General features: G+C 59.3%; 53 protein-coding genes and 3 pseudogenes (2 of these 56 cut by a window edge). 28 read left to right on the top strand and 28 right to left on the bottom strand.

Annotated elements, in window-relative coordinates; genetic code table 11:
• From ACI77D_RS22380 to ACI77D_RS22365, 4 genes are all read right to left on the bottom strand, one after another.
• Positions 1-555, bottom strand: the 5' portion of a protein-coding gene (locus tag ACI77D_RS22380; RefSeq protein WP_407017511.1) for a helix-turn-helix domain-containing protein. The gene continues 339 nt to the left of window position 1, outside the view; only the first 555 of its 894 coding nucleotides appear in the window; its start codon is at positions 553-555; its stop codon lies beyond the left edge, outside the window.
• Between the two features lie 74 nt (positions 556-629).
• On the bottom strand, positions 630-1055 hold the full coding sequence (locus tag ACI77D_RS22375) for a GNAT family N-acetyltransferase (protein ID WP_407017510.1): 426 nt from the start codon (positions 1053-1055) through the stop codon (positions 630-632).
• Between the two features lie 18 nt (positions 1056-1073).
• A complete protein-coding gene (locus tag ACI77D_RS22370) occupies positions 1074-1565 on the bottom strand; it encodes a GNAT family N-acetyltransferase (protein ID WP_407017509.1) in 492 nt (163 codons plus the stop codon).
• Positions 1566-1798: 233 nt separating this feature from the next.
• Positions 1799-2092, bottom strand: a complete 294-nt coding sequence (locus tag ACI77D_RS22365) for a fructose-bisphosphate aldolase (protein WP_407017508.1) — start codon at positions 2090-2092, stop codon at positions 1799-1801.
• 791 nt (positions 2093-2883) lie between these two features.
• Here ACI77D_RS22365 and ACI77D_RS22360 point away from each other — a divergent pair.
• The 4 genes from ACI77D_RS22360 (at position 2884) to ACI77D_RS22345 (ending at position 8147) form a co-directional block, all read left to right on the top strand.
• Entirely contained in the window at positions 2884-3798 is a 915-nt protein-coding gene (locus tag ACI77D_RS22360) for a hypothetical protein (RefSeq protein WP_407017507.1), read from the top strand.
• 3 nt (positions 3799-3801) lie between these two features.
• Positions 3802-4245 carry a hypothetical protein gene (locus ACI77D_RS22355; RefSeq protein WP_407017506.1) on the top strand — a complete coding sequence of 148 codons (444 nt, stop codon included), beginning with the start codon at positions 3802-3804 and terminating at the stop codon, positions 4243-4245.
• 2 nt (positions 4246-4247) lie between these two features.
• A complete protein-coding gene (locus ACI77D_RS22350) occupies positions 4248-6368 on the top strand; it encodes an AAA family ATPase (protein WP_407017505.1) in 2121 nt (706 codons plus the stop codon).
• 417 nt (positions 6369-6785) lie between these two features.
• Complete coding sequence (locus tag ACI77D_RS22345; protein ID WP_407017504.1) at positions 6786-8147, top strand: hypothetical protein; 1362 nt, start codon at positions 6786-6788, stop codon at positions 8145-8147.
• A gap of 342 nt (positions 8148-8489) precedes the next feature.
• Here the strand turns inward: ACI77D_RS22345 and ACI77D_RS22340 are convergent.
• The 5 genes and pseudogenes from ACI77D_RS22340 to ACI77D_RS22320 form a co-directional block, all read right to left on the bottom strand.
• Positions 8490-9056 (bottom strand): annotated as a pseudogene (locus ACI77D_RS22340) (cytosine permease); the annotation flags it as partial.
• A 38-nt stretch (positions 9057-9094) separates the two neighbouring features.
• Positions 9095-9748 (bottom strand): annotated as a pseudogene (locus tag ACI77D_RS22335) (RraA family protein).
• 27 nt (positions 9749-9775) lie between these two features.
• Positions 9776-10831, bottom strand: a complete 1056-nt coding sequence (locus ACI77D_RS22330; RefSeq protein WP_407017503.1) for an NAD(P)-dependent oxidoreductase — start codon at positions 10829-10831, stop codon at positions 9776-9778.
• A 201-nt stretch (positions 10832-11032) separates the two neighbouring features.
• Positions 11033-11575 (bottom strand): GrpB family protein, encoded by a 543-nt coding sequence (locus ACI77D_RS22325; protein WP_407017502.1) that lies wholly within the window; start codon positions 11573-11575, stop codon positions 11033-11035.
• Between the two features lie 283 nt (positions 11576-11858).
• Positions 11859-13274, bottom strand: a complete 1416-nt coding sequence (locus ACI77D_RS22320; RefSeq protein WP_407017501.1) for a purine-cytosine permease family protein — start codon at positions 13272-13274, stop codon at positions 11859-11861.
• A 218-nt stretch (positions 13275-13492) separates the two neighbouring features.
• Here ACI77D_RS22320 and ACI77D_RS22315 point away from each other — a divergent pair, with 218 nt between their 5' ends.
• Complete coding sequence (locus tag ACI77D_RS22315; protein WP_025857480.1) at positions 13493-14404, top strand: LysR substrate-binding domain-containing protein; 912 nt, start codon at positions 13493-13495, stop codon at positions 14402-14404.
• Between the two features lie 1111 nt (positions 14405-15515).
• Here the strand turns inward: ACI77D_RS22315 and argE are convergent.
• From argE to ACI77D_RS22295, 4 genes are read right to left on the bottom strand one after another with little or no spacing between them, the layout of a single operon-like run.
• On the bottom strand, positions 15516-16661 hold the full coding sequence (argE, locus tag ACI77D_RS22310) for an acetylornithine deacetylase (RefSeq protein ID WP_407017500.1): 1146 nt from the start codon (positions 16659-16661) through the stop codon (positions 15516-15518).
• On the bottom strand, positions 16658-17335 hold the full coding sequence (locus ACI77D_RS22305) for a DUF1028 domain-containing protein (protein ID WP_407017499.1): 678 nt from the start codon (positions 17333-17335) through the stop codon (positions 16658-16660). The genes argE and ACI77D_RS22305 overlap by 4 nt, the downstream gene beginning before the upstream one ends.
• Positions 17336-17345: 10 nt before the next feature.
• Positions 17346-17756, bottom strand: a complete 411-nt coding sequence (locus tag ACI77D_RS22300; RefSeq protein ID WP_003207327.1) for a RidA family protein — start codon at positions 17754-17756, stop codon at positions 17346-17348.
• 23 nt (positions 17757-17779) lie between these two features.
• On the bottom strand, positions 17780-19111 hold the full coding sequence (locus ACI77D_RS22295) for a flavin-containing monooxygenase (protein ID WP_407017498.1): 1332 nt from the start codon (positions 19109-19111) through the stop codon (positions 17780-17782).
• Positions 19112-19325: 214 nt separating this feature from the next.
• Between ACI77D_RS22295 and ACI77D_RS22290 the strand changes: the two genes are divergently transcribed.
• Both ACI77D_RS22290 and ACI77D_RS22285 read left to right on the top strand, forming a co-directional pair.
• Positions 19326-19760, top strand: a complete 435-nt coding sequence (locus tag ACI77D_RS22290) for a GNAT family N-acetyltransferase (RefSeq protein WP_407017497.1) — start codon at positions 19326-19328, stop codon at positions 19758-19760.
• Between the two features lie 12 nt (positions 19761-19772).
• Positions 19773-20246 carry a GNAT family N-acetyltransferase gene (locus tag ACI77D_RS22285; protein WP_407017496.1) on the top strand — a complete coding sequence of 158 codons (474 nt, stop codon included), beginning with the start codon at positions 19773-19775 and terminating at the stop codon, positions 20244-20246.
• Between the two features lie 136 nt (positions 20247-20382).
• Here the strand turns inward: ACI77D_RS22285 and ACI77D_RS22280 are convergent, their stop codons facing one another.
• Positions 20383-20865, bottom strand: coding sequence for an HIT family protein (locus ACI77D_RS22280; protein WP_407017495.1), 483 nt, complete (start codon positions 20863-20865; stop codon positions 20383-20385).
• A 140-nt stretch (positions 20866-21005) separates the two neighbouring features.
• Between ACI77D_RS22280 and ACI77D_RS22275 the strand changes: the two genes are divergently transcribed.
• Positions 21006-21335 carry a DHCW motif cupin fold protein gene (locus ACI77D_RS22275; RefSeq protein ID WP_064451920.1) on the top strand — a complete coding sequence of 110 codons (330 nt, stop codon included), beginning with the start codon at positions 21006-21008 and terminating at the stop codon, positions 21333-21335.
• A gap of 238 nt (positions 21336-21573) precedes the next feature.
• On the opposite strand, the gene ACI77D_RS22270 is transcribed toward ACI77D_RS22275, so the two are convergent.
• On the bottom strand, positions 21574-22050 hold the full coding sequence (locus ACI77D_RS22270; protein WP_064451922.1) for a copper chaperone PCu(A)C: 477 nt from the start codon (positions 22048-22050) through the stop codon (positions 21574-21576).
• Complete coding sequence (locus ACI77D_RS22265; RefSeq protein WP_053255622.1) at positions 22050-22658, bottom strand: SCO family protein; 609 nt, start codon at positions 22656-22658, stop codon at positions 22050-22052. The genes ACI77D_RS22270 and ACI77D_RS22265 overlap by 1 nt, the downstream gene beginning before the upstream one ends.
• 194 nt (positions 22659-22852) lie before the next feature.
• Here ACI77D_RS22265 and ACI77D_RS22260 point away from each other — a divergent pair, with 194 nt between their 5' ends.
• Positions 22853-23236, top strand: a complete 384-nt coding sequence (locus ACI77D_RS22260) for a DUF2946 domain-containing protein (RefSeq protein ID WP_064451923.1) — start codon at positions 22853-22855, stop codon at positions 23234-23236.
• A gap of 62 nt (positions 23237-23298) precedes the next feature.
• Positions 23299-23844, top strand: a complete 546-nt coding sequence (locus ACI77D_RS22255; protein ID WP_407017494.1) for a putative natural product biosynthesis protein — start codon at positions 23299-23301, stop codon at positions 23842-23844.
• A gap of 101 nt (positions 23845-23945) precedes the next feature.
• Here the strand turns inward: ACI77D_RS22255 and ACI77D_RS22250 are convergent, their stop codons facing one another.
• The 3 genes and pseudogenes from ACI77D_RS22250 to ACI77D_RS22240 form a co-directional block, all read right to left on the bottom strand.
• On the bottom strand, positions 23946-24233 hold the full coding sequence (locus ACI77D_RS22250) for a hypothetical protein (RefSeq protein WP_407017493.1): 288 nt from the start codon (positions 24231-24233) through the stop codon (positions 23946-23948).
• A 60-nt stretch (positions 24234-24293) separates the two neighbouring features.
• A pseudogene (locus ACI77D_RS22245) lies at positions 24294-24401 on the bottom strand (general stress protein); the annotation flags it as partial.
• A gap of 175 nt (positions 24402-24576) precedes the next feature.
• On the bottom strand, positions 24577-25134 hold the full coding sequence (locus ACI77D_RS22240) for an ATP-dependent Clp protease proteolytic subunit (protein WP_064451927.1): 558 nt from the start codon (positions 25132-25134) through the stop codon (positions 24577-24579).
• Positions 25135-25294: 160 nt separating this feature from the next.
• Between ACI77D_RS22240 and ACI77D_RS22235 the strand changes: the two genes are divergently transcribed.
• Positions 25295-25501, top strand: a complete 207-nt coding sequence (locus ACI77D_RS22235) for a hypothetical protein (protein WP_064451928.1) — start codon at positions 25295-25297, stop codon at positions 25499-25501.
• A 60-nt stretch (positions 25502-25561) separates the two neighbouring features.
• Here ACI77D_RS22235 and ACI77D_RS22230 read toward each other — a convergent pair whose 3' ends face one another.
• Entirely contained in the window at positions 25562-26122 is a 561-nt protein-coding gene (locus ACI77D_RS22230; protein WP_262667587.1) for a type 1 glutamine amidotransferase domain-containing protein, read from the bottom strand.
• A 29-nt stretch (positions 26123-26151) separates the two neighbouring features.
• Positions 26152-26655 carry a DUF4142 domain-containing protein gene (locus tag ACI77D_RS22225; protein WP_064451930.1) on the bottom strand — a complete coding sequence of 168 codons (504 nt, stop codon included), beginning with the start codon at positions 26653-26655 and terminating at the stop codon, positions 26152-26154.
• A 202-nt stretch (positions 26656-26857) separates the two neighbouring features.
• On the opposite strand from ACI77D_RS22225, the gene ACI77D_RS22220 reads away from it, so the two are divergent.
• From ACI77D_RS22220 to ACI77D_RS22210, 3 genes are read left to right on the top strand one after another with little or no spacing between them, the layout of a single operon-like run.
• Positions 26858-27082 (top strand): hypothetical protein, encoded by a 225-nt coding sequence (locus ACI77D_RS22220; protein ID WP_064451931.1) that lies wholly within the window; start codon positions 26858-26860, stop codon positions 27080-27082.
• A 2-nt stretch (positions 27083-27084) separates the two neighbouring features.
• A complete protein-coding gene (locus ACI77D_RS22215; RefSeq protein WP_064451932.1) occupies positions 27085-27516 on the top strand; it encodes a hypothetical protein in 432 nt (143 codons plus the stop codon).
• On the top strand, positions 27513-28241 hold the full coding sequence (locus tag ACI77D_RS22210) for a DUF72 domain-containing protein (RefSeq protein ID WP_407017492.1): 729 nt from the start codon (positions 27513-27515) through the stop codon (positions 28239-28241). The genes ACI77D_RS22215 and ACI77D_RS22210 overlap by 4 nt, the downstream gene beginning before the upstream one ends.
• Here the strand turns inward: ACI77D_RS22210 and ACI77D_RS22205 are convergent.
• Entirely contained in the window at positions 28206-28991 is a 786-nt protein-coding gene (locus ACI77D_RS22205; RefSeq protein WP_407017491.1) for a DeoR/GlpR family DNA-binding transcription regulator, read from the bottom strand. The two genes, ACI77D_RS22210 and ACI77D_RS22205, sit on opposite strands and share 36 nt — an antisense overlap.
• A 121-nt stretch (positions 28992-29112) precedes the next feature.
• Between ACI77D_RS22205 and ACI77D_RS22200 the strand changes: the two genes are divergently transcribed.
• Positions 29113-30273 carry an L-lactate dehydrogenase gene (locus tag ACI77D_RS22200; RefSeq protein ID WP_407017490.1) on the top strand — a complete coding sequence of 387 codons (1161 nt, stop codon included), beginning with the start codon at positions 29113-29115 and terminating at the stop codon, positions 30271-30273.
• A 192-nt stretch (positions 30274-30465) separates the two neighbouring features.
• Here ACI77D_RS22200 and ACI77D_RS22195 read toward each other — a convergent pair whose 3' ends face one another.
• The gene (locus tag ACI77D_RS22195) at positions 30466-31392 is read right to left on the bottom strand and encodes an alpha/beta hydrolase (protein WP_221294477.1); all 927 of its coding nucleotides are present in this window, start codon (positions 31390-31392) and stop codon (positions 30466-30468) included.
• A gap of 279 nt (positions 31393-31671) precedes the next feature.
• Complete coding sequence (locus tag ACI77D_RS22190; protein WP_407017489.1) at positions 31672-32823, bottom strand: diguanylate cyclase; 1152 nt, start codon at positions 32821-32823, stop codon at positions 31672-31674.
• Between the two features lie 116 nt (positions 32824-32939).
• Here ACI77D_RS22190 and ACI77D_RS22185 point away from each other — a divergent pair, with 116 nt between their 5' ends.
• The 8 genes from ACI77D_RS22185 to uvrA all read left to right on the top strand — a co-directional run bounded on the left by ACI77D_RS22185 (position 32940) and on the right by uvrA (position 45265).
• Positions 32940-33527 carry an NUDIX domain-containing protein gene (locus ACI77D_RS22185; RefSeq protein ID WP_064451938.1) on the top strand — a complete coding sequence of 196 codons (588 nt, stop codon included), beginning with the start codon at positions 32940-32942 and terminating at the stop codon, positions 33525-33527.
• 6 nt (positions 33528-33533) lie between these two features.
• Positions 33534-34697 (top strand): lipase family protein, encoded by a 1164-nt coding sequence (locus tag ACI77D_RS22180; protein ID WP_407017515.1) that lies wholly within the window; start codon positions 33534-33536, stop codon positions 34695-34697.
• A gap of 505 nt (positions 34698-35202) precedes the next feature.
• Positions 35203-35820, top strand: coding sequence for a transcriptional repressor LexA (lexA, locus tag ACI77D_RS22175; protein WP_064451939.1), 618 nt, complete (start codon positions 35203-35205; stop codon positions 35818-35820).
• Positions 35820-36434, top strand: a complete 615-nt coding sequence (gene imuA, locus ACI77D_RS22170) for a translesion DNA synthesis-associated protein ImuA (protein ID WP_221294480.1) — start codon at positions 35820-35822, stop codon at positions 36432-36434. The genes lexA and imuA overlap by 1 nt, the downstream gene beginning before the upstream one ends.
• A gap of 7 nt (positions 36435-36441) precedes the next feature.
• Complete coding sequence (locus ACI77D_RS22165; RefSeq protein WP_407017488.1) at positions 36442-37857, top strand: Y-family DNA polymerase; 1416 nt, start codon at positions 36442-36444, stop codon at positions 37855-37857.
• On the top strand, positions 37833-40925 hold the full coding sequence (locus ACI77D_RS22160) for an error-prone DNA polymerase (RefSeq protein WP_262667594.1): 3093 nt from the start codon (positions 37833-37835) through the stop codon (positions 40923-40925). Before ACI77D_RS22165 ends, ACI77D_RS22160 begins: the two co-directional genes overlap by 25 nt.
• 120 nt (positions 40926-41045) lie before the next feature.
• Positions 41046-42749, top strand: a complete 1704-nt coding sequence (locus ACI77D_RS22155; RefSeq protein WP_407017487.1) for an ATP-binding protein — start codon at positions 41046-41048, stop codon at positions 42747-42749.
• Complete coding sequence (gene uvrA, locus ACI77D_RS22150; RefSeq protein WP_407017486.1) at positions 42746-45265, top strand: excinuclease ABC subunit UvrA; 2520 nt, start codon at positions 42746-42748, stop codon at positions 45263-45265. The genes ACI77D_RS22155 and uvrA overlap by 4 nt, the downstream gene beginning before the upstream one ends.
• 111 nt (positions 45266-45376) lie before the next feature.
• On the opposite strand, the gene tkt is transcribed toward uvrA, so the two are convergent.
• Positions 45377-47437 carry a transketolase gene (gene tkt / locus ACI77D_RS22145; RefSeq protein WP_407017485.1) on the bottom strand — a complete coding sequence of 687 codons (2061 nt, stop codon included), beginning with the start codon at positions 47435-47437 and terminating at the stop codon, positions 45377-45379.
• Positions 47438-47612: 175 nt separating this feature from the next.
• On the opposite strand from tkt, the gene ACI77D_RS22140 reads away from it, so the two are divergent.
• Complete coding sequence (locus tag ACI77D_RS22140) at positions 47613-47852, top strand: YdcH family protein (RefSeq protein WP_064451946.1); 240 nt, start codon at positions 47613-47615, stop codon at positions 47850-47852.
• 124 nt (positions 47853-47976) lie between these two features.
• Here the strand turns inward: ACI77D_RS22140 and ACI77D_RS22135 are convergent, their stop codons facing one another.
• A complete protein-coding gene (locus ACI77D_RS22135) occupies positions 47977-49365 on the bottom strand; it encodes a VOC family protein (protein WP_064451947.1) in 1389 nt (462 codons plus the stop codon).
• A gap of 287 nt (positions 49366-49652) precedes the next feature.
• Here ACI77D_RS22135 and ACI77D_RS22130 point away from each other — a divergent pair, with 287 nt between their 5' ends.
• The 3 genes from ACI77D_RS22130 (at position 49653) to ACI77D_RS22120 (ending at position 54514) form a co-directional block, all read left to right on the top strand.
• Positions 49653-51062: an OprD family outer membrane porin gene (locus ACI77D_RS22130; protein WP_064451948.1), complete on the top strand. Its 1410-nt coding sequence runs from the start codon at positions 49653-49655 to the stop codon at positions 51060-51062.
• 145 nt (positions 51063-51207) lie between these two features.
• On the top strand, positions 51208-53850 hold the full coding sequence (locus ACI77D_RS22125) for an MGH1-like glycoside hydrolase domain-containing protein (RefSeq protein ID WP_407017484.1): 2643 nt from the start codon (positions 51208-51210) through the stop codon (positions 53848-53850).
• 43 nt (positions 53851-53893) lie between these two features.
• Positions 53894-54514, top strand: coding sequence for a hypothetical protein (locus ACI77D_RS22120; protein ID WP_407017483.1), 621 nt, complete (start codon positions 53894-53896; stop codon positions 54512-54514).
• 81 nt (positions 54515-54595) lie between these two features.
• Here the strand turns inward: ACI77D_RS22120 and ACI77D_RS22115 are convergent, their stop codons facing one another.
• On the bottom strand, positions 54596-54910 hold the full coding sequence (locus ACI77D_RS22115; protein WP_017479029.1) for an SCP2 sterol-binding domain-containing protein: 315 nt from the start codon (positions 54908-54910) through the stop codon (positions 54596-54598).
• Between the two features lie 56 nt (positions 54911-54966).
• The gene (locus ACI77D_RS22110; protein ID WP_407017482.1) at positions 54967-55677 is read right to left on the bottom strand and encodes a histidine phosphatase family protein; all 711 of its coding nucleotides are present in this window, start codon (positions 55675-55677) and stop codon (positions 54967-54969) included.
• Positions 55678-55871: 194 nt separating this feature from the next.
• Here ACI77D_RS22110 and sohB point away from each other — a divergent pair, with 194 nt between their 5' ends.
• Positions 55872-56158: the 5' end (the start) of a protease SohB gene (gene sohB, locus ACI77D_RS22105; protein ID WP_064451952.1), read on the top strand. It continues 739 nt past the right edge of the window; 287 of the gene's 1026 nt are visible here — the first part of the coding sequence; it begins with the start codon at positions 55872-55874; its stop codon lies off the right edge, out of view.

Here is a 56158-nt window from a genome sequence, read left to right as displayed (position 1 = left end):
CTCGGCGGCGCGCTCCAGCTTGTGGTTGACCTCCCGCACCGGCGTCAGCGAAGGGTTCAAACGCTGCTGCACCTCGGTGAAATAACTCACCAGCGCGCTCTGCTTTTGCAGCAACTCGGCCTGCTCATCCAACAGGAGTGCGTAGAGTTCGATCAAGCCGTTGTACAACACGGTATCGCGCGTGTGCGGTGTGTTGAAAGGCCGATAACCCTGGTCGGTGCTGAAACCCAGCTGGTATTGCAGGTCGGTCAGCCAAGGCGTGTCGAGGTACAGCATGTGATACGACCAGGGCTGATCGTAGATCGGGTTGCACGCATGCACATCGCCGGGGTTCATCAACACCACCGTGCCGGCGCTGATCTCAAACGTCTGCGCGCCGTAGTGGTAATAACTGCGCCCGGTGGTAATCGCGCCGATGGAAAAATGCTCGTGGGAGTGGCGGGTATACGTCACCTTGCGCCCGTCGGCGATGGTGCGCGCCTCAATGAACGGCAAGCGCTCGTCACGCCAGAAGCGCGGCGCTTGCGCGGGGTGAGCGGAGGTGTTCAGCGTCATGGCGGTGGCCCCATCCCTTGAGGAACGAGCAGGGATCATTACACAGCCGCGTGCTGCATCGCCATGGCCGTTGATCAAAGCGCTTTAGACAAAAACACCCGGCTGCTGCCTTGCGGTTCACAGGGTATTTCGCCAAACCGCACCCAGCCGTGTTTCTCATAAAACCCCGGCGCCTGAAAGCTCAGGGTGTACAGCACCGCGTTGCGGCAACCGCGCCGCCGCGCCTCGTCTTCAAAGGCATGCAGCAATTGGCTGCCCAGTCCCGAACCGCGCAGGGAGTCGGGCAGGTGGAACAGGTCGAGGAAGGCCATGCCCAGGGAAGTTTTGCCGGTGATGCCGCCGAGAATCTGCCGGGTGTCAGGGTCTTTGAGCAGCACCGTCAGCGGCAGGCGATCGTTGGAACCAGTGATGGCTTCATTGAACGCAGCCAGGCCGTTGCCGAGCAAATGCTCGGCGTCGGGGTGGGGTTGGTCGCTGATTTCAATGTGCGGTGCAGTCATCACGGAACGCTTCCTGGGTTAGAGCGCCATCACCATCTCATGCCACGCCATCCCGCCATGTTCCGACGGCGAAGGCTGCACATAGGTGTAGCCCATGCGCGTGTACAACGGCACATGTTGCTCCTTGCACATCAAGTGAATCGTCTGCTTGCCCATCGCCCGCATGTGCTGCACAAACTCAGTCATCAGCAGCCTGGAATAGCCATTGCCCTGCTGCGCCGGGTCAACCACCACCGACATAATCACCACATTCGGCGCCTCGGCCGAATGCCCCACCAACTCCTTGAACGCCTCATCCGACATCACCACCTGATGGGCGCAGCCACAGTTGATAAAACCCACCACTGCGCCATCCGCCTCCAGAATCAAAAAGCCCTCGGGGTACTGCGCGATACGCGTGGCGATCTTTTCCAGCGTCGCGGCTTCATCGCCTTCGTAAGCGCTGATTTCGATGTCAAAGCAACGCGCGGCATCGGCGGGGACGGCATTGCGGAAGGTGAGGGCGGGCATGGGCGTTTCCTGGGGCGTTAAACGAAAGGCCACATCATAGCGGCACGCCCAAACACTCGCCATCGCCGCACCGGCAGCGTCGAACAAAGATCAAACGGTGGGAGCTGTCGAGCCCCCGCGAGGCTGCGAAGGCGGCGGTACAGGCACTATCAAAGCCGGATCAGTACGCCTGTTTAAGTTCACCAAAAACCAGAAAACCCGCCAAAGCGGGTTTCCACACAGCTCACATCACATCAACTCACAGCAGCCACATCAAACCCCCGCCGCTCCATCACCGTAAACACATCCGCCACATCCTGCACCATGATCCGAGCGGTATTGGCGACGGTATTGATGTCGTGCTCGGCATAGTCGGACACATTGGAGCACGCCATCAGATGCAGGTAGGCGAGGGCGGCGTTGAGACGTTCGCTGGCGCAAGCGTGAAGCTCGCTGAGCGGAGCGTCGCTGTCGATGAGGAGGACAGGGTATTCGGTTGCGGTTTGGGACATGGGGGTGAAGCGGCGGGGCGGGTGTTGAGTAGTCATAAGGTTCGATTCTATTTTGAGTAAAAAGAACTGCCACCTTGCTGCTGCGAAACAGTCTGGGTGGCAACTGTGCGCGGGTTCGCAGACCAGGAAGAATCACCCCCGGCAGACCCGAAGGTCTCCCACGCACAGCCGCCATAAACAAGACGCAGGCGGACTCCGCCTGAGGGTCTGATGACTGTGCAGGTTGATTCTATTTTGGTAGGGCTGCGAAACCCGGTCGCTGACCGAGGTTGGCGACGGGGCGAACTATAAGGTGCCGTTAGCCAAGGCGCAACTGAGAGGGTTGTATCAACCCTCTCTACTGACTTTTCCTATCCATCGATCAGGATATTTTGGCTAGATTCACAAACCTGCTCATCCATTTGCGTTCGACTTGGTCAGTCGTTTTGCATCGGGGTTTTCCAGTAAAGTTGCGGACATGATTGGCAGAAAGTGGCCAATTGATTTCTAGCCCAACGGGACGAAAATAGCCAAGAGCTTTCTAACGTGAACAGCAGCAAACTGCCAGTTGCTGCTACTGCGTAAAAAAGTACGGTTTGCCAAAAATCTGCCGGATATTTCCTACAGCTAGGCCAGCCTAGGCTGTATAGATAAACAGTTTATGCATTTATCGAATCCAAATTGTCGGTTCCTGCTAGACCTACTGATAGCGTTTTGATAGTTTCTAAAATATCCGAGGTCGCAAGGCCACGTGAAGCAAAACAGATGACGCCCAACCGGCACCTATAGATTTCGGAAGGATACGATGAGCATCGCCTCCCGATGAGTATTCACAAGGCAGGCATGCAGTGATCACTACACCCGTTGGCAAATTCACAGGTACAACTTGGGAAGCACAGTGTCAGCTTGCATTTAAACTTAAGCATGGCGGTGATGGATATCAACATATACCTGCCTCGCCTGGTGATTTTGGAATTGAGGGATATACGAAACATACAGGATATGCGTTTCAGTGTTATTGCCCAGAAAGGCTTTATCATCAGGATGAACTCTATGATAAGCAGCGTACAAAAATCAACGACGATCTGAAGAAACTCAGAGATTATTCTGATGAACTACAGAAGATTCTCGGTGGTACAAAGATTAGAAATTGGTGTTTTGTTACTCCCGAAATCAGCAGAAACAAGCTGCACTCCTACACTCAGGTTAAACAGACAGAAGTCAGGGGGTGGAGTCTTCCTCATCTCGATGAAGAATTCACGATTTTGCTCCATGATCATGAGTTCTATATAAAAGAATTCAATCTCTTGCGTACATCAGAAGGTCTGCCTCCATGTTTGGGTTCGCCAACAGAATCGTTGCCAAGAGTAAGCATTAGCCCTGAGCCGTATGATGAAAATTTGGAAAGGAAGTGTCGCCTACGTATGCCGGGCAGACCTGCTCAAAAAATTGAAAACTTGATTAAGTTGACAACTAACAATTTCCTTGATCATGATACATACTTTCAATCGTTGTATGACCGTTCGCCCCAAACGTATGTGAACGTCGCTCGAATAGTTAATACTTTTGAGCAAGACGTATTGGAGTGGGGGCTTACGTCAGAAGCAACGCCCGAGGAACTCACAGCAATGGTAAAGGACAGGTTGATGGAATACCTGACTACTGATCGCCATCTCAATATAGACAAGTCCATGGCAAGTGATGTGGTGCGTAGGACTGTCGCGCGATGGCTTGCGATCTGCGAACTGGACTTCAACGAGTAAATAATGGCTCAGCTTAAATTTATAAGGCGGCCCATTCCGGTGCTCTCGGAGCTCCGCCCTATATACAAAATTTCCCAGGCACTTCTCATTCTACATCTGTCTGGACGTGGCGGTAGATCCAGCCTTCCTAAAATTCATCTATTGAATTGGGCGCTCAAGACACCCGAGCGTACCCGGTCACTAACAGTTGGTGCTCAGCAAGGTCAATTACAACTTCCGATCTGGGGTTTCGATCCTGCGATGGCAATCGCACTTAATCTTGCGTTCAGTGAGAAATTGATAGCGCCAACTACGACAGGGTTTGAGCTAACCCCTTCTGGTAAGTCCTATGTGGAGCTGATAATCGCGGATGAGTCCGTACTCTACGAAGAAAAAGCGGCATTGAAGCTAATTGGGAAAAAAATTACGGAAGATATGGTGAGTACCGTATCCAAGGGATGGGAATAGAGATGTACATCAAAGCAATCCATATCGACATTCATACGGATAGCGGACCGTTTGGATTTTATACAGAATTCAATCGTAACCTGAACATCATTCGCGGTCGAAATTCAGCCGGCAAGAGTACAATCGTACATGCGATTATGTATGCCATAGGTATGGAGGAATTATTGGGGGCACAGAATGAGAATGCACTCACATATGCCTTGAAGGATTATCTGGAGCATGAAGGACTTAAGCATCAAATCCAGACCTCCAGGGTTACGATTGAAATCGAGAGCAACGGCAAGACCATTACTGCAAGGCGTAGCGTTAGAGAGAACGGGCTCAGTACAAAGCTCGTGCGAATCCAGGAATGCTCAGGGCTTACCAAGGGTGAATCGGCACCCACCCTCTATAAGTTTATACATGACGCAAACAGCGCTCAGATCGAAGAAGGATTTTTTAGATATTTTGAGCAATTTCTCGACTTGCAACTGCCCCTCGTACCGCGGACGAACAACAAACCGGCAAAGCTTTATTTGCAATATATCTTCGCAGCCATGGTCATCGAACAGAAACGTGGATGGACCGACTACATTGCAAACCTTCCATATTTCGGTGTGCGAGATGCACGCATCAAGATCGTTGATTTCTTGGTTGGCACCGATGTATTTGAAACGGATGCCAAACGCGATATTTTGGATCAAGAGTCCAAGCAGATTTATGATGAATGGCAAATCACTTACCGAACACTTTTGGGTGAGACCCTCAAACAGGGTTTCAAATTTTCCAATGTATCGAAAACACCAGTACCAGATTTTAACTCAGAGCTAGTCAGCTTTCAAAAGGTCTCTCAGGGTGTAACAGAGAGTATCTTGGAATACAGGCAGCGTAAAATAAGTGAGCATCAAGTTATTGGTTTGAAGCTCTCTAGCCAGAGTGAGACGCCAACACAGGAGATTACTCAGGCAATTGAAATACATACTAATGAGCTTGAGCGTTTCACAGTTGCTTATGAAACCTGCTTGGGCGACCTCGCGCTATCGCGCGTCAATCTAAACAGCAACAAGCTTAACACTCGACAGGCCAGAGATGAACTGACCAAGAATCATGCTGCACAGAAGCTGATTAAGTTCGGCGCATCGATCAGCCTGTCAACTGTAAACAACTCTTGTCCAGCCTGCCATCAATCTATTGGCAACTCTCTTGTAGACCTGCATGAGAGTACCCCATATATGGATATCGACACCAACATAGACTACTTGTCTGCTCAATTGCGAATGCTTGAAAGAGAAAAGGGTGGAATTGAGCAGTCCATCAAAGAGTCTGAGGCTCTAAAAGATCAACTGTCAAGAGTTCTGTCGACTACGAAGTCAGCGCTCAGGGCACTACGGTCCGACCTGAACTCCAACTCATCTGTTTCCAAATCGGGGATTAGGCTGCAAGTACATATAGAGATGGAGCTAGAAGAGCTTACTAAATTTGAAGAAAGTTCTGATCGGGCGCTCGATGCTCTCAGCTCACTGTCACAACGCTTCCTCGATAATCAAAAAGTTCGGGGGATCATCCCGGTAGATCACTACTCGCCTGCTGACCTGGCTAAATACTCCCTCTTCGAAAGAATGTTCCGGGCCAATATTAGTGCATTCGACTATCACAGTGCGGCAATCGAGGATATCGAGTTTAACAGAGAGAATCTCCTCCCATACCTCGCTAAGATTGAACTCAGGGAAATCAACGGTCAAAGGCAACCATTTAATTCCGCAGCCCTCGACTTGTCCTCAACTTCAAGCATTGGAAAAAGCGATGACTACCCTAAAGGTAAAGGTAATATTGCTAGGGAGTCTAGCGCGAGCGATTTTGTTCGTCTGATCTGGAGTTACTTGCTTTCCATTTATCAAACGTCCTCCCACGAAACAGTCAATGGTAATCACTTGGGTTTCCTGTTGTTGGACGAACCTGGGCAGCACTCGATGGCGACCAAAAGCCAACAGGCACTCTTCCAGCTTTTATCGTCTGAGAGTGGGCTGCAAAGTATCGTTGCAGCTTCGTTTGATGACAGTGAGGCCACATATAGAGAAGCAACCTCTAACGTTGAGTTCAAGCTTATTCAGCTTGGGGATAAGTCGATTTTGCCGATCAACTGATTTGCCGTTGGCTCCGTAGAAAAATTTAAACCTAAGGTGAAAATGTCTTCGGAGTTGGAAATGGCCCAAGCATAATTGGTGTCAGACAATGGTTTAGTGATTTTTTATCCTAGTCTGATTCCATTATTCTTGCATTGCTGGCAAATGATACGATGTTACCTTTCAATACCTGCGCGCATCCCGTTGGCAAAGTTCGTCCGTGCATTTCAGAGATAGAGTTTGCCGCAGCTACAAAAGTGCATTGAGAGGCGCGTTAAAACATGTCACGACAGCATTTTATATATGCCGAATGAGTTGTTCATATAATTATAGCCATATTATACTTAAGCTTGATAAGCCTGCGAGTAAATGGTATTGGAGAGAATCTCAGTGGCCTGATTTGCACAGCCTCAAGTTGTTACTGTTTGGAGTCTACAAATGCAGAACTTTATAAATGTTACCGCGACTATGCTTATAGAAATAATTGAGTCGAAAAGCGATAGTCAAAGAGTCGCTTTGCAGTTTGTACTTGAAGAGCTTGATGCAGCAAGAAGTGGAATTGATTTTATTAGAGATCGAATTAAGAGCTTTTATTTTATGGAGGTCGACTACGTTGGGGCAATGGACCGTAGTTGGCTGGATGTTGACGGCGGTTCAGGGCCTCAACAGTTTTTAGTAAAGGCAATAAGTACGATTGAGCAGCAATTGGGTAGCGATCTGGCGGCCATGGTGAGGATATCTATCGTTGAATATATAATTCGCCACTACCGGCTCGGTAGATTTTATATCGACAAAGAAGTAAGGGTGGCATTAAAGCCACTAAATATTTTCGAGCCTATAGTTTGTGAGGAAAGTCTTCTCCATCCCCATATAAAATATTTGCTAAAAGAGGAGAATAAGCCTGTTCGTGATGTAATTTTCCGTTGGTCAAGTGGGTTTGAAGATAGAGATAATAAATTTAATTATGAGTTTCAAACGACATTTAACTCATCTTTCTGGGAGATTTATCTGTATCAATGCTTTAAAGACTTGGGCATGACCGTTGATTTTTCTAAAGCCAGCCCTGATTTTGTTGCGGAGAGTCGAAATGGAGAATCTATAATCATCGAGGCAGTAACAGCAAATCACGCTCACAACTCCTCTCCTGAGTGGCTTGGCGAGGAACTGAGACAAGATGATGACTTTTTGAATTTTGCTTGCGTGAGAATTTTAAATGCCATCGATAGCAAACATAAAAAGTTCATCCAGACATACTCAAAGTTTGAGTATGTCAAGGGCAATCCATTTGTCATTGCTTTAGCGCCATTCGAGCAGTCAATGTTTTTCATGCAAAATAATGAAGCAATAAATAGAGTTTTGTATAAGCAGGGAATTGATAAGGGAAATGGTTTTCTAGAAATAGAAACACCTACGGTTTTAAAGGGTGGAAATATTCCTCTCGAACTCGGGTTGTTTACAAGTAGCAAGTATAAAGAGGTAAGCGCTATAATATTTTCGACCACCGCTACGATAGGGAAAGCAATAGCGCAGACTTCATTGTCTAGGCATGTAAGATGTGGTCGATATCACGAGGAAAGGGGGTTGATAGTTGAATTAATAGACAGCTCAAAGCACTTTGAGACTCATCTTGATGGGTTACAAATTCATCATAATCCATATGCGGAAAATAAGCTTCCTTCTGAAGCATTCGATAGCTATGAAATCACCCATTATTACTATGATACCGTTTCGAAAATTATTGATAATCAGCAAAAAAGCTACACTTTAATCTCAAGAATTTTTTTGCCTTCTCTTTCATAAGTGAGGGAGTGTACTGATTAATTTTCAAATCCGGCTTGGGCCATTTTACTGTTTTTAGCGATACCGGCTCTACATCTGACTTGGTTGCCTGTTTTTGCCGAAAACAGGCCGACTCGACCGCCACTTTGCACCTGCTGTCCATTCATTCCGACGGCCCCCTTGGATCGAACCGAGTAATCGTTGGCCTCAACACCTCAGTTATCCATTCAGACACAACGCAAACGAACATTCCCACAGCATCAATCGTGCAACCTAACCCCAAATAACCACCCACACCCCAGCCGCAAAGCCACGATATGGATGGTCCCCTCAATCACTCTCAAAACACTACATTCGGTTCACTCAAACCCCACCCACCAACTTCCCCCCATCCATCCTGCGTTTGTAGGCACTATCCCGACTAGCCAGCCAAAAATACAACGGCGACGTCACCACCAACCCCACCACCCAAGACAAATCCGCCCCGTTAATGTGTTCGGAAATCGGCCCCACATACAGCGGCGTGTTCATAAACGGAATCTGCACCGCAATCCCGATGGCATACGCCAGCAGCGCCTGTGGGTTGTACTTGCCATAAATCCCGCCATCCACCCGGAAGATCGACGCAATGTCGTACTTGCCCTTATGAATCGCATAAAAGTCGATCAGGTTGATCGCCGTCCACGGCACCAGGACCACCAGCAATACCAGCACCATGTCGACGAAGTGGCCGATGAAGTCTTTGGAGGCAAACACCACTGCAATCGCGCAGGCGGCGAGTACGAGGATGGAGATCACCGCGCGGCTTTTGGCGGTCGGAATCCAGCGATACGCGAAGGTCTGCACCAGGGTGATGATCGACAGCACTGCGCCGTACAGGTTGAGGGCGTTGTGGCTGATTACGCTGAGCAGGAACAGCACCGGCATCAACTGAAGCCGCACCCGCTGCGGCTTCAGTCGTCGGCCCGTCAGCGGCGCGGGGTCTGCAAGGCGTGGTAGCCGTAATCGGCGCGGGCTTTGCGTAAAGGAACGCCCGCCTCGATAGCCGCACGAATATGCGCTTCGGCCTGGTGGATTTCTTCGGCCACCGCCAGCACTTCGCTCAGTGAACCGGCCGGAATTACTACCAGGCCATCACCGTCGCCGCGTAACCAATCGTCGGGTTGTACCCGCACGCCGCCCAGCGTAACGGGCGACTGGATCGCTTCGACACGCACGCGATCCTTGCCGGTGCGCATCCAGTTACCCCGGGCAAAGATTGGGTAGTTAAGCGCCAGCGCACGGTCGACATCGCGGCAGATACCGTCAATCACCGTCCCGGCCAACTGCTTGCGGGCGGCGGTAGAGGTCAGCAAATCGCCCTACACGGTGCTGTCGAGCCGCGCCTGGTTGTCGATCACTACCACCTGGCCGGCCTCAAGGTCGTCGATGTAGTCACCCACCGAGCCGCCGTCCAGGCCAGTAGGGCCGTAGCGCAGGGTCCAGGCTTTGCCTGTGAGGTTGAAGGACCGGTCCAGAGGCATGATGCCGGTGCACTGGCAAACGATTTTCAGGCGGTCCATCGCATCGCTGAGGTCGGTGCAACTCAGGGCGTTGAGACGGGTGAAAATAGAGGTTTGCATGATGTGGCCTTCCTTGTGTCCGGTAGGTTAACGCGCGCTGGCAGCGGCACTGAATGCGTGGATCTTGTCGACGATCTGGCGGGACGCCGTCCTGATTGCCGTGGTGGTATTGCCGGCGATATGTGGCGTCAGTTGCGCGTTGGGAATGCCGGTCAGTGGCGAGTCGAACCGGTCTTTTTCCAGGGCAAAGGTATCGATGGCGACCGCTTTGATATGCCTGGGAAACTGGCGCATGAAGGCTGCCAACTGGTGCTCGTCAACGATCCCGCCGCGAGCGGTATTGATGAGGATTGAACCCTGGCGCATCTGCTGGAACTCGGCAGTGCCGAACAAACCTCGGGTCTGTGGGGTGAGCGGTACGTGGATCGAGACGAGGTCCGCCTCGGCCAGTAACTGTTCAAGGCTTGCTCGTCGTTCAAGCTCAAGGCTGCGCGCCACCGGTTCGGTGAAGCGCTCGGACCCGGTGGCGATCACCTTGATGCCCAGCGCCGCAGCCTTGCGCGCCACCTGCCGGGCAATGCTGCCGGTGCCCACCAGCCCAAGCGTCAGTTCGGCGTATTCGCGGGCAGGTGCCAAGCTGCCTTTTGCCCAATGGCCGTTGTGCGTTTTGGCGTTGTAGTAATCCAGGTCGCGAGACAGAAACAGCGCCTGGGCCACGACGTATTCGGCAACAGCGACCGCGTTGGAACCCGGCGTGTTGAGTATCGCCACGCCACACTGCTCGCACGCCAGCCGATCAATATGGTTAACCCCGGTGCCGGCCTGGGCAATGGCGCGCAGGGGTGTGGCCAGCGCGGGCGAGGTGGCGGCGCGGATCAGGCTGGCGCCGAAGGGGGTGTTCAGGCGCGTCTTGAACACGCTATAACCCCCGGCCTGATTCACGGCGGCAATAAAGGCAGGCTCGTCATGGCAGTTGATCTCGGCATAGTGAATGCGCGTGGCGTAGTGCTGCCGGATGCGGTCTTTGTCGGCGAAATAGTGCAGGTTGAGGGTGACGACCAGGCCCAGCTCAAGAAAGCGATCGACTTCCTCAAACAGTAACGGCGGCCCGGGGGCATCGAGTATCAGGGTGGTAAATGCCATACAGTTGATCCTCTTGGAGGGTAGCGCCTGCCGATACCCAGGTTGCCCTGGGTACCGGGGTTAATCACCAGGTGAAATGGTGCGCGCTTGCGGGATCGACCAGACCCGCATCGGTACTCACGGCCGCGAGGAACCCGCTGTAGAAATCATTCAGCGATGAACACTGGATGAACTCGGGATTGCTCTTGGCGGAAATTGGGGTCAGACCACGGTTAAAATAATGGTGGTCTGACCCTGAGGGACCTCTAGGTGCATATTCATCAAGGCATCAATGTAGGGCGCCTTATGCGCGAGATATTCAGCAATGCCGCCCCGGTTGTTAGCTTCGAGCTGCAGCTTCAAATCCTGATATTGCTCGCGGACAGTGCTGTCTTTTCTCAACAGGTCGCGGAAACACAACATTCGTGCAATCTGTTCATGACCAGCAACGCACACGTGTATTTTATGAGTTCTCACCCCATCAACGTCGCGACGATAAAAGTGGTGCCCTGCGGAAAGATCTGATCCCCGCACGTAGCCCAATGTTCGCATGAACTTGTTACGAGCGACTTCATTTAAATGCTCCGACACCACAACCAGGATGTCGATTTCCGGTTTGGCAGAAAGCCCCGGAACGGCGGTGCTACCAATATGATGAGTTCCGATAAGCTCAGCACCGAAGCCCCCCGCGATTCTTCGGTTTTCGGCGGTAAAAAGTAGCGGCCACTGAGGGTCGTATGGACAGATTTTACTGGTGAGGGCCATCAGCGTTCCTTGCGTCATAGTCGAAGGGACAGAAGATTAACCTCGGTTCAAAAATTTTGAAATTTCTCTGCGACAACTGTGTTGGTAGACCTTTTTCGAAAGTCCCGACTGATTGTGATTTTGAGGGGGCGTCTTGGCTGGACGCTTACGCAAATGTGTCTTCGGAGGGCATTCAATTCCACAGCCTAGCCCCCAAAAACAAAAAAACCAGCCACACCCCAGCCGCAAAGCCACGATATGGATGGTCCCCTCAATCAATCTCAAACCGCTTCAGGCAGCTGCCTCAAATCCCCCCCACCAACTTCCCCCCATCCATCCTGCGTTTGTAGGCACTATCCCGACTCGCCAGCCAAAAATACAACGGCGACGTCACCACCAACCCCACCACCCAAGACAAATCCGCCCCGTTAATGTGTTCGGAAATCGGCCCCACATACAGCGGCGTGTTCATAAACGGAATCTGCACCGCAATCCCGATGGCATACGCCAGCAGCGCCTGTGGGTTGTACTTGCCGTAGATGCCGCCATCCACCCGGAAGATCGACGCAATGTCGTACTTGCCCTTATGAATCGCATAAAAGTCGATCAGGTTGATCGCCGTCCACGGCACCAGGACCACCAGCAACACCAGCACCATGTCGACGAAGTGGCCGATGAAGTCTTTGGAGGCGAACACCGCTGCAATGGCGCAGGCGGCGAGTACGAGGATGGAGATCACCGCGCGGCTTTTGGCCGTCGGAATCCAGCGATACGCGAAGGTCTGCACCAGGGTGATGATCGACAGCACCGCGCCGTACAGGTTGAGGGCGTTGTGGCTGATCACGCTGAGCAGGAACAGCACCAGCATCAGTGGGCCGATGGCGCCGGTGGCGAGTTTGACGGCGTCCATGGTGTCCATGCCCACTGGGGTGGCGAGGACGGCGACGGCGCCGAAGATGAAGGCCAGGCTGGAGCCGAGGGCGGAGCCCAGGTAGGTGGTCCAGAAGGTGGAAGCGACGGGCACGTCGGCCGGCAGGTAGCGGGAGTAGTCCGACACGTAGGGCGCGAAGGCGATTTGCCACAGCGCGGCGAGGGACACGGTGGCCAGCCAACCGGAGATGTTGAAGCTGCCACGGGTCAGGAAGTCAGTGGTCTGCACGTGGGTAAAGATGTAGCCGAAGCCCAGCACGATGCCGGCGCCGAGCACCCAGGTGCCGATGCGGTTGAGCACGTGGATGAAGCGGTAGCCGATGATGCCGATGATTCCGGAACCGATGGCGCCGATCACGATGCCGACCGGCACGGGCACGCTGTCGACCACGCCGTGCAGGGATTTACCCGCCAGCACGATGTTGGAGGCGAAGAAGCCGATGTACATGACGCCGGCAATCACCACCACCAGCAGGGCGCCGAGGGAGCCGAACTGGGCGCGGCTCTGGATCATTTGCGGGATGCCCATTTGGGGGCCTTGGGCTGAGTGCAACGCCATTAATACGCCGCCGACGAGGTGGCCGACGAGGATGGCGACGATGCCCCACACCAGGTTCAAGTGGAACAGTTGTACACCCAGCGCACCGGTGACGATTGGCAATGGCGCGATGTTGCCGCCAAACCACAGGGTGAACAGGTCTCTTACCTTTCCGTGGCGATCTTCCGGGGGCACGTATCCAATCGTGTGTTTTTCGATAAGCGGGGCGGAGGATGTTGCAGTGGTAACCATGACGAGCTCCAAGGCAAGGTGAGTACGTTGACGTACTTCGCTGTGCGCCGCCTGCGCGGCGCTTTGTTGTTGGAGTGATCATCTGCAATGGTGGCGGGGAGGTAAATTAGTAAGTTTGTTGCTATAGACCTTAAAAAATATAGCTCGCGCTTTGATACGCTCCGGTATGTTGCCTACCTGTGTTTTGCGGGCGAAGTCCTGCGTTTATGGAGGTCCCGATGGCTGCCTATAACCTGCGCCAGCTCAGATATTTTGTCACCACGGCCGAGTGCGGCAGCGTCGCCGAGGCTTCGCGCAAGCTGTATATCGCGCAGCCGTCGGTCTCTACCGCGATCAAGCAGTTGGAAGACAGTTTTGGCGTGCAGCTGTTTATCCGCCATCACGCCCAGGGTGTGTCGCTGACACCTAGCGGCGCGCGGTTTTATCGCAAGGCGCTGGAGTTGTTGCGGGTGGCGCATGAGTTCGAGCAAAACGCCCTGGCCGACAATGATGTGGTGGCCGGGCAGATCGATATCGGCTGCTTTGAAACGGTGGCGCCGTTGTATTTGCCGCGCTTGATCGCCGGCTTCAAGGCGCGTTGGCCTGGGGTGGAAATCCGCATTCGCGACGGCGAGCAGCAAGAACTGGTGCAGGCGCTGACGGCGGGCAGTATTGATGTGGCGATGCTGTTTGAGCATGACCTGGGCGGCACGATTGAAACCACGCCATTGATGCCGCCGCAGCAGCCGTACGCGTTGCTGCCGGCGGATCATCGCTTTGCGCAGCAGGCCAAGGTGTCGCTGGCGGACCTGGTGCTGGAGCCGATGATTTTGCTGGATGTGCTGCCGAGCCGGACCTACTTCGTGAGCATCTTTGAAGAGCGCGGGTTGACCCCGAATATCGTGTTCAGCTCGCCGTCCATCGAGATGGTGCGGGGCATGGTGGGCAGGGGGTTTGGCTTTTCGATTTTGGTGACCAAGCCTTTTACCGAATACACCTACGATGGGCAGAAGGTGGTGTGCGTGCCGTTGGCAGAGACCGTCACGGGCTCGGGGTTGTCGGCGGTGTGGCTGCGGCGGGCACCGTTGACCAAGCCGGTGCAGCTATTCGTCGACTACTGCCGCGAAGAACTGGCACGCCTGCTGGGCTGAACCTGAAATGCTCTCTAATCAACAACAGAGATCAACTGTGGGAGCCGGGCTTGCCCGCGATGGCGGTGGGTCAGTCAGCCTCCATGTGTCTGAAAGACTGCATTCGCGAGCAAGCCCGCTCCCACATGGGATTTTGGGTGTCTGGTAGAGCGGTGACTCAGGCGGCGGTGTGTCAGTTGCCCGAAGTGTTGGCGGCTACACTGCTATCGCAGGCAAGCCAGCTCCCACAGTAAATCTGTGTTGCCCATCCTGCCCAGAAGAACTGGCGCGCCTGCTGGGCTGAACCTGAAATGCTATCTCGTCAACAACAGAGATCAACTGTGGGAGCGGGCTTGCCCGCGATGGCGGTGGGTCAGTCAGCCTCCACGTGTCTGAAAGACTGCATTCGCGAGCAAGCCCGCTCCCACATGGGGTTTTGGGTGTCTGGTAGAGCGGTGACTCAGGCGGCGGTGTGTCAGTTGCCCGAAGTATTGGCGGGTACACCGCCATCGCGGGCAAGCCAGCTCCCACAGTAAATCTGTGTTGCCCATCCTACCCAGAAGCACTGGCACGCCTGCTGGGCTGAACCTGAAATGCTATCTCATCAACAACAGAGATCAACTGTGGGAGCGGGCTTGCCCGCGATGGCGGTGGGTCAGTCAGCCTCCATGTGTCTGAAAGACTGCATTCGCGAGCAAGCCCGCTCCCACATGGGATTTTGGTTTCTGGTAGAGCGGTGACTCGGGCGGCGGTGTGTCAGTTGCCCGAAGTGTTGGCGGGTACACCGCCATCGCAGGCAAGCCAGCTCCCACAGTAAATCTGTGTTGCCCATCCTGCCCAGAAGCACTGGCGCGCCTGCTGGGCTGAACCTGAAATGCTATCTCGTCAACAACAGAGATCAACTGTGGGAGCCGGGCTTGCCCGCGATGGCGGTGGTTCAGTCAGCCTCCACGTGTCTGAAAGACTGCATTCGCGAGCAAGCCCGCTCCCACATGGGGTTTTGGGTGTCTGGTAGAGCGGTGACTCGGGCGGTGGTGTGTCAGTTGCCCGAGGTGTTGGCGGGTACACCGCCATCGCAGGCAAGCCAGCTCCCACAGGAGAGCTGTGTTGCCCATTGGGGGTGTTGTTCGGCTCAGGTGCGGATCGAGTCGAGCATGCGCTGCAGCATGGCGTCACAGCCTGCCAACTGCTCGATACTCACAAACTCATCCGGCTTATGCCCCTGGTCCATACTCCCGGGCCCGCACACCACCGTGGGAATGCCCACTGCATCAAACAACCCGCCCTCGGTGCCGAATGCCACGGTGCCGAAGTCCCTTGAGCCGCTGAATGCCGCAATCAATTCCGCTGCCTGGCTGCGCTCATCGGTCACCAACCCCGGGTACGCCGACAGCTCGGTAAACCGGATCGCACTCTGCGCACTCACCGCCTGCATGCGCGGTAATACCTGTTGCAGGGCGTAGGCTTGCAGTTCCTCGGCCACTTCACCCGGGTCCATAGAAGGTAATGCGCGAATCTCGAAATCAAACCGGCAGTCTGCCGGGACGATATTCAGTGCTTTCCCCCCGGCAATCACCCCGGTCTGCACGGTGCTGAAGGGCGGATCAAACCTCGGGTCCTGCGTCTGCCGCAGCCGCTGGCCAATTCGCCCCAGTTCACCGATCAAGTCGGCGGCATGTTCAATCGCGTTCACCCCAGACGGCGCATACGCCGAGTGGCAGGCCTCGCCATGCACGTCGCAGCGCATCGCCAGCTTGCCCTTATGGCCGAGCACCGGTTTCAGTTCAGTCGGCTCGCCGATGATGCACAGCATCGGTTTCACCGGCCGTTGCTCCAATACCGCGAGCAACGAGCGTACGCCCAGGCAGCCGACTTCCTCGTCGTAAGACAGGGCGATATGCACCGGTAGGCGCAAGTTGGCCTTGACCAATGCCGGCACCAGCGCCAGCACACACGCGATGTAGCCCTTCATGTCCGCCGTGCCCCGGCCAAACAACTTGCCGTCGTGCTCGGTCAATTCAAACGGCGGCAGCGTCCACGGCTGGCCGTCCACCGGCACTACGTCGGTGTGCCCCGACAGCACAATGCCCGGCAACTCCACCGGACCAATGCTGGCGAACAGGTTGGCCTTGCTGCGTTCCGCGTTGTAGACCAGCTCACTGGCCACGCCGTGCCCCGCCAGGTAATCGCGCACGAACGCGATCAGCAACAGGTTGGATTCGCGGCTGGTGGTATCAAACCCCACCAGCGCGCGCAGCAACTCGCGGCTGCTGCTCATCGGTCGTCTCCGGCCACGCCGTAACCGGGGGAGCGGTCGGGGGCGAGGGCGCGGTCGATGTAGTCCTGCACTTGCGGGCGGTAGGCGTCCCAGAGTTTTTGCAGTGCGCCGATGGGGTGTTCCTCGGCCCAATCCACCCGCAGGTTGATGATTGGCCAGGTCAGCTCGCCCACCACCACCAGTGCGGCGGAATGCACCGGCCCGGCTTCGCCACCGGCGGCGATGGCGGCGTGCATCGCCGCCAGCAGGCGGTCTGCTAACTGGCCTTCGCCGTGCTCGAAAGCCTTGACCATCGCTTCGATCACTGCTCGGTCGGCGAGCATGTTGCCCGCCGCCACGCACTGTTCGCCCGATACGGCATTGTGCGTGCCGAGGGTTTCACTGCCGCTGAAATGCACACTGCGGCCCAGGTGATCAATCGCCGTCAACTGCCGGTATTGGCTGTAGCCGTTGCGCGTCAGGGCTTTGTCGACGGCCTCGGCCGGCGCCAGGCCTTGTTCGAGCAGGTCGAGCACGTCCGGGCCCAGCGCCGGCAGGGTGATGTTCTGGGTCGAGACCGCGCCCACACCGGGCCGCAGCCAGGGGCAGCGGGCGCCTACGGCTATGCTCGATGAGCTGATGGCGATGCCCAACTGGCCGGTGTCCGCGCAACGGGCGACGATTGAAAAGGTCATGGGTGGCTCCTTATTCGGGGATGACCGCGATCACGTCAATTTCCATCAGCCACTGCGGCTGGCCCAGGGCCGAGACCACCAGCCCGGTGGAGATCGGGAACACGCCTTTGAGCCACTTGCCGACTTCCTGGTACACCGGCTCGCGGTAGCGCGGGTCGATCAGGTAAGTGGTGGTCTTGACGATATGGCTCAGGTCGCTGCCAGCTTCTTCGAGCAGTTGCTTGACGTTTTTCATCGCCTGTTCGGCCTGGGCACGCGGGTCGCCGAGGCCAATCAGGTTGCCGTCGAAATCGGTGCCCACCTGGCCGCGCACATACACGGTGTTGCCGGCGCGCACGGCCTGGCACAGGTCGTTGTCGAGGCTTTGGTTAGGGTAGGTTTCCTTGGTGTTGAACATGCGGATGCGAGTGTGAGTAGGCATCAAAAAAACTCCAGAAAAAAGGATCAGGCGCTGACAGGGGCGGTGTGAACAACCGGTGCGGCTTCGCGGTACTCAAGGTATTGGCGCTGGATGGCGATGTGGTCGGCCACGTACTTGGCGTCATGCCACACGCCCCAGATAAACGATGAGCCACGGCGCGACTGCCACGGCAAGCCGAGGAAGTAGATGCCCGATTCGCTGGCCACGCCGCGCTGGTGCTGCGGCTTGCCGGCGGCGTCAAACGCATCGACTTTCAGCCAGCTGTAATCCACGGCAAACCCGGTGGCCCAGATGATCGAGGTGATACCGGCCTCGGCCAGGTCGAGCTCAAGGATCGGGTGTTTGATGCATTCGGCGTCGGGGAACACGCGGCGGGCTTCGGGTTCCACGGGCAGGTCGAGGCCGTTGCGCTCGATATAGGCATCCGCCGCTTCCAGCAGCGCCAGGTAGTTCTCATCGCCGCGTGCCAGGTTGTCCACCAGGTTAGGCTGGAAGGTGGCGGTGCTGCCATTGAACGCTTGCGTGAGGCCAACCAGGGTCATGCCTTGCTGGGCCAGTTCACGGAAGTCGATGGTCTTGCCGCCGTGGGCGCCGCTCACGGCGATGGTTACGTGCTCGCGGCCGGGTTTCATCGCGGCCTGATCCCACTCGCCCAACACGCCCAGCCACCAGCAAAAATCACGGTTGCGATAGGCACGCGGCGGGCGGTCATGGGCGCCGACCGACAGGTACACCCGGCGCCCGGAGCGCTGCAATTCATCGGCGATCTGCACGCCGGACGAACCGGCGCCCACCACCAGCACTGCGCCTGCCGGCAGTTGCGCCGGGTTGCGGTAGTCGGCGGAATGGATCTGGTGCAGCGCGGTGTCTTTCGGCGCGATGGCCGGAATCACCGGTTTCTGGAACGGCCCGGTGGCCGCGACGACGCGGTTGGCTTCGATCACGCCGTCGCTGGTGTGCACGGTAAAGCCCGGGCGGCCGACATTGCGTACCACGGAGGTTACGTCCACACCGGTGCGAATCGGCGCATTGAATTTGCGCGCATAGGCTTCGAAGTAATCCGCCACGCGTTCTTTCGGCGCGAAGCCATCGGCAGCGACGTCGTCGAATTCAAGCCCCGGAAAGCGGTCATGCCAGGCCGGCCCGTTGGCCACCAGCGAATCCCAGCGCCCGGTGCGCCAGCGCTCGGCGATACGGCTGCGCTCCAGCACCAGGTGCGGCACGCCTTGCTTGCTCAAGTGCTCGCTCATGGCCACGCCAGCCTGACCGGCTCCCACCACCAGGGTGTCTATTGTTGTTATTGCTTGCGTCATGTGTCTGTCCTTGCGTAATGCAGTTGGATTCAGCTTGGGCATGACTTCAAGGTAGGGGGAGGGCGGTTTTTAATAAAATATTATTAAGCTGGGAACAGAGCATAAATATCGGATGCAGAGGCGGTGGATAGGTTTATCAACCACCCTGAATCCTCTGTGGGAGTGGGCTTGCCCACGATTGCAGTCGTCCAGGTGATAGAGTCCCGACTGACCCACCGCCATCGCGGGCAAGCCCGCTCCCACAAGGTTTCATGCCATGCCTACGATCCGCGTCATGACCCCAACCGACTACGACGCCGTGCTCGAACTGATGCAAAACACCCCCGGTATTTCCCTGCGTGACGCCGACTCCCGCGAGGCCACGCAGCGTTATCTGGCGCGTAACCCGCAGATGAGTTTTGTCGCTGAAGCCGAGGGCCGGTTGATCGGCTGTGTGATGTGCGGCCATGATGGGCGTCGCGGGTATTTGCAGCACCTGCTGGTGTTGCCGGACTATCGTCGCCAAGGCATCGCCCAAGCGTTGGTGCAACGCTGCCTCGCCGCGCTGGAGCAGCAGGGCATTCACAAATGCCACCTCGACGTTTTCAAAACCAACACCCACGCCGCCGAGTATTGGCAAGGGCAGGGCTGGACACTTCGAACGGATATCGACCGTTATTCATTCACCCGAAAGGGCAATGAAAACGCATGAAAGGACAACGCAATGCTCGAGATCAAACGGGCCACGCCCGACGACGCCAACGCCGCGTTTAACATCCGCCGCGAAGCCATTCGTGGCCAATGCATCGGCGCCTACACCGCTGAGCAAATGGCGCTGTGGACGCGTGGCTCCGCTGAGGACGGCTACAGCGTGCTGATGGACAAGCCGTTTTACCTGGGCTGGGTACAGGGTGAACCGGTCGCCACCGGCATGCTCGACCTCGACAACAACGAAGTGGGCGCGCTGTTCGTGCTGCCTGCATTCACCGGTCGCGGGTACGGTAAGAACATGCTGGACCATCTGGAAAAGGTCGCGCGGGAATCAGCGATTGAACAGGTGGTGCTGGACGCCACGTTGAACGCAGCGAGCTTTTACAGAGCGTGCGGGTATGTGGGCGATGAGCAGGCGGTGTATCACTCGCCGTCGGGATTAACGTTGGCGTGCATCCCGATGGTAAAGCGGCTGTCTGCGATGTAACGAACACCGCCGAACCCCTGTGGGAGCTGTCGAGCCCCGGCGAGGCTGCGATGGCGGCGGCACTGTCAAAATAGTTGCCGCCTGATACACCGCTATCGCAGCCTCGCTAAAGCTCGACAGCTCCCACACTTGATCTTCACTCGACGCTGAAGGCCGCACGCAGCCGCTCAATCACCTGCTCGACCGAAGCCCCCTGAATCATTGGCGACGTCAGGCTCTCGCCAAACTCGCGCCACACAAACAACGTCAACTCCGCCCCATCGGTAAGCGCCTGTTCGTGTGCGCCAAAACCTTGCAGCACCCGATACCGCTCATCCCGCCAAAACGCCTGTTCCACCCAGTCATACACCGGGATGAAATGAAAATGCAGTGGAAAGCCCGGCATATGCCCATAGCGGCTGATATACAGCCATTTCGGCTGCAGCTGTGCCTCCATCACCCGTTGGGTGTGAGCCAGTAAGCCTCCCAGCTCCGCGAGTGCGGCCTCGGGCATATCGGCGAGGGTGTCGATGGGGGCTTTGGCGCCGAGCATCAGGTAACCCGGCAGCTTCGAGGCCAGGTGATGGTTGAGCAACCAGTGCTCGGTTTGATGAAGGATGAAAGCGGGGTCGATCTGCATAAACACGCGTCCATGAGAGCAGGGCGGGCAGGATAACAAGCACGGGCGCCTGTATCCCGCAAAAGCGCGCGATCTGTGTCTACCCCTGCGCCTGCCGAGTGGATAGTGTCGAGCCCCGTTCACTGATTTGCGAGCACACGATGGAACTGACTGCCGTCCCGTTTGGCATCACCGACTGGTCCAGCCTCGACGCCGTGATCCATCCCGGCGTTACCGGCAATGCCCTGTGGCGCACTTGCCAGTTTGGCACCACCCGTGTGCGCATGGTCGAGTACACCCCCGGCTACCTGGCCGACCACTGGTGTTGGCGCGGCCACGTCCTGCTGTGCCTCGAGGGCGAGTTACACACGGAGCTGGAGGATGGCCGCCAGTTCACGCTGACGGCCGGGATGAGTTACCAGGTGGGCAATGACATGGAAGGGCATCGCTCATCCACAGGCGTGGGGGCGAAGCTGTTTATTGTGGATTGAGCCTCACCCTTGCGAAACATCCTACCCAACTCCCGCGCCAAGCCAATGCTGAACTCAATCAACGGTGGAGCTGGCTTGCCTGCGATGGCATCGACGGTGTGTCACTGATGGGCCGGGTTGCCGCATCGCAGGCAAGCCAGCGCCCACAAAAAAGCGAATCTGCGGCGTACGCAAATTCGCTGTTGATCTAACCACTCAGGGCCAGGCGCGGTGCCGGGCTTTTGCTTACTGTTGCGGCTTAATGCATCTTGCTATGGTCCATGCCACCCATGTCGTTCAAGGCGCGGGCCGGCGCTTTCACGTCGATCGACTGCTTCTCGCCCTTGGCGTTTTCGACGGTCAGGGTCAGCGGCACCTGGTCGCCTTCCTTGATCTGGCCGGTCAGGCCCATCAGCATCACGTGGTAGCCCTCCGGGTCGAGCTTGATCGCTTTGCCGGCGGGCAGGGCGACCGCGTTCACCGGGCCCATGCGCATCACGTCGTCTTTCATGCTCATTTCATGGATCTGCACGTCCTTGGCCACCGGCGACGCCACGCTGAGCAATTTGCTGTCGCTGTCGGCGGTGAGGGTCATGAACGCGCCGCTGGACGGTTGGCCCGCCACGGTCGCGCGGACCCACGCGTCGGTCACTTGTACCTGGGCGCTGGCGTGTGCCGCGAGGCCCAGCAGGGTCAGGCCGAAGGTGATGCGCTTGAGGTGTTGAACGGCAGTCATTAGCAGACCTCCATGACGGTGAGCAGGTCTTCTGCGCACTCTTTAGCGGTAAGGGATGCCGACAGGCCCAGGCGCAGGTTGCCACGGGTGTCGAAGACGAAACTGGTCGAGGTGTGGGACAGGGTGTAGGTGTCACCGGCGGGGATCTTTTCATAAAAGATCCCGAATTCCTTGGCGGCCACGGCGATTTCTTCCGGAGTGCCGTACAGCGCTTCGAAGCTGGGGTCGAAGGCCTTGACGTAGCGGTCGAGCAGTTCCGGTGTGTCGCGCTCGGGGTCGAGGGTGATAAACACCACTTGCATGATCTCGCCGTCGCGGCCCATCAGCTTCTTGGCCTGGGCGGCGCGGGCCAGGGTGGTCGGGCACACGGCCGGGCACTGGGTGAAACCGAAGAACACCACCGGCATGAGGCCACGGAACGAGCTCAGGGTGACGGTTTCGCCGTCAGTATTCTTGAGCTTGAAGGTGCGGCCCATGATCTTGTCACTGAGGTCCTTGCCGTACTTGAAGTTCAGCTTGGGGCTGTAGTCACAGCCGCCCAGTAAACTGCCGAGGCCCAGCAGGCCCATACCGGTCAGCACTTTGCGGCGGGTGAATAACGTACTCATCAACTGTGCATCCTGTGAAACGCCTGCATTGCTCTGGATCTACACATCAGGCTTTGACAGCCAGGCATTGAAACGTAGAAACGAGGAGGGCGCCCAGTCTACCAACCCTGGCCAGCCCGCGTAATCTGCGACGTTCTGCCACAGGGGCGCGTGGCGATTCATCCTTTTGCGGCTTCGATGGTAAAGTCGCCGCCATGAAATTGAGCCACCCTGACCGTTCGCTGATCGCCTGGGCCCTGTACTTTTGCGTGCTGATGAACGTGTTCGCCTGCGGTTTGGGGCATGGGCAAATGTTGGGCCAGCAGCTCAATGGCATCGGGGGGGCGTTCTGTTCGGTGGGCGGTAGCCAGGCGCCAGTTTCCGACAAAGGGTCAGGTATCCCGGCCTCCAGCAACATCTCGAACTACTTTGCTTGCCCGGTGTGCGCTGCCGTGACGGTGGCCATCGTGTTCCTCATCGGCCTGGCCTGGTTGCTGAGCCTTAAGCAAACCCCGCGCCCTACCCACGAGCGCCGCAACAAAGCCCCTCCGCGCTACTCATGGCCCTCGGCCAACCCTCGCGCTTCCCCCGCATTCTGACGTGTGCCTTGGGCCTCCTGTGATCAGGAGGCGTTCTATCGTCACGACTGTGAGTGCGTTTCATGAACCCTCTATTGCCTGCCGGCGCCAGCCGCCTGGTCAGCAAGGCGTCCCGTCGCTTGCGCGCGGAGCCGTTGCGGCCCGAATACCCCAGCAATTCCCGCTGCTTCGTGCATTTGGATGCACGCTTGTTGCCGCATTGGCATGCCTTGTTCGATATTTGCCCGGCACTGCTCAAGCTTGATCCGCCGGAGGGCTTGAACCTGTTTCGCAGCTTCATGACCTGGGCCTATCGCAACCAGACGCCGCAGGATTGGACCTATCACCTGAATGTCTGCCGCTGGCTGCTCACGTCGCCGTATCGATTACAGATCGACGACGAACCCATTGAGGCGTTCATGGCGGCAGCGGCAGCCCGCTGGATCAATACCGACGAAAGCCAGGCTCAGGGCGTGGTTCTTGGCTGGCGCGATTCGACGGTGTTCGATTGGAAGGGCGCTGCGGTGGTCGGCGTCGAACAGCAGGTACTGCCGGCCCCGACCGGCGACTTTGCCTGGTGCCCGCTGACCCGGCAGGCGGGCTTCAGCGGCTGGTTTCCGGTGCCGTAAGGCTAAGGCGAATCCATTGCGCAACGCTGGCCACGACGATGCCCTGAGCGCAGGCCGGTGGCGGCCTTGATGGCGAAGCGTTTCGCCAGGCTCGCGGGCGGCTAGCTGCCGCTGCGCGTTGCCTTCTTCTTGGTCTTCTTGCTGGTGGGCTGCTTGTTTGACGAGCCACTGGTGGAGGCCTTTTCTTTCGGCGGTGTGTCAGCTTTTTTGGTGGAGTCCGAAGGGCTGCTGGGGTAGGTGCCCGGAGGCAATGCGGAGCCGACGACGCGGTTGCCGTTAAGCGAGTTTGCCGGAGCGACGTTATCGCCAAAGGCGGCGAAGGCTGGGCTTGCCAGCAGGGCCGTAAAACCGACGATAAGCAAAATCCTTTGGGAAGTACTGGTCTTCATGACGCTTTCCCCTTGATTAGGCCGAAGCCCGGAAAAAACCGGGCCCCGGTGGTGTTTCAATCAAGACTTCTTGCCGCCGCCGGCGCTGTGCGCGCCGCCTTTTTTACCGGCTTCAGAAGCCTTTTCACGGTCATTGGCAAAATTGCCGCCGGAGCCTTGACCACCGCTTTTGTGCGGGGTGTCCGGCTTGCCTTTGCCGCCTGCGCCTGTCGTGGTTTTTCCGTTAGTAGCCATTTCCAAATTCCTCATCAATGAGTGAATCAATTCAATGGTGTCGCTTAATTGGGAATGCGCCATCCAAATCAAAGTTTGAAAAAGTTCGCGAGCATGCGACGAGCGGTTATTACCCGCCGCTGACTTTCCAATGCTTGATGTCTTCGGAAAACACCACCTGCTTGACCTCATGGGCGATCCCGTAAGCCAGTGATTCATGGGCGGCAATGACTTTTTCCTCGGCCGACAGGCACTTGAAAATATCCAGCTGGGTATCGGCCTGGGTGGTCTCCAGCTCATAGATTTTCACATAGCGCGCCAAATCGTTATCCAGGCTCGACAGGTACTCGCGCAGGCGCTGGTGGTCCACCGAGCTTTGGCTGAAATACCAGTTCATCGGGTGGATCAAAAAACGCGAGTGCGGTGTGGTGATGCGACGGTTCGCCGCCAGGAACATGATGATGCCCATGGATTCGATATTGCCCGCGTTAATCGCGCACAACGGCACCGGCAGCGCCTTGAGGAAGGTGTAGAGGGTAAAGCCGAAATTGGTGCTGCCACCGGTGGTCGAGAGGTTCAGCAGCAGGGAACTGGCGCCTTCGTCAATCGCATCCAGGCAACAGTCGCGAAAGCGTTCGCTGGTACCCTGGTCGATCTGGCAGTGAAAGTGAATAACGTGCTCGGTCATCCTGAACCTCCGTAGTCCAACGCAAAAGAGGTAACTGGGGTTGAGTCTAGAAGGTTGCTCAAGATGCGCCGCGATGATTGGGCGTGAGTACTGGCTGAAAATCAGATGGAACCCTGAAGCGATCTGCTTGACCTAACGCGTAGACCTCAGGAGGTGAATCATGCAATTAGAATATATCTGGATCATTTTGGCAGTGGTTCTGCTGATTCTGGAATTGTGGGCGATCAACGTCGTTTTGCGCAGCACCGGTGGCTGGGAGACCAAAGGGTTGTGGTTGATCATTCTGATCTTCGTACCGCTGTTCGGGCTGATCGCCTGGGCCATGTTCGGGCCAAAACGCGAGATGCCTGAAGTTCGAAAAAACTGACGCTGAACCCGACTGAAAACAGGCGCCCAAGGGGCGCCTGTTTGCATTCCAGGCCCTGCGTTAACCTGCAACGGCCTTGGCAATCGCCTCGTTGAACGCCGGCAAGTCATCCGGTGTACGCGAGGTAATCAAGGTCCAGCCATTGGCGGTGCACTCTTTGACTTCGGCGTCGACCCAGCCGGCAGCGCCGGCATTTTCGAGGTCGATGCGTACGCTCTTGTAGGAGGTCAAGGTCTTGCCCTTGATCACCCCCGCGTCGATCAGCGCCCAGGGTCCATGACAGATTGCTGCGATGGTTTTGCCGGCCTTGACGAAGTCGTTGATCAGTTTCAACGCTGCCGCATCCTGGCGCAGGGTGTCGGCATTGACGGTGCCGCCAGGGATGACCAGGGCGTCAAAGTCGCTGCTGGTGACATCCGCGAGCTGCACGTCGGATTCCACGGCTTGATCCTTCTCGGTATCGCCGACGAAGGTCTGGGTGGTGCCACCTTTGCTGGAGGCGTGAGTGACAGTCGCACCGTAACCGCGCAGGGCTTGCAGCGGCTTGAGCAGTTCATCGCGCTCGATACCGGTGTTGGAGGTGATGATGAGGATGTTCTTGCCGTTGAGTTGCGAACTCATGGTCGAGTGTCTCCTAAGTCAGGGAAGGATCAATGGGCGTGATTGGCTTGCAGCTCCTTGGCCATTTTCAGGTGGGCTTCAAGGGTCGGCAGCGTTTTGGTGGCGAAGGCTTTCAACTCGGCGTTGTCCGAAGAAGCAGCTTCTTTCTTGAACAGTTCGACGGTTTTTTCGTGGGCCGCCACCTGGTTGTTGGCGTAGGCCTTGTCGAACGATTCGTCGCGCAGTTCCAGGATGGCCTTCTTGGCTTTGTCGGTCAGCGCGGCGTCATCGGGGACTTCGATGTCCAGCTTCTTCGCCAGTGCCGCCAGTTCCTGGTTGGCTTTGGTGTGGTCGGTGACCATGTGTTGGGCGAAAGTCTTCACGTCGCTCGCGCTGCTTTTTTCCAGCGCCAGCTTGCCGGCTTCCACCTCGGTGATACCGCCTTGGGCGGCGTCGTCGACAAAGCTGTTGGACGTGGCGGCCATGGCCGTGGTCATGGAGCCCGCAACCAGCACAAAGGTCAGGCCCATTTGTTTCATCAGCAGAGTAGTCATGGTGAATCTCCTTGAAATCGACAATGGCGTGATGCCGTACCTGATGGTTGAGCGAGTGCTGGAGCAAAAGGTTTAAATTAATTCGCAGTTATTTCGCCGGTGGCACTGGCGGGCAATTTCCTTGAACTAACCCAATTCGCAGGGCTCTGCTGCATAAGTGCCTGCCGATTTAGGTGGGCGTTCAACTGCCTGGAGATACACCGTGACCGATCACAAAACCGTCGATAAAACCCCGTCGCCCATCAGTTCGGAAGACGCGCAGAAAGGCACCGAAAAACCTGCCAAAGGGCAGACGCTGGAACGTGCGAACCCGCATACCGAAACCGTGGACAAGGTGCTGACGCCCACGTCGATCAAGGACACCGAGCGCCAGACCGACGCCATCAACGAGCAGGCCGCCAAGGCTGAGCGCAAGTTGGGCCACTGAGCATGGCTCGGTCCATTACGGCGTCTGAACTGGGCATCGAGCTCAAGCCCGGGGATGACGCCAGCCTGTTCAGATGGTTCATTGCCAGCTTCCTGATGGGCAAGCGTATCCAGGCGCCCATTGCGGCGCAGGCTTACAAGGTGATCGTGGAAGAGCAGGGCCGCGACACTGCGCGCAAGTTGCAGCACTGCACATCGCGTGAACTGGTCAGCATGCTCGGGCGCGCCCATTACGTGCGTTACGACGAAACCACGGCGCAGCGCTTGCTCGACCTCAGCGCCAAATTGAACGCCGAGTACGCCGGCAAAATCACCCATATTCGCAGCGCCAGCCAGGACCGTCAGGCTTTTGAAAAGCGCTTGGGCGAATTCGATGGCGTCGGGCCCAAGACGATCGAGATTTTCATGCGCGACGCGGCCACGGTGCTGTTTTGACGGCACGGCTGTATGTGGGGTGTGCCGGCTGGAGTTTGCCCCGCGAACGCTGGCCGGACTTTGCCGGCCAGGGCACGCATTTGCAGCGTTATGCAGCGCGTTTCAATGCGGTGGAAATCAACAGCTCGTTTTACCGCCCGCACCAGCCCAAGACTTACCAGCGCTGGGCGGAATCGGTGCCGCCGGCGTTTCGGTTTTCGGTCAAGGTGCCCAAGCGCATCACCCATGAACTGCGTTTACAGCACTGCGAGGCGGCGCTGGATGAGTTCCTTGGGCAGTGCCTGCATCTGGGGGAAAAGCTCGGCTGCCTGCTGGTTCAACTACCGCCTTCGCTGAGCTATGACCCCGTTGTGGCCGCAGGGTTTTTCAGTGCAGTGCGCCAGCGCTTTGCCGGTGCCGTTGTGCTGGAACCGCGCCATGCCACGTGGCTTGAGGCTCAAGCGTTGTTGGTGGAGATGCAGATGGGGCGCGTGGTCGCCGACCCAGCGGTGATCGACGCGGGCGTGGGTTGGCAGGGCGTACAGTATTGGCGCCTGCACGGTTCGCCGCGTATCTACCACAGCGCCTATGGCCCGCAACGGGTGCAGGCGTTCGCGCGACAGTTGAACCACGCTGTCGCAGCCGGCGTTCCCACCTGGTGCATCTTCGATAACACCGCCAGCGGCCACGCAGTGACCGATGCGTTGTGTCTAGTCGACCTCCACGCGCAGCACTTCCAGGCCTAACTGCTCATACGCCTCGACACTCGGCACATGCCACTCCGTGATAAGCGTATGGATTCGGTTGCACGGCGCGACCACAAAGGGTTCCACCGCGCCGAGCTTATCGGCCAGGGTCACGGCCACGACATGGGATGCGCTGTCGAGCAAGGCTTGTTTGACCGCCACTTCATCGAAATGCAGCGAGCTGATACCGACCTGTGGATGCAGCGCGCACACGCCGGTAAACAGCAGGTCGGCCTTGATGCTCTGGATCAGGCGCACGGCATCCTGGCCGCTGGTGGACAAGGTGGCGGGGTTGAGCTGGCCACCGGCGAGGATCACTTTTACCTCGGGATGATCCGCCAGGGCGATGGCGATCATCGGCGACGGCGTGACCACGGTCAGGCGGATCGAGCGCGGTAACGACTGGGCAATCTGCAGTGTGGTAGAGCCGGAATCGAACAGTACGATCTGGCCATCCTCCACCAGGTCAGCCGCCAGTTGCGCGAGGTGGCGCTTGACCTCGTTGGTCTCGCCGACGCGGGTGAAGAAGTCCTTTCCGGTGTCTTTGGGCCGGGGCAGGGCGCCGCCGTGCACGCGTTGTAACAAGCCGGCAGCGGCGAGTTCGCCGAGGTCGCGGCGAATGGTGTCCTGGGACACGGCAAAGTGTTCAACCAGCTCAGACGCGGTGACTTTACCGTCGCGCTCCAGCAGCAACAGGATCTTTTGTTTGCGCAAAGAAGGCAGGTCGACAGCTTGGTGGGTGTTGTGCATGTTTGTGCTTCTTTTTGCGGGTTTATGCGAGATTAATCATCTGCCGAAGTAAACGCAATGGCTGGTTGCGCAGCCGATCGGCGGTTACTCTCTGCGCTCAGTTCAGGGAGAGGTGACCCAGATGTCGTTGATCACAACCATCGAAGACTTACGCAAACTGGCGCAGAAACGTGTCCCCCGGATGTTTTACGATTACGCCGATTCCGGCTCCTGGACTGAAAGTACCTACCGGGCCAATGAAAGTGATTTTGCCCGCATCAAATTCCGCCAGCGGGTGGCGCGCAATATCGATGAGCGTTCGATCCGCGCCACCATGATCGGCCAGGACATGGCCATGCCTGTCGCCCTCGCGCCCACTGGTCTGGCGGGTATGCAGCATGCCGATGGCGAGATCCTGACCGCCCGCGCCGCCGCCGCTTTTGGCCTGCGCTATACCTTGTCGACCATGAGCATCTGCTCGTTGGAAGACATTGCCGAACACGTAGGCCAGCCGTTCTGGTTCCAGCTGTATGTGATGCGTGATCGCGGGTTTATCGAGCAGTTGATCGAGCGCGCCAAGGCCGCCGGGGTGGACGCGCTGGTGCTGACTCTCGACTTGCAGATTCTCGGGCAACGCCATAAGGACTTGATCAACGGTCTGTCGGCGCCGCCCAAACTGACCCTGCCGAATATCCTCAACATGATGACCAAACCGCGTTGGGTGATGGGCATGCTGGGCACCCAACGTCGCGGCTTCGGCAATATCGTCGGGCATGTAAAAGGCGTGGCGGACATGAGTTCGCTGTCGTCGTGGACCGCCCAGCAATTCGACCCGCGCCTGAGTTGGGATGATGTGGAGTGGATCAAGAAATGCTGGGGCGGCAAGCTGATCATCAAGGGCATCCTTGATGTGGAAGACGCGCGCCTGGCGGCCAATTCCGGTGCGGATGCGTTGGTGGTGAGCAACCACGGTGGCCGTCAGCTGGATGGGGCGCCGTCGAGCATCAGCCAGTTACCGGCGATTGTCGAGGCGGTGGGTAATCAGATTGAAGTGTGGCTCGACGGCGGCATTCGCTCCGGCCAGGACGTACTTAAAGCCATGGCATTGGGCGCGAAAGGCACCCTGATCGGCCGCCCGCATTTGTATGGTTTGGGGGCGATGGGCGAGGCGGGCGTGACCAAGGCCCTTGACATCATCGCCCGTGAGCTGGATGTGTCGATGGCACTGTGCGGCTATAACGATATACGCAATGTGAATCGCGAGATTTTGCTGCCGGGTACCTTTCCCACAGGCGTTTATTGAGCAAAAAAATCGTAAAAAAGTAAAAAGAGTTGTCCACGAAAACCGTGGGTATCTCTGTGGATAACTTTGCGAAGGCCCGGCAGGGTTGGCGATTTAACCCTCGGTTAATATTTGATCAACTGTCGGCGCGGGCCAGTATGGGCAGGGTTTACGCTTGACAGCCAAGCGCGAACCCAGTGCCGAAAAGCATTTTTATGAGTCGTCACCACGGCCTGTGGAGTGCGTGACCACCTGCGCCGGCCCCTTTGATCGCATCAGGTTGTCCAGCGCCTGGCCATAACTGTGGCCAGCCAGGCTCATGCTGTTGTTATGGGTGGCGCCAGGCACCAGCAATAACCGCTTGGGTTCCTGGGCGGCTTCAAACAATTGTTGGCTGAAACGCGGTGGCACGTACTGGTCGGCGAGGCCATGCACGACCAGCAGGGGCATGTGCACGTCGGCAATCTTGTCGATGGAATCGAACTTCTGCGACAGCAACCAGCGCACCGGCAGCGAGGTATTGGCCACGGCTGCGGCCGCGTCCCCGAGTGAAGTGAAGGTGGACTCGATCACGAGCCCGCGCACGGGAACCGGCGTCTGTTTACTCAACTGCGCGGCCAGGTCAATGGCGACCGCACCGCCCAGTGAGTGCCCGTAGATCAGGCGTTTGCCGGGGTCGGGCTGCAACACCTGAAAGCGCTCCCAGGCAATGCGCGCGTCTTCATACACCGTGGTTTCCGAAGGCAGGTCACCGTGGCTTTGGCCAAAACCCCGGTAGTCGATGGCCAGCACCGAGAAGCCCAGCGCGTGCAATTGCTCAATGCGAAACAGTTGCCCGGTGAGGTTCCAGCGCACGCCGTGCAGGTAGAGGATCGCCGGCGCATCCTGCTTGTCCGCCGGGTACCACCAGCCGTGAAGGTTCTGCCCTGGTTTGAAACTGGCGGGCTTGATATCGAATTCCTGTACGGCCTTGGGCAGGCCGGTGTACCAACCGGCGGTGCCCGGCTCGATGCGAAACACCAGCTCGCGTTCCTTGTGTTGCAGCACCGCGCAGCCCACCGGCAGGCCGATGATCAGAATGGCCATGCACAGCAGGGGAAACCAGCGCAGGCCCAGGCGAGACAGAAAACGAGATGGCATGAAGGTTCCAGGACAAAGGCGAAGCACGCGTTTTACCAGATGGTGCAAGACCGCAGGAATTAATTCGACAGTCGACCCAGGGGTTTGCTTGCAAAGTGTTACCGCATTGAACACCGCGTGCGCAGGTTGTTAGGGTGGGCGAACGAACAGGAAAGTACGCACATGGATTTCACAGGTAAAACGGCAATCGTCACCGGTGGCGCGCAATCCGGCACGGGTAAAGGCGGGCAGCGCTGAAGACGTTGCGGCCCAGTGGCATCGCATCAAACAGCCGCCGGTTCAGGCTGCTGCCATCCCCTGAACCCGATTGCGTCCCTGCGCCTTGGCCAGGTACAGCGCCTGGTCAGCCTGGGAGAGCAAGTGCGAGAGGTCGTGGCCTGCCGCATCGGTGGTGACGATGCCGATGCTGACGCTCAAATAGCCAGGCGCCAGCAGGTCGAGTTCGGCAAATGCCTGGCGAATCCGCTCGGCGACGTGAAAGGCAGCGGTTTCATCGCTGTCGGCGAGCAAGCAGGCGAACTCTTCACCGCCAATGCGTGCGAACACGTCGGCGTTGCGCAGCGCGGCTTCAGTCACCCGGCTGAACGCGATCAGCACTTTGTCGCCCATTGGGTGGCCAAAGCTGTCATTCAGGCGCTTGAAGTGGTCCAGGTCGCACAGCAGCAGGGCCGCGCACTGGTTGCGACGGGCGCTGTCCGCCAAGAGTTTTTCCCCCTTGAGCATAAAGGCGCGGCGGTTGCCGACACCGGTCAGCGCGTCACTGAAGGCGGCGGCCTTGAAGCGCAGCTCGGCGCGCTCCTTGACCATCGCCAGGGTGACGTAGGCGATGCCGATGGCGTACAGCATGGACTCAAACAGCATGAGCGAGAAAAACGGTACGCCTTCGCCGCCCGATAGCTGGGCACTCTTGATGGGCAGGCCGGTGTCGGTAAATGCGCGGATAGCATAGAAACCGGTGTGCGACAGGGTCAGTACCAGCGCGGGTACATAGGCCACTTCCAGGCTATCGCGTTTGCGCCACAGCTCCAGGACCGACAGCACTCCATACCCTGCCGCCAGCAGCGAATACAGGGTGACCCGCGCCGATAACGAGGCATAGAACTGTGGCACCAGGCACACCAGCAGCCACAGCCCGGCACCGGCAAAGATGCCCGGCACACTGGGTGGTTTCTGCACGAAGGTACGCATGGCGGTCCAGTTCATCGCGGCACTGAGCAACAGCACCACGTTGCCGATGATCAGCGCGACGAAGTCCATGCCCATGCCGCGCACCACGATCAGGCCCGTGCCCAGGGAGGCGAGCAGCAGCATGATGCCGAGGTAGCCCAGGGTCGGCTCGCGGCCACGGCTCCAGGCATGCGCCGTGAGCAGGCCCATCAGGCAGAATACGAACACGGCCACTATCAGTAGCGTCGGGATGTGCAGCATCATTTCCTTGAACCCGCAGAGATATCCTTCTTGGGGCGCGATTGTAGCGGCAACTCATCCGCTTGACGCTGGTATTGCCGCCGCGACATGCTCCTGTTCCTTTGAGCCAAGACCTGACCATGGAAAACAGCCCCGTTCGCATCACCGCCGAAGAGACCCTCTCGGACAACTGGTACCTTCTGAAAAAATACAGTTTTGACTTGCGCCGCCGAGATGGCACCTGGCAAGCCCAGACCCGTGAAGTGTATGACCGAGGCAACGGGGCGACCATCCTGTTGTACAACCGTGAGCGGCGCACGGTGCTGCTGATCCGGCAATTTCGCATGCCCACCTTCGTCAATGATTACCCGGGTTACTTGATCGAAGCCGCGGCCGGTTTGCTGGACAACGCCAGCCCCGAAGAGCGCATTCGCCTGGAAGCCGAGGAAGAGACCGGCTACCGCGTGGGCCATGTGGAAAAAATCTATTCGGCGTTCATGAGTCCGGGGTCGGTGACCGAGCGGATTCACTTCTTTATCGGCGAGTACCAGCCGGCGGACCAGGTCGGCACGGGTGGCGGCCTGGAGGAGGAGGGCGAAGACATCGAGGTGCTGGAGCGGGGTTTTGAACAGGCGCTGGCGATGGTGCAGAGCGGTGAGATTGTGGATGGCAAAACCATCATGCTGTTGCAGCACCTTGAATTGCGCATGTTGAAAGAAGGGTGGTGACGCTTGATGCGCTGGTGTGCATTGCTGTGTGTGCTGGCGGCGGGCACTAGCCAGGCGGCCGATGCCTTCTATTTTTGGGCTGACCCTGTGCCGAAAACGCCGGGAACACTGTTGCGCAGCGAAGCACTGACGCCGCAGCAAAGCCTGGCCTCGGCCGCGCAGAACCTGCGGATTTTGTATGCCTCCACTGATGGCCTCGACGACACCACACCCATCGCGGTGTCCGGTGCGCTGTTCCTGCCCAAGGGCACCCCCCCTGTGGGTGGCTGGCCGCTGATGGCCTGGGCCCATGGCACGGTCGGCAGCGCTGACCGTTGTGCACCGTCGCTTAACGAGCGCAGCCCACGGGATACGCGCTACCTCAATTATTGGCTCGACCAGGGCTACGCGATTGTGGCCACCGATTATCAGGGCTTGGGCACGCCGGGCCTGCACCCTTACGGGCTCACTCGGCCGCTTGCCTATGGCGTGCTGGACAGTATTCGTGCTGTGGATGCGGCAGATTTCAAACTGTCCAGGCGCGTGGTGGTGTTCGGACAGTCCCAGGGCGGCCGGGCGGCGTTTGCCACGGCGGTGTTGGCCAAAGGCTATGCGCCAGAGCTGGAGATTGTGGGGGTGGTGGCGACCGGGACGCCGTATGCCACCGCACACGCCCAAGGCCAAAGCCCGGAGCTTGAAAACGCCCGCCGTTCGGTGGTGCCCACGTTTGCCTATAACCTGTTGCGGCTGAGCACGGCCAGTTTGCTGGCCCCCGCCTTTGTGCCGGCCGATTACTTGGCCGAGCAGGCGCTGCCAGCGTTCAAAGCCAGTCAGGATGAGTGCCTGCATGCCATCGAGCAGCGGGTGGTGGCGGACGGGCTGACCTTTAACACCAGCTTCAAGCAGTCGCCCAAGGCGGCGCTGGAGCGGGTTAATCGGGCGTCGGCTTACCCCTCGTTGAAAACGGAAATTCCGATTTTTCTCGGCACGGGGGGCAAGGACCTTGATGTGTTTGTGCCGGGGCAGAAGGCGTTGGTACGGGATGCGTGCAAGGTTGGGGACCGGGTTGAATGGCATTTTTATCCGGAGCTGGATCACTCCGCGACTGTTAATGGGTCTTTGGGCGATTCGACCGGGTTTGTTCGGCGGGCGTTTGCGGGGGCGGTGATTGGCGGGAATTGTGGGCGCTGATGTGTGTCGGCGCCGTGCACCGATGCGATGCGAGCACCTCGGTCTATCAGTGACACTCAGTCGATGCCATCGCAGCGGTTCGGCGGTCCGACAAGCCAGCGCCCACATTTGACCGAATCCCGTTCCATGATCAGGTCGGCTGCCAGGCCGCTTCGCTTTGTTTGTGATTTTGATCTTAGGCGCCCCGTTAACCACGCTGGCCGAACGCAGGCTTTGGAGCGTGGGTAACCCGGCAGGACGCCGGGTTAGCCGCGATGGGCCAAGGATGGCCCATGGCGGCGGCCCACGGTCCAAAGCCGGAGTGAGGGAACACCGAGCCTAAGCGAGGTGCCGAGTGGTGGGGCAAGAGCCCTTTGGTTACTTTGGGGCTTTTCCAAAGTGACCCGCTGTAAGAGCGGAACCCAGGGCGGCCGTTACCGAAGAAACGGATATATAGCCATTCAAAAACCAACAACACCCACTCCCGACTACCGGCTATTGTCAGAAAATTCGCACAGGAGTACAAATGTACTCCATGACGACCTTAACCCCCCGCCGTACTGCCATCCTGACCTTTATCCGCGACCGTATCGCGCAACAAGGCCAACCCCCCAGCCTCGCCGAGATCGCCGAGGCGTTTGGCTTCGCCTCGCGCAGTGTCGCTCGCAAGCATGTGGTGGCCCTGACCGAAGCCGGCTTCATTGAGGTCAACCCCAATCAGGCGCGCGGTATCCGCCTGCTCAACCAACCGGCACGCCCCGAATGGCTGGACGTCCCCGTCCTCGGTCGCGTCGCGGCAGGCTTGCCCATCGGCGCCGACGCCGAAGTGCACAGTCGCCTGCAACTCGACCCTGGCACCTTCGCAAAAACCCCTGACTACCTGCTGCGTGTGCAGGGCGACTCAATGATCGAAGACGGCATCCTCGATGGCGATCTGGTGGGCGTACGCCGCAGCGCCGAGGCCTTGAATGGGCAGATTGTAGTGGCGCGCCTGGACGGCGAAGTCACCATCAAACGCTTCGAACGTCACGGCGACCATGTACGCCTGCTGCCACGCAACCCCGCGTATCAACCCATCGTGGTAGGCCCTGATCAGGACCTGGCTATCGAAGGGGTGTTCTGCGGCCTGGTGAGGCAAGGCTGATGGGCGCCGTCGTTGCCCTGGACTCGCTGTTCAATGGCGGCCGAGTCTGGAAGGGCCGGCCTGCCGCACCAGCGGCCAGCGTGCATCCCACAGGGCTTGCGGCGCTGGATGCGGTGCTGCCCAGCGGCGGCTGGCCAGAATCGGCCTTGAGTGAAATCCTGATGGCCAAGGAAGGTGTCGGCGAACTGCAATTGGTACTGCCGACGCTGGCGCGGTTGTCGGCGGCAGGGGAGCGCATTGTGCTCGTGGCACCGCCCTACACCCCGTACCCTCACGCCTGGCAGAACGCCGGGGTGGATTTGCGCCAGCTCTCGGTGATCCAGGCCGACGAACGCGATGCATTGTGGGCGGTGGAGCAGTGCCTGCGCTCCGGTAGCTGCGGCGCAGTGTTGTGCTGGCCGCGCAAGGCCGATGACCGCGCCTTGCGCCGCTTGCAGGTGGCGGCGGAAACCGGGCAGACCCTGGCGTTTGCCTGGCGATCCTTGAATGAGGCGGTCAACGCGTCGCCCGCCGCCTTGCGCCTGGCGGTCGAAGCCAGGCCTGCCCAGGTGCGGGTGCTCAAGTGCCGCGGTGGGCTGGCCCATCCGGCGCCGATTGCGCTGGCGGGGCACTGAGGTTGCCATGCGCTGGGTGTGTATTGTCTTCCCGCAATTGGCGCTGGACGGGGTGCAGCGTGTGCATCCCGAACCCGACCAACCGCTGGCGCTGCTGGCCGGTACGCCGCAGCGCCGTGTGCTGCAAACCGTCAATGACGCCGCGCGCGCCTTGGGTTTACGCCCCGGCCAATCCCTGACGGCGGCGCATGCCCTGGCCAAGACCTTTGCCAGCGCCGAATACGACCCCGCAGAGATCGAGCGTTGGCAGCAGTTTCTCGCCGCCTGGGCCTACCGTTTCAGTTCCCAGGTCAGCGTGTATTACCCGCGCGCCTTGTTGTTCGAGATCGAATCGAGCCTTGGGCTGTTCGGGCCGTGGCCGCAGCTCGAGGCGCGTTTGCGCCAGGAGCTGACCGAGCTGGGGTTTCGCCACCGTATCGTTGCCGCCCCCAACCCGGCGGCGGCGCGGGTGCTGGCGAATAGTTACGATGGCCTGGCCGTGGCCGATGATCACGCCTTGATGCAGGCGTTGGCGCCACTGCCCATCGACCGCGCCGGTCTCGACCCGCAGGCTGCCACGGCCTTGTCGCGCATGGGCCTGCGTACGTTGGCCCAGGTGCAGGCGTTGCCCCGGCATACCCTGGCACGGCGCTTTGACGCCGATTTGCTCAAGCACCTGGATGCGCTGAGCGGGCAGCGGCCGTTGGCCCTGGCGTTCTATCAGCCGCCGGACCGCTTCGATGTGCGCATCGAGTTGAATTTCGACGTGCAGTCCCACCAGGCGCTGCTGTTCCCCTTGCGTCGTTTAACTGGCGACCTGTCCGCCTTCCTGTGTGGGCGCGACAGTGGCGTGCAGCGTTTCGACCTGCATTTGGAACACGACCAGGCGCCCGACAGCGTGATCAAGGTCGGCCTGCTCAGCGCCGAACGTGAGCCGGCGATGCTGTTTGAGCTGGCCCGAGGGCGCCTTGAGCAGGTGCAAGTCACCGCGCCGGTACGCGGCTTTCGCTTGGTGGCCCAGGACTTGCCGGTGTTTGTGCCGCAACGCCAGGACCTGTTCGACGATCGTCCGCAACAGACCTTGCCCTGGGCGCAACTGCGCGAACGCCTGCGTGCGCGTCTGGGCGATGAGGCGGTGCAAGGCCTGCGTTTTCACGCCGACCACCGCCCCGAATGCGCCTGGCAAGCGGCCGCCGACAACCGCGCGTGCCCGACCTTGAACAAGGTGCAACGCCCCGGTTGGTTGCTGCATGAACCGACCTTGCTGGCCGAGCACGGTGTACAGATTTTGATGGGCCCGGAACGCATCGAATCCGGCTGGTGGGATGGCGCCGATATTCGCCGCGACTATTACCTGATCCAGACCCGCGCCGGCCAGCAAGGCTGGGCCTATCGCACCGTGGGGCAAAGCGATGGGCTGTGGCTGCAAGGCTGGTTTGCATGAGCTACGCCGAGCTGCATTGCCTGTCCAATTTCAGTTTCCAGCGCGGCGCCTCCAGTGCGCTGGAGTTGTTCGAGCGCGCCAAGCGTCAGGGCTACAGCGCCCTGGCGATCACCGACGAATGCACGTTGTCGGGCATCGTGCGTGCCTGGCAGGCAGCGAAGGCGGTGGACTTGCCGTTGATTATCGGCAGCGAGATGCGCATCGAGAACGGCCCGAAACTGGTGTTGCTGGTGGAGGACCTTACCGGCTACCAGCACCTGTGCCGCTTGATTACCGTGGCCCGTCGCCGCGCCGAAAAAGGCCGCTATCGCCTGCTGCACGAGGACTTCGCACAACCGCTGCCCGGCCTGCTGGCGCTGTGGGTGGCCGAAGACAGCGACACCCAGGCCTCGATCCAATGGCTGCGCCACACCTTCGCCGAACGCCTGTGGCTGGCGGTGCATCTGCACTGCGGCCAGGACGATACGCGCCATCTGGAGCAGCGCTTGCACTTGGCCGCCAGCCTGCAGATTCCGGCGGTGGCGTGCGGCGATGTGCACATGCATGCGCGTGGCCGCCGCGCCCTGCAAGACACCATGACCGCTATCCGCCATCACGTGCCGGTGGCCGAAGCCGGCACGCGTTTACATCCCAATGGCGAACGGCACTTGCGCAGCCTGCAGGCCCTGGCCGCACTGTACCCGCAAGCCTTGCTTGACGAGACCTTGGCCATCGCACGTCGCTGCACCTTCGACTTGAGCCAATTGCGCTACCACTACCCGCGCGAGTTGGTGCCCGACGGCCATAACGCAAAATCCTGGTTGCGCGCCGTGACCGAAGAAGGCATCGCGCAGCGTTGGCCGCAGGGCGTCGATGCGAAGACCTTGCAGCAGATCAACCATGAACTGGAGCTGATCAGTGAGCTGGGCTACGAAAGCTATTTCCTCACGGTGCATGACATCGTGCGCTTCGCCCGCAGCCGCTCGATCCTGTGCCAGGGCCGGGGCTCGGCGGCCAACTCGGCGGTGTGTTTTGCCTTGGGCATCACCGAGATCAACCCGAGCCTGATGAATATGTTGTTCGAGCGCTTCCTGTCCAGGGAGCGCAACGAGCCGCCGGATATCGATGTCGATTTCGAACACGAACGCCGCGAAGAAGTGCTGCAGTACGTGTTCCAGCGCTACGGCCGCACCCGCGCGGCATTGACGGCGGTGGTCAGTTGTTACCACGCGGCCGGCGCGGTGCGCGATGTGGCCAAGGCCCTCGGCTTGCCGCCGGACCAGATCAATGCCCTGGCCGAGTGCTGCGGGCGCTGGAGCGAAGACGCGCCGCCGCTTGAGCGCCTGCGTGAAGGCGGCTTCGACCCGCAAAGCCCGATCCTGCGCCGGGTGCTCACGCTGACCCAGCAATTGATCGGCTTCCCTCGACACCTGTCCCAGCACCCCGGCGGCTTTGTGATTTCCGAATACCCGCTGGACACCCTGGTGCCGGTGGAAAACGCCGCCATGGCCGAGCGCACCATCATCCAGTGGGACAAGGACGACCTCGACGCCGTCGGCCTGCTCAAGGTGGATATCCTGGCGCTGGGCATGCTCAGCGCGATCCGCCGCTGTTTCGATTTGCTGCGCCGCCATCGCAACCTGAACCTGTCACTGGCGGACATACCCAAGGAAGATGCCGCCACCTACGCGATGATCAGCAAGGCCGACACCATCGGCGTGTTCCAGATCGAGTCGCGGGCGCAGATGTCGATGTTGCCGAGGCTGCGGCCGCAAACGTTCTACGACCTGGTGATTGAAGTCGCCATCGTACGGCCCGGGCCGATCCAGGGTGGCATGGTGCATCCGTATTTGCGTCGGCGGAACAAGGAAGAACCCACCACCTATCCTTCCCCGCAGCTCAAGGCGGTGCTGGAGCGTACCTTGGGGGTGCCGCTGTTTCAGGAGCAGGTGATGCAAATCGCCATGGTGGCCGCCGACTACGGCCCCGGCGAAGCCGACCAGTTGCGGCGCTCGATGGCTGCCTGGAAACGCCACGGAGGGCTTGAACCGCATCAGGAGCGCCTGCGCACCGGCATGCTCAAAAACGGCTACAGCGAGGCCTTTGCCGCGCAGATCTTCGAGCAGATCAAAGGCTTTGGCAGCTATGGCTTTCCCGAGTCCCACGCGGCCAGTTTCGCCTTGTTGACCTACGCCAGTTGCTGGCTCAAATGCCATGAACCGGCGGCCTTCGCCTGCGCGTTGATCAACAGCTGGCCCATGGGCTTCTACAGCCCGGACCAGATCCTGCAGGACGCGCGACGCCATCGGTTGCAGGTGCGCCCGGTGGATGTGCTGGCCAGTGACTGGGATTGCAGCCTGGAGCCCATCGACGGCCAGCAACCGGCGATTCGCATGGGCCTGCGCATGATCTCGGGGTTTCGCGAAGAGGACGCGCGGCGCATCGAAGTGGCGCGCCAATACCGGGCCTTCAGTGACATCGCCGACCTCGACGCGCGCGCCGGGCTGGATGCCCGGGCCCAAGCGTTGCTGGCAGATGCCGGTGCGTTGCGCGCGCTGGCCGGCAATCGACACGCCGCGCGCTGGGAAGTCGCTGGCGTACACAAGCAACTCGGGCTGTTTGCCGGCCTGCCCAGCCCTGACGAAGCCGTGGTAGAACTGCCGGAGCCCACGGTCGGTGAGGACTTGCAGGCCGACTACGCCACGGTTGGTACCACCCTTGGCCCGCACCCGTTGGCGTTGTTGCGCGATGAACTGCGTAAGCGGCGCTGTCGCAGCTCCCTGGAGTTGATGGCGGTGGCGCATGGGCGCAATGTCAGCGTTGCCGGCCTGGTCACCGGCCGGCAACGCCCAGGTACTGCCAGTGGCGTCACCTTCGTCACTCTGGAGGATGAGTTCGGCAATCTCAATGTGGTGGTCTGGCGCGACCTGGCTGAGCGTCAGCGCCAGGCCCTGGTCGGCTCGCGGCTGCTGAAAGTCGACGGGCGCTGGGAGGCGGTGGGCGAAGTACGGCACCTGATCGCTGGGCGTTTGACTGACCTGACGCCGTTGCTGGAAGGGATCAATGTGCGCAGTCGGGATTTTCACTAGTTGCCCATGTCTTCATGGATAAGCTATATGGAATGAAACGATTTATTGCAGCCAGGCTCCAAGCTTTAATAAGCGGAGCTGCGCCACCTACCCACCGTTTTGTTCGCCAAGAGCCAACCGATGCATTTTTTATCCAACACCCATGGCTGCCAAGGCTGGGGCGGTGAAATGGCCCAGCGGATCCGTGCGTTCGACTGGTCATCAACCGAGTTGGGGCCGATTGACGCGTGGCCCTACAGCTTGAGCTGCGCCGTACAGATGCTGCTGGCATCGCCCATGCCCATGGTGATGCTCTGGGGGCCGTTGGGGTACATGATTTACAACGACAGTTATTCGGTGTTTGCCGGTGGCCGGCATCCATACCTGTTGGGCACACCCGTGGAGCTGGGCTGGCCGGAAGTCGCTGACTTCAACCGCAATGTACTGGATACGTGCCTCGCGGGTGGCACCTTGTCGTACCGCAACTTTCCGTTGGAGTTGCTGCGTAACGGTATGCCGGAAGAAGTCTGGATGGATCTTTCCTACAGCCCCGTGGCCGATGATAACCAGCAACCGGCCGGGGTCCTGGTGATCGTTACCGAGACCACTGAGCACGTGAAGTCCGAACGGGTGCGTCAGGAACTGACCCACAACCTCGAACAACGCGTGGCCGCCGAAGTGCAGGCACGTTCCGCCGCTGAAGACCAACTGCGTCAGTCGCAAAAGCTCGAAGCCATCGGCGGCCTGACCGGCGGCGTAGCCCATGACTTCAATAACCTGCTGCAAGTGATCGCCGGCAACCTGCACTTGCTGGCCCGGCATGAGCCGGACAATGCCCAGGTGCAACGCCGTGTCTCAGCGGCCATCGCAGCGGTGGAGCGTGGGGCCAAATTGTCATCGCAGCTGCTGGCTTTTGCGCGTCGCCAACCGTTGTCGCCGGCGGTGTACAACCCGCAACGCATCTATGCAGGGCTGGGTGAACTGCTGCAACGGGCGCTGGGGGAAACCATTCATCTCGACGTGCAACTGCCTCAGGACTCCTGGTGCATCAATGTCGACCGCAACCAACTGGAAAACGCGCTGCTCAACCTGGCAATCAATGCCCGGGATGCCATGCAAGGCGAGGGCGTGATTCGCATCAACGGCGAAAACATCATTCTTAACCCTGGCGATTGCATCGGTAAAAGTATCAAGCCGGGTGAATACGTGCGCCTGGCGGTGACCGACACGGGCGTCGGTATGACGCCGGAGGTGCTCAAGCGCGCCTTCGAGCCGTTCTTTACCACCAAGCGTGAAGGGCACGGCACCGGCCTGGGCCTGAGTATGGTGTTCGGCTTTGTGCGGCAAAGTGGCGGGCATGTGGAGGTGTGGAGCGAGGAGGGCAACGGTTCGGTGGTGCAGATGTATTTCCCCCGCAGCCTGGAACCGGAAAGCTTCGATGAGCACAGCGAGATGGCGCCCCACAGCGGTGGCCAGGAAACCATTCTGGTGGTTGAAGACAATGAGGGCGTGCGCCTGACCGTCGTCGAACTGCTGCAGCAATCGGGCTACACCGTACTCACGGCCGAGGACGGCGACCGAGCGTTGCAAGGCGGGGTGCAGCCGGACCTGATCTTTACCGACGTGGTGATGCCGGGTCGGGTCAAAAGCACTGACCTGGCCGACTGGGCGCGCGTGCAGCAGCCGCCTGTCGCGGTGCTGTTCACCTCCGGCCACACCCGCGACATTCTCTCCACCAATCACCTGTTAAGCCCCGACATTCATCTGCTGAGCAAACCCTATAGCCCCGAAGCGCTTACGCATAGGGTGCGCAGCGTGCTCACCGCAAGGCAAGGCTGCTCATGACTTCACAGCGCAACATCCCCCCGATCACGGCCCAACACCTCGGGTTTGTCCGTGTGCGGGGTGCCCGCGAACATAACTTGCGTAACGTCGATGTGGACATTCCCCGGGATGCCCTGGTGGTATTCACCGGTGTCTCGGGTTCCGGCAAATCATCCCTCGCGTTTTCCACGGTGTATGCCGAAGCCCAGCGCCGCTATTTCGAATCGGTGGCGCCCTATGCGCGGCGCCTGATCGACCAGGTCGGCGTGCCCGATGTGGACTCCATCGAAGGCCTGCCACCGGCCGTGGCCCTGCAACAGCAGCGCGGCACGCCCAGTGCGCGTTCTTCGGTGGGCAGCGTCACCACCTTGTCGAGCCTGATCCGCATGCTGTACTCCCGCGCCGGCAGCTACCCGCCGGGGCAGGCGATGCTGTATGCCGAGGACTTTTCGCCGAACCTGCCCCAAGGGGCCTGCCCGCAATGCCATGGTTTGGGCCGTGTGTATGAGGTGACCGAGGCGCTGATGGTGCCCGATCCTTCCTTGACCATTCGCCAGCGCGCGGTGGCGTCCTGGCCGTTGGCATGGCAAGGGCAGAACCTGCGCGACATCCTGGTGACCCTCGGCTATGACGTGGACATCCCCTGGCGCGACTTGCCGAAAAAGCAGCGTGACTGGATCCTATTCACCGAAGAAACCCCGACCGTACCGGTGTACGCAGGCTTCACCCCCGAACAGACCCGCGACGCGTTGAAACGCAAGTTGGAGCCGAGCTACCAGGGCACGTTCAGCGGCGCGCGGCGCTATATCCTGCACACCTTCACCCATACCCAAAGTGCGCTGATGAAAAAGCGCGTCTCGCAATTCATGCAGGGCAGCGCCTGCCCGGCGTGCGAGGGCAAGCGGTTGAACCAGGCGGCGCTGTCGGTGAAGTTTGCCGGGGTGGATATCGGAGCGTTGTCGCAGCTGTCATTGGCGCAACTGGCCGAGTTGTTGCGTCCGGTGGCGGCGGGGCAGGACACCCTGAAACTGTCGGTGGAAAAGCGCCTCGCCGCCCAGCGTATTGCCCAGGACCTGCTTGAGCGCGTCAGCACGCTCACCGAGTTGGGCCTGGGCTATTTGTCCCTGGAGCGCAGTACGCCGACGTTGTCCTCCGGGGAGCTGCAGCGCCTGCGCCTGGCGACGCAATTGGGCTCGCAGCTGTTCGGGGTGATCTATGTGCTGGATGAGCCGTCCGCGGGCCTGCACCCGGCGGATGGCGAGGCACTGTTCACCGCGCTTGATCGATTGAAAGCCGCAGGCAATTCATTGTTTGTGGTGGAGCATGACCTGGAAACCATGCGCCGCGCCGACTGGCTGATCGACGTGGGGCCTGCGGCCGGTGAGCACGGCGGGCAAATCCTCTACAGTGGGCCGCCAGCCGGTTTGGCGGATGTGCAGGCCTCGCAGACGCGCGAGTATTTGTTCGCTGAGCGACGCCCGTCGCCCCCGGCGCGACGTGAGCCCGCTGGCTGGCTGAAGCTCGAAGGCGTGACGCGCAATAACCTCAATGAGGTGCGCGTGGACTTTCCGCTGGGCTGCTTTACGGCGGTGACCGGTATCTCCGGCTCGGGTAAATCCAGCCTGGTCAGCCAGGCGCTGCTGGAACTGGTGGGTACCGGCCTGGGCCGCGTGGTGCAAAGCGACGAAGAGCCGAGCCTGGAAGACGACACCCCGCAAAGCAGTGGCGGGCGGATCAGCAGCGGGCTGGAGCACATCCGCCGTCTGGTGCAGGTGGACCAGAAACCCATCGGCCGCACGCCGCGCTCCAACCTTGCGACCTACACCGGGCTGTTCGACAACGTGCGCAAACTCTTCGCCGCCACACCCGCGGCCAGGAAGCGCCACTATGACGCCGGGCAGTTCTCCTTCAACGTCGCCAAGGGCCGCTGCCCCACTTGCGAAGGGGAAGGGTTTGTCAGCGTCGAGTTGCTGTTCATGCCCAGCGTGTACGCGCCATGCCCGACTTGCCATGGTGCGCGCTATAACCCCGAGACGTTGGCAGTCACCTGGCAAGGCCTGAGCATTGCCCAGGTGCTGGGGCTCACGGTGGAGCAGGCGGTGGAGGTGTTTGCCGAACAGCCCGGTGTGTTGCGTTCGTTGCAGGTGCTGCGGGATATCGGCTTGGGGTATTTGCGCCTGGGCCAGCCGGCCACCGAACTGTCCGGTGGCGAGGCGCAGCGGATCAAGCTCGCCACCGAACTGCAACGCAATGCGCGGGGCGCCACGTTGTATGTGTTGGATGAGCCGACAACCGGCTTGCACCCACGGGATGTGGACCGCTTGCTCAGCCAGCTTAATCAGCTGGTGGACGCGGGGCATACGGTGGTTGTTGTGGAACACGAAATGCGCGTGGTGGCCCAGAGTGACTGGGTGATTGATATCGGGCCCGGGGCCGGGGATTTGGGCGGGAAGGTGGTGGCCTGTGGCACGCCGCAGACAGTCGCGAAAAGCAAGACCAGCCGGACCGCTCCGTTTCTGGCGCGAGAGCTGCCCTAATCGTCAACGCCGAACAAAGGTGGGAGCGGGCTTGCTTGCGAATCGCGAGTGTCAGTCTAAATAGCTATCGACTAATCCAGCGCATTCGCGAGCAAGCCCACTCCCACAGGATTACCCGTGTTCAGCCAGCTGTTGCTTGGCCAGCTTCACCACGTTTTCAAGCGTAAACCCAAACTTCTCCTGCAAGTTGGCCAGTGGCGCCGACGCGCCAAAGCTGTTCATCACCACTTTGGCGCCGGTCTGGCCGACATAGCGGTCCCAGCCCAAGGGGCCTGCCTGTTCCACCACCACCCGCGCCTTGACCGCTGGCGGCAGCACGCTGTCGCGGTAAGCCGCGTCCTGCTCTTCAAACAGCTCCCAGCTCGGCATCGAGACCACCTGCGCGGCAACCCCTTCGGCTGTCAGTTGTTCATACGCCGCCACTGCGAGGCTGACTTCACTGCCCGTCGCCAACAGCAGCACTTCAGGCTTGTCCGCACCGGCCAACACGTAAGCCCCCTTGGCGGCACCCGATGCGGCCGCGTACTTCGTACGATCCAGAGTCGGCAACGCCTGACGTGACAACACCACGCAACTTGGCCGATGGGTTTGCGCCAGGGCGACTTTCCACAGTTCCAGGGTTTCGTTGGCATCGCCCGGGCGCAGGGTCAGCAACCCCGGCGTGGCACGCAGTTGAGTCAGGTGTTCGATCGGTTGGTGGGTCGGCCCATCTTCGCCCACACCAATCGAGTCATGGGTAAACACGAACACCACCGGCAATTCCATGATCGCCGCCAGGCGGATCGGCGGCTTCATGTAGTCGCTGAATACCAGGAACGTCGAGGTATACGGGCGCAGGTAGGACAGCGCCATGCCATTGGCGATTGCGCCCATGGCGTGCTCGCGGATGCCAAAGTGCAGGTTGCGCCCGCTGTAGTCGTCAGCACTGAAACGCCCGGCCCCGTCGAAGGTGAGGTTGGTCTTGGTCGACGGTGACAGATCCGCCGAGCCGCCGAGCAGCCAGGGGATTTGCTGGGCGAAGGCATTGAGCACCTCACCACCGGCGGCACGGCTGGCCACGCCTTTGGCGTCGGCGTCGAAGGTGGGCAACTCATCCTGCCAATGCTCCGGCATTTCGCCGGCGCGCATGCGGCTCAGTTCATCCGCCAGTTCAGGCTCGTACTGTGCCAACTGCGCCAAGTGCCGGTTCCATTCTTCATACAGCGGCTCGCTACGCTCCAGCAGTACATCACGCAGCACCGTGCGGGCTTCATCGGGCACCAGGAAGCTGGAATCCTGCGGCCAGCCGTAAGCGGCTTTGGTCAGGCGGATTTCTTCAACGCCCAAGGGTTCGCCGTGGGCGGCGGCGGTGTTGTGTTTGTGGGGCGAGCCGTAGCCGATCACGCTGTCGACCACAATCAGGGTCGGCGCGCCGGTGTTAGTCTTGAAGGTTTCCAGCGCTGCGCTCAAGGCCTGCAGGTCATTGGCATCGGTGACGTGCACGGTGTGCCAGCCATAGGCCTGAAAACGCTTGGCCACGTCTTCACTGAACGCCAGTTCGGTGTGGCCCTCGATACTGATGGTGTTGTTGTCGTAGATCCAGCAGAGGTTATCCAGCTTCAAATGCCCGGCCATGGACGCCGCTTCGCTGCTGATGCCCTCCATCATGTCGCCGTCACCGCACAGGGTGTAGACGTTGTAATCGAACAGCACTTTGCCGTCGCGGTTGAAACGCTTGCCCAGCCAACGCTCGGCCATGGCCATGCCGACGCTGTTGGCGCAACCCTGGCCCAGCGGGCCGGTGGTGGTTTCTACGCCGGTGGTCATGCGGTACTCGGGGTGGCCCGGGGTCTTGGAACCCATCTGCCGGAACTGCTTGATATCGTCCAGGCTGATCGCCGGCTGGCCCGAGCGTTTGCCGTGGGCATCAATCTCGACCACACCGGCCAGGTGCAGCAGCGAATACAACAGCATCGACGCATGCCCCACCGACAACACAAAACGATCACGGTTGGGCCAATCTGGATGGTGCGGGTGATAGCGCAGGAACCGGCTCCACAGCGTGTACCCCACCGGCGCCAGGCCCATGGGCGTGCCGGGGTGGCCGGAGTTGGCCTTCTGCACGGCGTCCATGGCCAGGGTGCGAATCGTGTTGATGCATTGGGTGTCGACAGCAGTGGCAGCATGAGTCATGAAACCGTTCTCCCTCAGGTGGCGATCTACAGTGGAGGGCAGGGGGCGGCAAAGGTTTGATCCCATCGGTCGCGCTGCGACGAACGGGGCTGCATTGACCCAAGACATGACAAGACCCCTTGGAATGGGCTAGCTTCAAGAGCGTAGGCCATTGATCAACTTGCGGAGGTACTCCATGCCAGTGAAACACGACCTGTATCAGGATTTGGGTTTGAGCAAGGAAGTCGTTCACGAACGCAGGAGGAGCGATGACCGCTTGAATTCGCTGCTCGAACAATACGATGCCGCCGACAAGGAGGTAGTCGTTTTCGAATCGTCAGGCGGAGCGGATGACGAACTGGAGAAGTTGAAGAAAAAACGGCTGTCGGTCAAAGACAAGATTGTGCTGCAACTCGCTCCTACAACGGGGCGGTAATATTTGTTCAGAATTGTCTAAGGGACAGGCGGCGTTTCACTGATTATGATGCCCGCCGTCCACCCGGCTCTGGGGACTGTTGCGGCGCAAGGATTGCGCTGCTGAGCCGGGTGGGCAACCTGTTTCACACCCGCCTCATACCCGCCAGCGCTTGAATGCATTCATCCATCGAGCGTTGCTGCGTCTCGCCATACAGCCTCAATTCATCAATCGTCTGGCGGCCCAGCGCCGTCTCGAACTCGGCCTGATTCGATGTGGCCGCATAGTGACTTTGCGCGGCATCGCCCAGGTTTGACTGGAAGATCCCCGCTGCACTCACCGGCAGAAAGTCTTCATACACCAACGGCTCCACATCCACGTGCCCGGCAGCAATCAACGCCTCCAGCGTTTGCGGTTGATCGGCCTGGCCGCGTGCCGCCAAGCCTCGCTCCGTGGCGAAGTAGCGAAAGTACGCGAGGCCCTGTTCACGCATCTGCGCGTGGTTATCGGGGAAGGCCTGGAAGTGTTGCTCCATCAACGCCACATAACGTGCCGCGTTACCCTCATTCGGGAATGCGCCCAGTTCGTCGCGCGCCGCGTTCAGCAGTTGGTCGTACAGGGCGCGGCCTTTGGGCGTCAGCGCCACACCGCGCTGTTCAATTTCGCCGAAACGAGCACTGTGGCTGCCTTGGGCGTCGGTGAAGGCGATGGGCTCGTCGAGGGCCTTGAAGCTGGTCTGGCGCAGCAGGATCGGACACTCGCGGCGTGGCGGACCTTCGATCACCGCTTTGGGGGTAATGCCTTTGCCCGGCATGGCGGCCTGCACCTGGTCGATGTCCAGGGTGCGCGGTGTCAGGTGGTTGATGTGTGGGCCTTTGAACGCCACCACGTCGGCGACCAGGCGGTGTTGGTCGCTCAACTGCTGGTACTGCGCGCCGGTGACGGTGGCGGTGTGGTGCCAGCGAAAGGTTTCCAGGGCCTGGTGGATAAATGCTTCGGCATCAGACGCACTCAGGCCGCCGTCCCGTTCTGCTTGTTCGACCAACGCCAGCGCGCCGGGGGTGAAGATCGAGCGCCTGGCCAGGGCGTTTTCGGCGAAGGCGCGCAGTTCAAGGTTTTCGATCAGTTCCAGGCGTAACAGTGAGGTAAACACCCGGAACGGGCTGGCCTGCAATGAACGTTCATGCACCGCGCGAAAGGCGGTGGAGTGCACGGGCACGCCGGCCGGCGTCAGGTCGTAATAGCCCACCGGTTGCATGCCCATCACCGCAAACAGGCGGCTGATGGTTGCCAGCTCAAGAGCGGTGCCCAGGCGGATGGCGCCGTGACGTTCCATGTCCAGGCGCTCTATTTCGCCAGTGCGCCGCAACTGCCGGGCCAGGCTTGAATCACTGCCCAGCACCCGCGCATTGGTCTCGGCTACCAGCTCCATCAGCGCGCCATACAGTGGAACTTCATCTCGGTACATGTCGGACATGGCCCTGGAAAAGTCTTTGCGTATCTCGTCGGGGCTGACATAGGCGGCGCTTGGCATAGAAAAATTCCTGAACACTGTAAAGGAGGCTTGGCATTTCTCTGGATTTTGTTGGGCTGGCGCTAGGCTTGCAAACGAAGAATCCTCAGGACTTCATTCTGCAAATGACTGATATGACGCGAATATGACAAAAACTGACGTTTGAAAAATTTCATTTTTCAGCGGCTTTTCTAACAAATTCTTCACGAGGCGCGCCCCGGTCCTCATGAAACAATCGTCACGTTTGTAGGGATGAAAACGCCGTTTGCACACAACGCACATAAAAAAATGTTTAGGGGCTGCCACACATGAAAATTTCTACACTGGCGTTATCCATCACCGCTGCATTGCTCGCGCAACAAGCTTGCGCGGATGATTTCGGGCTCGGCGCTCTGGGCACTGGCACGGGGCACAGTGGCTTTCTTGAAGACAGCCATGCGGCGGTCAGTTCGCGGACGATGTACTACAGTGCGGACAACCGCTCGGGCACCAGCAACGATCTGCGCGAAGCTGCGACATTGCTGCGGTTCGACTACAAATCCGGCTACACCCAAGGCACCCTTGGCGTCGGTTTCGACGTGATGGCGTTCGGTGCCCTGCGCCTGGACGGTGGCGATGGCCACGCCGCAGGCCCAGGCCTGTCGGGTAACGGCAACAGCTTCTTCCCGACCAAAAACAACGGCACCGAGCCTGCCGACAGTTTCGGCCGCGCTGCGGGTAACGTGAAATTCCGCATTTCCCAGACCGAGTTGCACGTCGGCGGTGCTTTGGCCCCGGTGTTGCCTATCCTGGTCTCCAACGACAGCCGTGTTGCACCGCAGACCTTTGACGGCGGCATCCTCACGTCCAGTGACATTCCTAACGTGACCTTTACCGGTGGTGAGCTGAACAAGGCCGAAGGCCGTGCTTCCAGCAACTCCACAGGCTTGAGCGTCGCTGGCGGTACTCGCGACAGCGACAGCTTCAAGTTCGGCGGTGTGGACTACAAACCGTTCGGTTCGTCCGACAACGCCATCGCTAAAAACCTGACGTTGCAGTACTACTACGCCGACCTGCAGGACTTCTACAAACAGAACTACTTCGGCCTGGTTCACCTACTGCCGCTGGGCAACGACCAGTCGTTCAAGACTGACCTGCGTTACTTCGACAGCACCAGCGATGGCAAAAACGGTGAGGCCGGCTACCAGTTCAACAACAACGGTGGCTACGCCAAGCACGCTGGCGAAGTGGATAACAAAACCTACAGCGCCGCGTTCACCTACCAGTTGGGCGGCAGCAGCCTGATGCTTGGCCACATCGGTGTCAGCGATGACGGCGGCTTCGTCTGGGTCAACCAGGGCAGCATCGCCGATCCAAACGCACAAGGCGCGGGCGGCAGCGACTTCTACCTGTTTACCGATGCCGTGGTGGGCCAGTTCTCCCGCGCGGGCGAGCAGGTCAATTTTGGTCAGTACTCGTATGACTTCAAGGCGTTCGTACCTGGCCTGAAAGCGTCCGTGGCTTACCTGGACGGCACGGGCATCAAGTCCAAAGTCGCCGGCGGTCCTGACCAGAAAGAAAACGAAACCGACTTCCGCCTGGATTACGTCGTGCAGCAAGGCCCGCTCAAAGGCTTTGGTACCACCTTCCGTACGGGTACCTACAAGGGGCATAACACCGGTACTGCGGATCAGGACCAAACGCGTCTGATCTTCAACTATACCTACGCGATCTTCTAAGAACGCGCGTGCTTTTGCAGCGCTAAAAAAACGCAGGCCGCCTAATCAGCGGCCTCTTTTTTTGCGCGGGCGGATGAGACTTCATGTGCATCCGCGCATGGATGGGTTCTACACTGCCCCCACTGTGTCAGTGATGGAGGACCCGATGACGGCCACGCCTGCAACCCACATCCGCGCAACGATTGAAGGCCAGCGCCTGGCAACCCAAGAGCCCGAGCGTTGGCGCGACTGGGGCCCTTACTTGAGTGAACGCCAATGGGGCACGGTGCGCGAAGACTACAGCGCCGACGGTGACGCCTGGACCTACTTTCCCCATGAACATGCCCGCAGCCGCGCCTACCGTTGGGGCGAAGACGGCTTGGCCGGTTTCAGCGACAAGGCACAACGCTGGTGCCTGGGCCTGGCGCTTTGGAACGGGCGCGACACGATCATCAAGGAGCGTCTGTTCGGCTTGAATAACGCCGAGGGCAACCACGGTGAAGACGTCAAGGAACTGTACTTTTTCGTCGACGGCGTACCGAGCCATGCCTATATGCGCATGCTCTACAAATACCCGCATGCTGCCTTTCCTTATGCTGACCTGATCGCCGAGAACGCCCGCCGTGGGCTTGAAGATGTCGAGTACGAAATTCTCGACACCGGCGTGTTTGAAGACAACCGCTATTGCGATATCAGCGTCGAATACGCCAAGCATCATCCCGACGATATTTTCATGCGGGTCACCGTGCATAACCGTTCGGACCAGCCGACGCAGCTGCAGGTGCTGCCCCAGTTGTGGGCGCGCAATGACTGGAGCTGGACCTTTGACGCGCCCAAGCCGCAATTGCGGCTGGACGGCGAGCAGGTGCTGGCCCTTCATCATGAACTGCCCGATCGCCATTTCAGCGCCTGGGGGCAGGACGGGCTCGAGTGGGTGTTCTGCGAAAACGAGAGCAATATTCCCCGGTTGGATGGGCAGCCGGCGCCTGGGCCGTTCAAGGATGGCATCAATGATTACGTGGTGGACGGCGTTCAGTCGGCGATTCGCCGTGACGCGGGCACCAAAGTCGCTGCGCGTTTCACCCTTGAACTGGCGGGCCTGGAGAGCAAAACCCTGTACCTGCGGTTTGCGCCTACGGATGCACCCGAGGTCAACGCGCGCAAGCTGTTTGAGCTTCGCCGTCAGGAGGCTGACGACTTCTATGCCGCCCTGCAACAGGGGATCACCAATGAAGATGCGCGCAACGTGCAGCGCCAGGCACTGGCCGGTTTGCTGTGGTCCAAACAGCTTTACTATTTTGACGTAAACCAGTGGCTCGACGGCGACCCGGCCCAACCGGCGCCACCGCCCGAGCGCTTGCATATCCGCAATACCCATTGGCGGCACCTGTCCAACTTCGACATTCTCACCATGCCTGACACCTGGGAATACCCGTGGTACGCCTCCTGGGACCAGGGCTTCCAGGCGGTAGCGATTGCGCTGATTGATCCGGAGTATGCCAAGCAACAGTTATTGCTGTTGGTGAAAGACCGCTTTATGCACCCCAATGGCCAACTGCCGGCGCATGAATGGCGTTTCGACGACGCCAACCCGCCGGTGCATGCCTGGGCCAGTTGGCGGGTGTATCAGCAGGACAAGGCGCTGACCGGGGTCGGCGACATGGATTTCCTTGAGCGCATTTTCCACAAGTTGCTGCTGAATTTTTCCTGGTGGGTCAACCGCAAGGACGCCGAGGGCCGCAACCTGTTCCAGGGCGGGTTCCTGGGCCTGGACAACATTGCCTTGTTCGACCGCTCCGCGGCATTGCCACCGGGCTACCAGCTGGATCAGGCCGACGGCACGGCGTGGGTGGCCGCCTATGCGCTGGACCTGATGCGCATTGGCCTGGAGCTGGCCAAACGCAATGTGGTCTACGTCGATATCGCCGTGAAATTTTTCGAGCACTTCCTGTATATCGCCGGTGCGATCAACCGCGTCGACGACAGCGCCGAGGGCCTATGGGATGAGCACGACCAATTCTTCTACGACGTGCTGCACCGCCCCGACGGCCAGAACGAGCCGGTGCGCCTGCGTTCCATCGTCGGCCTGATGCCGTTGTTCGCGGTGCTGGTGCTGGAGCAGCGCGAACATGAAGGCCTTGAGGGGTTGCGTGAACGGTTGCTGGGGTTCATGAAGCACCGGCCGGATTTGGCGAAGCTGGTGTCGCGCTGGAACGAACCCGGGCAGGGCAATCGCCTGCTGCTGGCGTTGTTGCGCGGCGAGCGCACCAAGGATTTGCTGCGGCGCATGCTCGATGACACTGAGTTTTTGTCGGCCTTTGGCGTGCGTTCATTGTCCAAGGCCTTTGCCGAGCAGCCGTTGGCACTGAAGATGAATGGCGACACGTTGTGCGCGCGCTATCAGCCTGGCGAATCCGACTCACGCTTGTATGGCGGCAACTCCAATTGGCGTGGGCCACTGTGGATGCCGGTGAATTACATGCTGATCGAATCGTTGCGCGAATTTCACCGCTACTACGCGGACAATTTCTCTGTGGAGTACCCGTCTGGGAGTGGTTATCTGGCGTCCCTGGAGGAAGTGGCTGACGGCCTCAGTCAACGCCTGACTCGGTTGTTTTTAAGGGATGAGGAGGGGCTGCGGCCGTCGATGGCGGGGTATGCGCAGCTGGAGGCGGACCCGGCCAGCCGTGACCTGGTGTTGTTCCATGAGTATTTCCATGGTGAAACCGGGCGTGGGTTGGGGGCTTCGCATCAGACCGGGTGGAGCGCGTTGGTCGCGTTGTTGTTGCATGTTCCGGTCAAGGCCTGAATCAGGTAGATTCGCCGGCCCAGCCCTTACAAGGATGTAAATCATGGTTACCGCTTTAAGCCCGGCCAACCTGTTGCGCGCACTGCTGGTGAGCGCCGGCGTATTCGTCGCAGGCCTGCCTGTTGGCAGCGCCAGTGCGCAGGATTTACGAGCAATGTGCCTGGCGTGCAGTGACGGCTTCACTGCCGATGCGACGAAATGGGTCAAAAACGGCATGTACCGTCTTGACGCCGTGACGCTTACGGATGACGAGAGGGAGATGGGCGTAGAAGCTGATGAGAAACGCAAGATGACCCGGATCAAACCGTTGGTGCTGGGTGCCGATGAAAATGATGCGTTGGTCCAGGCAAGCGTCAACGCTATCGGCGCGATGGGAAACTCTGGGCGCGATGACATTTTGCTGCAAACGCAGTGGCCCAACCTGACCCGTCGAGCGCGTTACGCGTACAGTCTTTTTACGGCTGAAGATCAACCCGCAGATTTCTATAAAGTCTATGTGCGGGTTGGTCGAAACCAATATGTGGTTGTGATTGGCCGGGACGTGGAGACCGGCGAGTTCGCGATGAGGCCGGGCAAGTGGCGACTCATCAACGAATATGGCAACCCGGGTTCGCCAGAGGATCTGGAGCAGTTTAAAAAAGTCGAGGCCAGCGCTGGGCGTTGATAACCCGCCTTGAGCCAGAAACGAAAAATCCCGCCATTGGCGGGATTTTTCATGTTGAGGCGTGTTTTGCGAACGGCGTTATCAGGCCGGGAACAGTTCGCTCAGCTTCATGGCCAGCATCATGTCGCCTTCGGTGCGCAGTTTGCCGCCCATGAAAGCCTGCATGCCGTCGGTGGAACCGTCAACGATGCCTTTCATGGTTTCGCCGTCCATGACCAGTGTCACCTGGGCGTCCGGGTTTTCGCCTTCCAGCAGTTCGCAGGTCTTGTTCTTGACCACCAGCGAGAAGTTCTGGGTGTCGTCGATACGGAAACCGAACACCAGGTCCAGGCCGTCGGCAGCGGCTGGGTTGAATTTGGCTTTCATTGCTTCTACAGCTTTGGCTACGTCAGTCATGGTTTCGATCCTTTATGGGTGAGTCCAGTGACCTTGGGGTCACGGTTGGCCGTAATTCATCGGAAAGTGATGAGCTGCGGCGCCTTCAACAGTTGCAAGTGGGTATGACTGTTGAAGGAAGCCAGTGCCACCTCGCGACCACGGAATTTCAGCTGGTTGAGCGAGGTGTTAACAATTTGCCAGTTCAATTCGAAAGCCTGGGCAGCAGGCATTCGGGTAATCAGGTGGAGCAGGGCAGTGATGGTTCCGCCGGAGGTAAACACGGCGATCTTGTGCGCGTTATCGGCCGCTTCAAGAATGCGTTGCAGGCCACCTTGTACACGTTCGACAAAACCCAGCCAGCTCTCCAGCCCGGGCGGATCATAGGTGCCGGCCAGCCAGCGCTCGATGATCAGCGCGAAGATGCGTTGGAATTCGCTGCGGTTCTGCGCACCATTGCGCAGCACATCCACAGCGTGGGGTTCGCTGGCGAGCAAGTCAGGGAGCAGGGCGCGGATGATCGCTTCGCCGTCGAATTCGTTGAAGGCAGTGTCGATTTCCAGCGCTGGTATTGGCTGGCCGAGGGCGCTGTATTGTTCGAATGCGGCAATGGCGGTGTGTTGCTGGCGACGCAGGTCACCCGAGACACAGCGGTCAAACGTAATGCCCAGGTCCGCCAGGTGGCGACCGAGCACTTGCGCTTGTTCCACGCCGACGGGCGACAGGACGTCATAGTCGTCTGCACCGAAGGAGGCCTGGCCATGTCGAATCAGATAAATGCTGCCCACGTCCGTTTTCCCGGTACGTTGAAAGTCTGGCGAGGTTATGAGGATGCCTGCGAGCTGTCAATGAAAAAACATACGCTTGTTTTAAAAGCGCGTTAGAGGGCCGCTGCTGGCGGTTTGAGCACTGGTCCGAAGGCAGTGCCATCGGTATGCTGAGACCATCCGCGCCTGGCGCACTGCAACTTGTAAGGAGTCACATGGATTTTCTGGCCGAATACGCGAGTTTTCTGGCGAAGACCGTCACCTTGGTGGTCGCTATTCTGGTGGTACTGATCAGCTTCGCGGCGTTGCGCAGCAAGGGCCGTCGCAAATCCGCCGGCCAATTGCAGGTCAGCAAGCTCAATGACTTCTATAAAGGCCTGCGTGAGCGCCTGGAATCGAGCCTGCTCGACAAGGACCAGCTCAAGGCCTTGCGCAAGTCCGAAAGCAAAACCGAAAAGAAGAAAGGCAAGAAGAAACCCGAGGCCAAGCCACGGGTGTTCGT

The sequence above is a fragment of the Pseudomonas sp. O39 genome (assembly GCF_045447295.1).
GTDB lineage: Bacteria > Pseudomonadota > Gammaproteobacteria > Pseudomonadales > Pseudomonadaceae > Aquipseudomonas > Aquipseudomonas antarctica_A.
This window is presented reverse-complemented; position numbering and strand designations above follow the sequence as displayed.

Bases quoted from the DNA above. Each gene is read 5' to 3' on its own strand.
- ACI77D_RS22130 (WP_064451948.1), top strand. From the start codon at position 49,653: ATGAAAATTTCTACACTGGCGTTATCCATCACCGCTGCATTGCTCGCG.
- imuA (WP_221294480.1), top strand. From the start codon at position 35,820: ATGGGCGCCGTCGTTGCCCTGGACTCGCTGTTCAATGGCGGCCGAGTC.
- ACI77D_RS22350 (WP_407017505.1), top strand. From the start codon at position 4,248: ATGTACATCAAAGCAATCCATATCGACATTCATACGGATAGCGGACCG.
- ACI77D_RS22200 (WP_407017490.1), top strand. From the start codon at position 29,113: ATGTCGTTGATCACAACCATCGAAGACTTACGCAAACTGGCGCAGAAA.
- ACI77D_RS22345 (WP_407017504.1), top strand. From the start codon at position 6,786: ATGCAGAACTTTATAAATGTTACCGCGACTATGCTTATAGAAATAATT.
- uvrA (WP_407017486.1), top strand. From the start codon at position 42,746: ATGACTTCACAGCGCAACATCCCCCCGATCACGGCCCAACACCTCGGG.
- lexA (WP_064451939.1), top strand. From the start codon at position 35,203: ATGTACTCCATGACGACCTTAACCCCCCGCCGTACTGCCATCCTGACC.
- ACI77D_RS22190 (WP_407017489.1), bottom strand. From the start codon at position 32,823: ATGATGCTGCACATCCCGACGCTACTGATAGTGGCCGTGTTCGTATTC.
- ACI77D_RS22235 (WP_064451928.1), top strand. From the start codon at position 25,295: ATGCAATTAGAATATATCTGGATCATTTTGGCAGTGGTTCTGCTGATT.
- ACI77D_RS22365 (WP_407017508.1), bottom strand. From the start codon at position 2,092: ATGACTACTCAACACCCGCCCCGCCGCTTCACCCCCATGTCCCAAACC.
- ACI77D_RS22165 (WP_407017488.1), top strand. From the start codon at position 36,442: ATGCGCTGGGTGTGTATTGTCTTCCCGCAATTGGCGCTGGACGGGGTG.
- ACI77D_RS22300 (WP_003207327.1), bottom strand. From the start codon at position 17,756: ATGCCTACTCACACTCGCATCCGCATGTTCAACACCAAGGAAACCTAC.
- ACI77D_RS22320 (WP_407017501.1), bottom strand. From the start codon at position 13,274: ATGGTTACCACTGCAACATCCTCCGCCCCGCTTATCGAAAAACACACG.
- ACI77D_RS22375 (WP_407017510.1), bottom strand. From the start codon at position 1,055: ATGACTGCACCGCACATTGAAATCAGCGACCAACCCCACCCCGACGCC.
- ACI77D_RS22225 (WP_064451930.1), bottom strand. From the start codon at position 26,655: ATGACTACTCTGCTGATGAAACAAATGGGCCTGACCTTTGTGCTGGTT.
- tkt (WP_407017485.1), bottom strand. From the start codon at position 47,437: ATGACTCATGCTGCCACTGCTGTCGACACCCAATGCATCAACACGATT.
- ACI77D_RS22290 (WP_407017497.1), top strand. From the start codon at position 19,326: ATGCCTACGATCCGCGTCATGACCCCAACCGACTACGACGCCGTGCTC.
- ACI77D_RS22240 (WP_064451927.1), bottom strand. From the start codon at position 25,134: ATGACCGAGCACGTTATTCACTTTCACTGCCAGATCGACCAGGGTACC.
- ACI77D_RS22230 (WP_262667587.1), bottom strand. From the start codon at position 26,122: ATGAGTTCGCAACTCAACGGCAAGAACATCCTCATCATCACCTCCAAC.
- ACI77D_RS22305 (WP_407017499.1), bottom strand. From the start codon at position 17,335: ATGACCTTTTCAATCGTCGCCCGTTGCGCGGACACCGGCCAGTTGGGC.
- ACI77D_RS22140 (WP_064451946.1), top strand. From the start codon at position 47,613: ATGCCAGTGAAACACGACCTGTATCAGGATTTGGGTTTGAGCAAGGAA.
- ACI77D_RS22155 (WP_407017487.1), top strand. From the start codon at position 41,046: ATGCATTTTTTATCCAACACCCATGGCTGCCAAGGCTGGGGCGGTGAA.
- ACI77D_RS22265 (WP_053255622.1), bottom strand. From the start codon at position 22,658: ATGAGTACGTTATTCACCCGCCGCAAAGTGCTGACCGGTATGGGCCTG.
- ACI77D_RS22125 (WP_407017484.1), top strand. From the start codon at position 51,208: ATGACGGCCACGCCTGCAACCCACATCCGCGCAACGATTGAAGGCCAG.
- ACI77D_RS22315 (WP_025857480.1), top strand. From the start codon at position 13,493: ATGGCTGCCTATAACCTGCGCCAGCTCAGATATTTTGTCACCACGGCC.
- ACI77D_RS22325 (WP_407017502.1), bottom strand. From the start codon at position 11,575: ATGGCCCTCACCAGTAAAATCTGTCCATACGACCCTCAGTGGCCGCTA.
- ACI77D_RS22280 (WP_407017495.1), bottom strand. From the start codon at position 20,865: ATGCAGATCGACCCCGCTTTCATCCTTCATCAAACCGAGCACTGGTTG.
- ACI77D_RS22260 (WP_064451923.1), top strand. From the start codon at position 22,853: ATGAAATTGAGCCACCCTGACCGTTCGCTGATCGCCTGGGCCCTGTAC.
- ACI77D_RS22195 (WP_221294477.1), bottom strand. From the start codon at position 31,392: ATGCCATCTCGTTTTCTGTCTCGCCTGGGCCTGCGCTGGTTTCCCCTG.
- ACI77D_RS22115 (WP_017479029.1), bottom strand. From the start codon at position 54,910: ATGACTGACGTAGCCAAAGCTGTAGAAGCAATGAAAGCCAAATTCAAC.
- ACI77D_RS22270 (WP_064451922.1), bottom strand. From the start codon at position 22,050: ATGACTGCCGTTCAACACCTCAAGCGCATCACCTTCGGCCTGACCCTG.
- ACI77D_RS22250 (WP_407017493.1), bottom strand. From the start codon at position 24,233: ATGAAGACCAGTACTTCCCAAAGGATTTTGCTTATCGTCGGTTTTACG.
- ACI77D_RS22135 (WP_064451947.1), bottom strand. From the start codon at position 49,365: ATGCCAAGCGCCGCCTATGTCAGCCCCGACGAGATACGCAAAGACTTT.
- ACI77D_RS22370 (WP_407017509.1), bottom strand. From the start codon at position 1,565: ATGCCCGCCCTCACCTTCCGCAATGCCGTCCCCGCCGATGCCGCGCGT.
- ACI77D_RS22355 (WP_407017506.1), top strand. From the start codon at position 3,802: ATGGCTCAGCTTAAATTTATAAGGCGGCCCATTCCGGTGCTCTCGGAG.
- ACI77D_RS22255 (WP_407017494.1), top strand. From the start codon at position 23,299: ATGAACCCTCTATTGCCTGCCGGCGCCAGCCGCCTGGTCAGCAAGGCG.
- argE (WP_407017500.1), bottom strand. From the start codon at position 16,661: ATGAGCAGCAGCCGCGAGTTGCTGCGCGCGCTGGTGGGGTTTGATACC.
- ACI77D_RS22330 (WP_407017503.1), bottom strand. From the start codon at position 10,831: ATGGCATTTACCACCCTGATACTCGATGCCCCCGGGCCGCCGTTACTG.
- ACI77D_RS22120 (WP_407017483.1), top strand. From the start codon at position 53,894: ATGGTTACCGCTTTAAGCCCGGCCAACCTGTTGCGCGCACTGCTGGTG.
- ACI77D_RS22285 (WP_407017496.1), top strand. From the start codon at position 19,773: ATGCTCGAGATCAAACGGGCCACGCCCGACGACGCCAACGCCGCGTTT.
- ACI77D_RS22295 (WP_407017498.1), bottom strand. From the start codon at position 19,111: ATGCCCAAGCTGAATCCAACTGCATTACGCAAGGACAGACACATGACG.
- ACI77D_RS22185 (WP_064451938.1), top strand. From the start codon at position 32,940: ATGGAAAACAGCCCCGTTCGCATCACCGCCGAAGAGACCCTCTCGGAC.
- ACI77D_RS22205 (WP_407017491.1), bottom strand. From the start codon at position 28,991: ATGCACAACACCCACCAAGCTGTCGACCTGCCTTCTTTGCGCAAACAA.
- ACI77D_RS22275 (WP_064451920.1), top strand. From the start codon at position 21,006: ATGGAACTGACTGCCGTCCCGTTTGGCATCACCGACTGGTCCAGCCTC.
- ACI77D_RS22180 (WP_407017515.1), top strand. From the start codon at position 33,534: ATGCGCTGGTGTGCATTGCTGTGTGTGCTGGCGGCGGGCACTAGCCAG.
- ACI77D_RS22215 (WP_064451932.1), top strand. From the start codon at position 27,085: ATGGCTCGGTCCATTACGGCGTCTGAACTGGGCATCGAGCTCAAGCCC.